The organism is Actinomadura darangshiensis (assembly GCF_004349235.1).
Lineage (GTDB): Bacteria > Actinomycetota > Actinomycetes > Streptosporangiales > Streptosporangiaceae > Spirillospora > Spirillospora darangshiensis.
The window spans coordinates 1-45,522 of sequence record NZ_SMKY01000040.1 but is presented as its reverse complement, the minus strand read 5'-3'; the positions used below and the strand labels follow the sequence as shown (position 1 = coordinate 45,522).

The following is a 45,522-nucleotide window of genomic DNA, read 5'->3' as shown; positions in this document are numbered from 1 at the left end:
GGTTCAGGCGACGTGATTGTGGTGATCAACCCGTCTACCAGGGGTCTCTCTACGTCAGGCCACCAACCGACGCATTGCGATCATGCTGTGACCAGCGGACTGCCGCCACAGGGATGAAATGGGTTCACTGAAAGCCAGACCCAACGTCACCGGCAAAACCCCCGGCTGGAAGGCAGCGCTGAACGCACTGTCCCTGCACTACGGTGACCGCATCACCCTGAACTGAAAGCTGATCACCACCTCACCCACAGACTTTCAGACACTCCCGAATCACCGGCCGCGACCTCCCCGAATACGGTCACTGGACGGGCGGTGTCGGCTTCGGTGTCGGCTTCGGTGTCGGCTTCGGTGTCGGCTTCGGTGTCGGCTTCGGGGTCGGTTTGGCCCAGGGGGTTTTTCCTGCTGGTTTGAAGATGGAGAGGATTACCGCCGTCCACAGCAGGGTCGCGTAGAGGAGCATGCAGAGGACGAGGGTCAGGCCCGTGCCGCCTGGGTCGGCGGTGGGGTCGGTGGTACGGGTTTGGAGTTCCTCGATCCAGGTGCTCTGAATTGTGGCTATCACCGGGATGAGCAGGGCGATCACGAGTTTGAGCAGCACCCACCAGTGTTTGATCAGGCCCCATGGGGTGCCCAGGGAGACGACCAGGCCGGTGATGATCGCCAGGGCCATGCTCGGGATCACGATGGTCAGGTCGAAGATGTGCATCAGCTCGTAGGCGCCGTGGCGGACGGCGTGGTCTGACGCGGTGGCGCCTGCGATCGCGAGGGTCGTCATCGCTAGGGAGAGGCCCAGCCAGCCGACGCTGATGCCCACGTGGAGGGTCAGCCAGACGCGACGTGCGCGGCGGCCCAAACGCGGGAAGCGGGGGCGCATTCGTACGGCGATCACCGTGGAGAAGAGCATCCCCAGCAGTTGTTCAGGGCCGCCGCCGAAGCAGAAGACGAACTGGGCCGGGACGAAGAGGACATGAAAGATGATCAGCGTGCGGCGAACCTCCACTTTCGCGGCGGCCAGCGTGAATGCCGCGGCCAGGACGTAGCCATACGCGGCTGATGTCTTGATAAGCGGGTAGGACGTCTCACTGCGCATCCACAGCAGTGCGGCCGCCACGAGGGAGAAGACGGCGAAGGCGAGTTGCAGGCCTTTGGTCGTTCTGGGCATGTGGTTCAGCGTTGTCGCCGGCGCGTGTCCGGCACATCGGCCGATCTTCGTTTTCCAAAGACGGCGGACGAGGGATGCGGCCTACAACTTTCTATGGATGACCACTGGTCGTGGCGCGGTTAGCGTGGACGTTCATGAGACCCGCGACGATCCTGGACGCGGTCCTGGCACTCTCCGTCGCCGCGAGCGCGGCGTCCGGTGACCTTGGCGCGGGCCGGTCGATCGGCGACCAGGACATCGCCTTGCTCGGGTGGGATCCGCCGTTGTGGTTCTCCGTGCCGCTCGGCCTTCTTGTGGGGGCGGCCGTTTGGCACCGGCGGCGGCGGCCAGTGGTGCTGCTCGTGCTCGCGCTCGTCGCGTGGGTGACGGTGGACGCGTTCGTCGCCGTCGTCCTCGCGCAGTACACGTTCGCGGAGCGGAGCCGGTCGCGGCAGGCGGCGGCGGTCGCGACGATGGTCGCCGGTGTGGTGGTCGGCTTTCCGATATGGCGGCTCGGTGGGGCGGACGCCGCCGTGCCGCTGACGGCGGCGATCTGTCTGGCGCCGGCGCTGCTCGGTCTTTATGTCGGCGCGCATCGGGAGCTGATCGCGGGCATGCGGGAGCGGGCTGAGCGCGCCGAGCGGGAGCAGCGGGAACGGGTGCTGCGGGCTCGTAGCGACGAGCGCGCGCAGATTGCGCAGGACATGCACGACGTCGTCACGCACCGGGTCTCACTGATGGTGCTTCACGCCACGGCACTCGAAGCGTCCGAGGGACGGGACGCGACCGCGATCGGGAAGCGGATCGGGACGATCGGGCGCGAGGCGCTGAGCGAGTTGCGTTCGCTGGTGGATGTGCTGCGGACGGACGACGCGCCGCTCAAACCGCAGCCCGGTCTCGCCGATCTGGCCGACCTCGTAGAGGAGTCACGGCGAACCGGGATGGACGTCACGCTGCGGGTGGACGAGTCCGAAGCGCCCGCACCGGCACTGGTCGGGCATGCCGTTTACCGGGTCGTCCAGGAGGCGCTGACGAACGTCCACAAGCATGCCGGGGACGCCGAGTGCGCCGTCATCGTCCAGCGAACGGCGAAGGTCCTGCGGCTTTCGGTGACGAACGGGCGGGCCCGCGAGCCCGCGGCCGGTCTGCCGAGTGGAGGGCACGGGCTCCTCGGCATCGCCGAGAGGGTCAGGCTGCTGGGCGGGGAGCTGACCGCGGGGGCGACCCCCGAAGGCGGGTACTCCGTGATCGCCGAGGTGCCGCTGTGATCCGCGTCCTGATCGTGGACGACGAGTGGATGGTGCGCGCGATGCTCCGCACCATCATGGAGACGGCGCCCGACATCACGGTCGTCGGCGAGGCGGCCGACGGGAACGAGGCCGTCCGGGAGGCCGCGGCGCATCGTCCGGACGTCGTCCTCATGGACATCCGCATGCCCCGTGCCGACGGCCTGACCGCGACGGAGCGGCTGGCGGGAGCACACCGCGTCGTGGTCCTCACCACCTTCGACCTGGACGAATATGTCCGGACGGCGCTCCGCCACGGCGCGGTCGGGTTCCTGTTGAAGGACGCGGACGCGCAGGAGATGCTGGCCGCCGTCCGCAGCGCGGCCCGCGGGGACGCGATGCTGTCGCCCAAGGTGACCCGCCGCCTGCTCAGGGACTTCGCGGACGACGGACGTTCCGGCGCCGAGGCGAAGCTGGAAGTACTGACCGCCAAGGAGCGCGACGTTCTCGTGGCGGTCGGCAGCGGTATGTCCAACGCCGACATCGCCGCCGCACTGCACATGAGTGAGGCGACCGCGAAGACGCACGTCAGCCGCATTCTGACGAAGCTGTCGCTCACCAACCGCGTGCAGGCCGCCATTCTCGCCCATCGAGCCGGCCTTCTCGACATCAACCATGAATCCGTGTGAAACGGACTGTTGAGGGATCGTTGCAAGGCGTGGGTAGGGACAGTTGTGACAAACTGTGCCGCGAGTGAGCGAGGAGACACCACAGGACAGGAAAGCGATCGCTATGGCGGACAACACGGCCGGTTCGTCCAGGGCCCTCCCGGATCTCACGATGATCAGAGAATGCCGGGTCGCCAGATTCCTCGGCTGCTTCCTCGCGGCGCTGGCCGGTGCGGCGGCGGTCGCGGTGTTCGCCTCGTTCTTCCCCCGCGGCCACCGCGGGCGGCGCCGGCTCCGCCGCCGGCGCCCCTGGGAGCGCCAGCGCATCGGTACCGTGCCGCCCGAGTGGCAGGAAGACCAGGTCCGCTTCTAGCCCCCGCTCAGGGTTTGCGGACGAGCAGGTTCCCGGCCGGGAACCGTTCGATCTCGGTCGGACGGCGCAGGAAGCGGGCGACTTCGGTGAGGCCCGCCCGGCGGGTCAGGTCGGCGAGGGCGTCGATCGGCCAGCGGTAGGCGAGGGCGACCTTGTGGTCGAACGCCTCCGTCTCGGTTCCGTCGGTCGACTGGAACGCCAGCAGCAGGTGGCCGCCGGGCGCCAGGACGCGGTGGAACTCGGCGAGGACGGCCGGGAGGTCCGCCGGCTCCATGTGGATGAACGAGTACCAGGCGAGGATGCCGGCCAGGCCGCCGTCCGGGACGTCGAGGGCGGTCATGGTGCCCTCGTCGAAGCGGAGGTGCGGGTGGTCCGCGCGGGCCCGGGCGATCATCGCGGGCGACAGGTCGAGGCCGGACGCGTCCAGGCCGAGGGAGTGCAGCACCGCCGTCAGGTGCCCGGGGCCGCAGCCGAGGTCGGCGACCGGTCCGGGCGGGACCAGTTCCGCGAAGCCGGTGATCATGCCGCGGTCGAGGGGGAGGCCGTCGAGCACGTCGCGGAACATGTCGGCGTAGAGGGTGGCGACGGCGTCGTAGGCCGTCCGGGTGGCGGTGTCGGTCATGGGGTCCGACGGTAGCGGGCCTGGCGGGCGGCCGGGCCGGTGGGCCGCAGGCCGGAAAGCCCCATCTCGACGGCGGCGGTGGCGCGGCGGCAGAACGCCTCGGGCTCGTCCGCCGCGTCCGGGAACTCGTCGACGAGCACGTCCGCGAGGCCGTCGCGCAGCAGGTCGGCCGACCGGACGCCCTGCGCCTCCGCCATCTCGCCGGCCCGGTCGGGCGTCCGGTGGACGATCAGCGAGGCGCCCTCGGGCGGCAGCGGAGACAGCCAGGCGTGCCGGGCGACCAGGACGCGGTCGGCGGGCAGCAACGCCAGGGCGGCGCCGCCCGTCCCCTCGCCGAGCAGCAGGCAGAGCGTCGGCGCCGGCAGCGTGATCAGGTCGGCCAGGCAGCGGGCGATCTCACCGGCGAGCCCGCCCTCCTCCGCCTCCGCCGACAGGACGGCGCCGGGCGTGTCGACCACGGTCACCAGCGGCAGGCCCAGGCCGGCGGCCAGCCGCATCCCGCGCCGCGCGACGCGCAGCCCGGCCGGGCCGAGCGGGTGGCCGGTGCGCTGGCTGCGCCGGTCCTGGCCGACCACGACGCACGGGGCCGAGCCGAACCGGGCCAGGGCGAGCAGCAGGCCCGGGTCGGCCTCGCCCTCGCCGGTCCCGGACAGGGGCGTCACGTCCGCGGCGCCGTGGCGGAGCAGGTCGCGGACGCCCGGACGGCCGGGGCGGCGCGACCGGGTGATCGAGTCCCACGCCGTCCCGTCCGGCTGAACGCTCTCCGGCAGCGCCATGGGGGCCGCCGGCGGCCTGCCGCAGAGGACGCGCAGCACGCGGGACGCCACCTCGGCGAGGTCGTCGATGCCCACCACGGCGTCCAGCAGGCCCTTGGCCGCGAGGTTCTCGGCGACCTGCACACCCGGCGGGAACGGCTCCCCGTGCAGGCCCTCGTACACGCGCGGGCCGAGGAACCCGATCAGCGCGCCCGGCTCGGCGGCCGTCACGTGGCCGAGCGACCCCCACGACGCGAAGACCCCGCCCGTCGTGGGATGCCGCAGGTAGACGAGGTAGGGCAGCCCGGCGGCGCGGTGCGCCACGACGGCGGCGGTGATCCGGGCCATCTGGACGAACGCGGCCGTGCCCTCCTGCATCCGGGTGCCGCCCGAGCAGGGCGCGGCGAGCAGCGGCAGGCCCTCGGCGGTGGCGCGCTCGACGGACGCGACGATCCGGTCGGCGGTGGCGAGGCCGATCGAGCCGGCGAGGAAGCGGAACTCCGACACGACGAACGCGACCCGGCGGCCCCGCAGCAGCCCCTCCCCCGTCAGGACGGCCTCGTCGCAGCCGCTGCGCTCGCGGGCGGCGGCGAGGACCTTCCCGTACGGGGACGCCTCTTCGGCGGGCGGGGTGTCCCAGGACGTCCAGGCGCCCTCGTCCAGCACGCGGCGCAGCAGCTCGCGCGCCCCGGCACGTTCTGCCACGGGCCCCCTTCCGACGGTCTCCCTTGCATCATGACCTCACGGCGGGCCGATCCGGCATCCGGGGTGGACACTGGGAGGACCCGGCAGAAGGAGAGGCCACGTGTCCGAGGAGATCTGCTTCGCGTCCGCCCGCGAGCTGGCGCGCCGCGTCCGCGCCCGCGAACTGTCGGCGCGCGAGGTCGTGCAAGCCCATCTCGACCAGATCGAACGGACGAACCCGCAGGTCAACGCCATCGTGACGCTGGTCGCCGAACGGGCCATGGAGCAGGCGCGCGACGCCGACGAGCGGCTCGCGGCCGGGGCGGTCCCAGGTCCGCTGCACGGGCTGCCGGTCGCGCACAAGGACACGCACGCCACGGCCGGCATCCGCACCACGTCCGGCTCGCCGATCTTCGCCGACCACGTCCCGGACACCGACGAGCTGGTCGTCGAGCGCATGCGCGGCGCCGGGGCCGTGTCGCTCGGCAAGACGAACACGCCGGAGTTCGCCGCCGGGTCGCACACGTTCAACCCGCTCTTCGGCGTCACCCGCAACCCCTACGACCCGTCGCGGTCGGCGGGCGGCAGCAGCGGCGGCGCGGCCGCCGCGCTGGCCTGCGGCATGCATCCCCTCGCCGACGGCAGCGACATGGGCGGCTCGCTGCGCAACCCCGCGTCGTTCTGCAACGTCGCCGGGTTCCGCCCGTCGCCGGGGCGGGTGCCGTCCTGGCCGGTGCTCGCGGGCTGGTCGACGATGGGCGTGCAGGGCCCGATGGCCCGCGAGGTCGCGGACGTCGCGCTGCTCCTGTCGGTGCTCGCCGGGCCCGACCCGCGCAGCCCGATCGCGCTGGACACGCCCGGCTCGGCGTTCGCGGCGCCGCTCGACCGGGACCTCGCCGGGCTCCGCGTCGCCTGGTCCCCCGACCTCGGCGGGACGATCCCCGTCGACCCGGCCGTCACCGGCGTCCTCGAACCCGCCGCCAAGGCGTTCGAGGAGCTGGGCTGCACGGTCGAGGAGGCCGCCCCCGACCTGACCGGCGCGGACGAGGTGTTCCGCACCCTGCGGGCCTGGCACTGGGACATCACCCTGCGCCCCCTGCTGGACGAGCGCCGCGCCGACTTCAAGCCGTCCCTCGCCGAGAACATCGACGCGGGCCGCCACCTCACCGGCGCCGACCTCGGACGCGCCGAGACGCTGCACACGGCGCTGTTCCACCGGGTTCGCGAGTTCTTCGGACGCTACGACGCGCTCCTCCTGCCGGTCAGCCAGGTGCCGCCGTTCGACGCCGGGATCGAGTACCCGGACGAGGTCGCCGGGCAGCCGATGCGCGACTACCTGGAATGGATGCGGTCCTGCTTCCTCATCTCGGCGACCGGGTGCCCCGCGCTGTCGGTACCCGCGGGCTTCACCTCGGACGGGCTGCCGGTCGGGCTGCAGATCGTCGGCCCGCACCACGCCGACCTCGCCGTCCTGCAGCTCGGGCACGCGTTCGAGCAGGCGACCCGGCACGCGGCGCGCCGCCCGCCGCTCGCCGCGGGTTAGAGCCCGTCGCGGGGGATGCGCAGGACGAACCGGGCGCCCTGGTCGCTGTCGGCGGCGACGAGCGTGCCGCCGTGCGCGCGGGCGATGTCGCGGGAGATCGTCAGCCCGAGGCCGGTGCCGCTGTGGTCGCGGTCGCGGCCCTCGGCGAGGCGCTGGAACCGCCAGAAGATCCGCTCGCGGTCCTCGGGCGCGATGCCGGCGCCGTCGTCGCGGACCTCCAGCACGGCGTCCGGTCCGGCCGCGGCCACCCGCACCCAGACCCGCGACTTCGCGTGCCGCTCGGCGTTGTCGAGCAGGTTCGTCAGCAGCCTGACCAGGTGGTGCGGGGTGACATGGGCGATGACGCCCGCGTCCGCCGCGATCTCCATCGGGATCCGGCGCGGCCGCCGGCCGGCCTCCGTCCGCACCAGCTCGCCGAGGTCGACCCGCTCCCGCGGGACGTGCACGCCCGCGCCCAGCTTCGCCAGGATCAGCAGGTCCCCGACGATGCCCTGCAGCCGGTCGGCGTCCGCGAGGGCCGCCCGCGCGACCGCCGGCCAGTCCTCGTCCTCCGGGTGCTCCAGCGCCACCTCCAGCTGGGCCCGCAGCCCGGTCAGCGGGCTCCGCAGCTCGTGCGAGACGTCCGCGACGAACGCGCGCTGCCGCCGGAGCACGTCCTCCAGCCGGTTCAGCGTCACGTTCACCGACTCGGCCAGCTCCGACACCTCGTCGACCGGGTCGGGGACGGTCACCAGCCGGTCGGTGCCGCCGCCGGTGATGTCCGCCAGCTCGGCGCTCATCACCCGCACCGGCCGCAGCGCCCGCCGCACCGACAGCGACACGATCCAGGCGACCGCGGACGCGGCGATGAGGACCGATCCCACGAGCAGGCCGATGAACAGCCCCCGGTAGCGGGTGAACGTCGTGATCGGCGCACCCACGCAGACCTTCCGGACCCCCTGCGGTGTCTGCACCCGCTTGGTGACGAAGTAGACCTTGCCGAACCCCCGCATCGATTCGGTGTGGTAGCCGGTCGGGCCGGGCCGCCCCGGAGCCGGCACCCGCAGCGGGCCGCGGCCGTGCAGCGACTCGCTCGCCGCGAGCACGTCGCCGTCGGCGTCCAGCACCTGGAGCAGGGTGAAGTCGGGATCCTGGACGTGCAGCGTGCCGCGCGGGTCGGTCTCCCGGACGAGCGTGGCCAGATCCGCGGCGACGAAACCGCCGCGGTCGTGCAGCCCCTGGTAGACGGTCCTGCTGACGACCTGGTAGAAGATCACGACGCCTGCGACGAGCATCAGGGCGACGATCAGGGTCGCGGCGGCGGTCACGCGGGTCCGTACCGACCAGCACGACGGCGACAGCAGGTCCCCGAGTCTGCGCACCCGGCGCCCCTCCCCCTTCCGGCTCGCACGCGGCGGCCGGAGCCGCGCCGCGTCCCAGCGCCGGGGGGTGAGCGCAGAACTGGTTGTTACCTCCGCATTGCCCTGCGAAACATCACCGCATACGGGTCGATGACCGCGCGAGCGGCACCTCCCACCCCTGGGGAGCCGCCCGCACGGACACCGCACCGTCCACTGTGCACGGCCCCGATGCACGCGGCGCTACATCGGCGTGACGATCACGTTTCCGCACTTCCTCGGCGAACCCGCCATAATCTTCCATTGAACGGGGATGGACGGACTGGAGAGAGAGCTGGGAGACCTGGAACGACGCATGGACGCAGACATCCGGCCGCTGGAACCCGCCGACCCGCGCGAGGTCGCCGGGCACACGCTCCTCGGCAGGCTCGGATCCGGCGGCATGGGGACGGTCTACCTCGGCGCCGACCCGGTGTCCGGGGGGCGCGTCGCGGTGAAGACCATCCATCCGCACCTCGCCGGCGACCCCTCCTACCGGCGGCGCTTCCAGGACGAGGCGTACCTCGCCAGCCGGGTCGCGTCGTTCTGCACGGCGCGGGTCCTCGCGCACGGCGAGGAGGACGGCCGCCCCTACCTCGTCACCGACTACGTCGGCGGCATCTCGCTGCACGACCGGCTCGCCGACGACGGTCCGCTGCCGCCCGCCGACCTGCACGGCGTCGCCGTCGGCGTCGCGTCCGCGCTCGCCGCGATCCACGCGGCCGGGCTCGTGCACCGCGACCTGAAGCCCGCCAACGTGATGCTCACGCTGTCCGGCTGCCGCGTCATCGACTTCGGCATCGCGCGCAGCCAGGACTCGCAGGGCGTGACCGCCGCGACCGGGCAGGTCCTCGGCACGCCCGGCTGGATGGCGCCCGAGGTGCTCGTGGGCGGCCCCGCGACCCCGGCCGCCGACGTCTTCGCGTGGGGCTGCCTCATCGCCCACGCCGGGACGGGACGGATGCCGATCGGCGGCGACCCGGCGACGCTCCGCACCGGGGACCCCGACCTGTCCGGGCTGCCGGAACCGCTCGTCCAGGCCGTACGGTGGGCGCTGGCGAAGAACCCGGCGGAGCGTCCGACGGCGTCCGACCTGCTACTGGCCCTCGTCGAGCAGCCCCAGCCGGACGGCGGCGGATGGGCGTCGGCGCACCCCGTACCGGCCGCCGCGGCGTCCCCGCACGAACCGCCCACCCCCTCGACACCGCCGCCCTCGGCGCCGTACCGGCGGGAGCTCGCCGACCGCGAGGGGACCGACACCAAGGCGTTCACGCCCCTCGGCATGGCCCGCAGCAGGTCGTCCACGCGCACCCGGCTGCTCGCGGGCGCCGGCGCCGCCGCGGGGACCATCCTGATCGGCGCGATCATCGCCGGGCTCGCGCACGGCAAGAGCGACCATCCGTCCACGCCCGGCGGGACCGCCCCGCCGGCGACGCCGACCGCGTCCGCCACCCCGACGAAGAAGGCGGGCGCCATCACCCCGGGGTCGGTGAAGCGGCCGCCGCCGAAGACGCACAAACCGAAGCACCACAAGACCAAGCACGGCAAGCAGAAGGGCAAGCACAAGCGGAACTGAGCAGGTCGCCCAGGAGCGGGTCGTTCAGGTGCGGGTCGTTCAGGTGCGGGTCGTTCAGGTGCGGGTCGCTCAGGTGCGCCAGATGAGGACGAGGGCGCAGTCGTCGTCGCGGGTCGCGGCCATCGTCTCCACCAGTTCGCGGGCGCCGGTGCCGAAGCCCTGCGGGACGAGCCGCTCCGCCTCGCCGAGCAGCCGGTCGATGCCCGCGTCGAGGTCGCTGCCCGGCTGCTCCACCAGCCCGTCGGTGTAGAGGAGCAGCGCGTCGCCGGGGCGCAGCTTCCCCCGCTCGGGGACGCAGTTCAGGTCGGGCACCACCCCGAGGACCACGCCCTTGGCGGAGCCGACCTGCCAGGCGCCGCGGCCCGCGTCGAACTGGACGGCCGGCGGATGCCCCGCCGACTCGACCGTGTACTCGCCCGTCTCCAGGTCGACCGTGACGTGCACCGCAGTGACGAACCCCTCGTCCCACCGCTGGCGCTGCAGGTAGACGTTGCACGCGGGCAGGAAGTGGTCGGGCTGGACCGATCCAAGAAGCCCGCCGAACGCGCCGGACAGCATCAGCGCCCGTGTCCCGGCGTCGGTGCCCTTCCCGGAGACGTCGACCAGCGCGACCTCCAGGTTCTCGCCGTCGGACGCCGACACCACGAAGTCGCCGCCGAACGACGACCCGCCGGCCTGGAGCATGACGACCTGCGTGCCCCAGCCGTCCGGCAGCTCGGGCATCTCGCCGTGCCGCCGCAGCCGGTCGCGCAGCTCCAGCAGCATCGAGTCGCCCCGCAGCCCCTGCACGCCGAGCTGCTGGCGCGTGCGGGCGAGGGTGAGCGCGAGCACCGCGGTGATCGTCAGCGTGGCGATCATGCCGGGACCGATCGCGGCGACGTCCTTCCACGCGTTGTAGGCCGCGATCGCGACCACGACGCCGAGCAGCGCGAGCAGGCTCCGCACCTTCAGCAGCAGCCCGCCGCCCACCACGATCAGCACCAGCGCGCCGGACGGCGCCAGCCCGCGCGACTCGCTGGTGGTGGCGAGCCCGATCACGATCGCCACGACCGCCAGCGCGGCGAAGACGTAGCGCTCCCTGGTCAGCTTGCCGCGCCGGAGCCAGCGGTAGAGCACCACGAGGATCGGGATCCTGCGCAGCACGGCGCGCACCCGCGGTGGAAGAAGCTGCACCAGTCGTTGAAGCATGACTCGGGCACTGTATCGAGCAATGCCCCCGGCCGGTCAGTATCTGCGGGCACCGGTGACGGTCCGCGACGGTCCTGTCACGTGATATCCGGGTAAGGGTGGCTTTGGCGACAGGTGCGGAGAGGAGCGGTCCATGGTTCAGCCGGGCATGCGGATCACGGTGAACGCGGCGATGCGGGCCAGGGACATCTCGCGTCCGCGGCCCGGCGGCGAGGAGCCTCCCGCCGCCGCCCCGGCAGCGGGCCAGGCGCCCGGCCAGGGGGCCGGCAAACCCGGCGAGCCCGCCAAGCGGACCAGGGCCGCCAAGAACGAACGGCGCCGCCTCGGCAAGCGCGGCGGCGCCCGCAAACCCCCGGAGAACGGCCTCTAGGCCGGGCCGGGCTCAGCCCTCGCCCGGCAGCGGGGGCAGCTCTCCGGTGCTCTCGTAGTCGCTGAGCATCTGGATCCGGCGGGTGTGGCGCGGCTCCTTGGAGTAGGACGTCTGGACGAACAGCTCCACGAACCGGGTCGCGGTTCCGAGGTCGTGCTGGCGCGCCCCGATCGCGATGACGTTCGCGTCGTTGTGCTCGCGGGCGAGCGTGGCGGTGTCCTCGTTCCAGACCAGGGCGGCCCGCACGCCCCGGACCTTGTTCGCCGCGATCGCCTCGCCGTTGCCGGAGCCGCCGATCACGATGCCGAGGGTGCCCGGCTCCGCCGCCGTGCGCCGCGCCGCACGCAGGACGAACGGCGGGTAGTCGTCGACGGCGTCGTACTCGAACGCGCCGCAGTCGACGGCCTCATGCCCGTTCTCCTTCAGCCAGGAGACCAGGTGCTCCTTCAGCTCGAAGCCGGCATGGTCGGATCCAAGAAACACGCGCATGCGCCCGATTCTCGCAGGCCCCGGGAGCGTGCGCGCGCGTGGGTCAGGTGTCGTCGCCGTCCCGCTTGCGGTCGATGATCGTCCGGTCGGCGAGATCGAGGTCGTCGTCCTCGGGGGTGTCCTGCGGCTCGTCCTCGGGGGCGTCCTCGGCGTCGTCGGCGTCGTCCTCGGTGGCCTCGTCCTTCGGAGGCTCGTCCTGCTCCCAGGGCGGGGCGGTGGCGGGCTGCTCCTGCGGCGGCGCGGACGGCTGCTGCGGGACGGGCGGCGCCCCGAACTGCGCCGGCTGTCCCGGCTGCTGCGGTTGCCCCGGCTGCTGCGGCTGTCCCGGCTGCTGCGGGACGGGTGCGGCGCCCCACCCGGGCTGCTGCGGCTGCCCCTGCGGCGGCACGTAAGGGACGGCCGACGGGTGCTGCTGCATGGGCTGCTGCTGGTAGGGCTGCTGCATCTGCTGTTGCTGGGGCATCTGCTGCGGGTAGGGCTGCTGCTGCATCGGCATGCCCCGCTGCTGCGCCGCGTACGGCTGCGGCTGCCCGAAGGGCTGGGACTGCGGGCCGCCCTCGCGAGGACGGGTGACCATGAGGCCGCCCAGTGCGCCCAGCCCCGCGATCCAGCCGAACGCCAGGCCGAAGGACGCCCCCTGGGCGATCGTGGAGAAGGTGGTCCGGCTCAGCCCGCCGGGCAGGTCGAGCGCCCAGTACGTCAGGGGGCCGGCCACCAGCCCGGACACGCCGCCCGCGACGACCGTGGCCCACCAGCCCGTGATGACCGCGCCGAACGGGGAGCGGCTCGGGTCCGCCAGCCGGGCGCCGGCCACGACGAGCAGGATCAGGACCACGAAGAACACCAGCAGGCTCAAGTCGTCCGACAGGACGAACTTCCATTCCATTCCGCCACGCGGCGTGAACCGCCAGGCGAGCAGGAACAGCCACGACACCAGCGGGCCGATGCCGTCGCTGAGCGAGAACCCGCTCTTCTGGATCGCGTCGATGACCCATTGGTTGCCGAAGAGCACGGCGAGGACCGCCAGGGGAACCACCGCGCCGCCCGTCATCGCGAGCATCCGCCGCATCGTCATGGCGGGCAGAGTAGTGCCGATTCGTCTCCGCCGGTAGGTCCTGCGCTACCCGGAGTAGGCGGCGTCCGCCGCGCCGGGGAAGTGGAAGTCAAGGTCGACCTGCGCTTCGAGGTCCTCCCCCGCCGCCCGGCTGGCCCAGGCGCGCGCGTTCTTGACGTGGAACTCGACGGCCTGCCGCTGGAACCGGTCCCAGTCCTTGACGCGCCCGTCCACCTCGGCGCGCATGCGGTCGAGGGCGGCGGCGTTGCCGTCCTCCAGCACGGCGCCGTGCCGGCCCTGCTCCAGCGCCCGGACGGCGGCGGACTGGCCGAGCCAGGTCAGCAGGTCGTCGCCGACGTGCTCGCGCAGGTAGGCGACGTCCTCCTCGGACTGCACCTTGTTGCCGACGACGCGGATGGCGACGTCGTAGTCGCGGGCGTACTCGGTGTACTGCCGGTAGACGCCGACGCCCTTGCGGGTGGGCTCGGCGACCAGGAACATCAGGTCGAACCGCGTGAAGAGCCCGGACGCGAACGTGTCGGCGCCGGCGGTCATGTCGACGACGACGTACTCGCCGGGGCCGTCCACGAGGTGGTTGAGGTACAGCTCGACCGCGCCGGTCTTGGAGTGGTAGCAGGCCACGCCCAGGTCGTCGTCGTTGAACGGGCCGGTGGCGAGCAGCGTGACGCCGTCGACCTCCTGGCCCGCCTCGTGGAAGGGGTCGTCGCCGCGGAAGCGCAGCAGCCGCGAGCCGGCGCCCGGCGGGGTGGTCTTGGCCATCGCGGACGCCGAGGAGATCCGGGGGTTGGCGCCGCGCAGGTGCTCCTTGAGCTCGGTGAGCCGGTCGCCGAGCGCGGGGATCTTGGCGGCGCGGGCGTCGTCGAGGCCGAGCGCGACGCCGAGGTGCTGGTTGATGTCGGCGTCGATGGCCACCACCGGCAGCCCGCGCCCGGCCAGGTGCCGGACGAACAGCGACGACAGGGTGGTCTTGCCGCTGCCGCCCTTGCCGACGAACGCAACCTTCACGAAAGCCCTCATTTCGGATATGAAAACCGTTACCAGTGTCAGGGCATCGAGTCTTGCGGAGCGGGCCGGGCGAGGCAAGCGGAACGGCCGAACAGGCCGCGAATCAGGAAACGGCGGCGGCCGGGTCGAAGCCGAAGGGGAGCTCCAGCCGGTGCGCGGCGAGCAGGTCCGCGTCCATGAGGAGGTCGCGGGTGGGACGGTCGGCCGTGATGACGCCGCCCGACAGGATGACCGACCGCGGGCACAGCTCGGCCGCGTACGGGAGGTCGTGCGTGACCATCAGGACCGTCACGTCCAGGCTCAGCAGGATCTCGGCCAGCTCGCGGCGGCTGGCCGGGTCCAGGTTGGAGGACGGCTCGTCCAGCACGAGGATCTCCGGCTCCATCGCCAGCACGGTGGCGACGGCGACGCGGCGGCGCTGCCCGAAGCTGAGGTGCTGCGGCGGGCGGTCGGCGACGTCCAGCATGCCGACGCGGGCGAGCGCGTCGCGCACCCGGCGGTCCAGCTCGGCCCCGCGCAGGCCGAGGTTGGCGGGACCGAACGCGACGTCCTCGCGGACGGTCGGCATGAACAGCTGGTCGTCGGGATCCTGGAACACGATGCCGACGCGGCGGCGGATCTCCCGCAGCGCCTTCTTGTCCTTCGGGTCGACCGCGAGGCCGCCGACCCTGACCTCGCCCAGCCCGCCGTGCAGGATGCCGTTCAGGTGCAGGACGAGCGTGGTCTTCCCGGCGCCGTTCGGCCCGAGCAGGGCGACGCGCTCCCCGCGCCCGATCGTCAGGTCGACGCCGTAGAGCGCCTGCGTGCCGTCGGGATAGGCGTAGGCCAAGCCCTGCACTTCGAGAGACGGCACTTTTGGGGACGGGGTCATGGCGCCATCCAAGCAGCCAGCACGACGAGCGCGGCGGCCGCGGGCAGCGCGGCGGCCACCGCCCACTGGACGCCGGTCGCGCCCACGTCGTGCATGACGGGCATGCGCCCGTCGTAGCCGCGGCTCAGCATGGCCAGGTGGACCCGCTCGCCCCGCTCGTACGACCGCAGGAACAGCGCCCCGACCGACTTGGCGAGCACGCCAGTCGCGCGGATGTCGCGCGCCTCGAACCCGCGGGACGCCCGCGCCACCCTCATCCGTCCCAGCTCGGCCGTGACGACGTCGCCGTACCGCAGCATGAACGTGGCGATCTGCGTGATGAGCTGCGGCATCTTCAGCCGCTCGATGCCGAGCAGCAGCAGCCGCGGCTCGGTGGTCGCGGCCAGCAGGATCGACGCGACGACGCCGAGGGTGCCCTTGGCGAGGATGTTCCAGGCGCCCCACAGCCCGCTCTCGCTCAGCCGCAGCCCCAGCACGGTGATCTTCTCGCCGTTCGCGACGAACGGCATCAGGAACGCGAACGCGACGAACGGCACCTCGATGACGATCCGCCGGGCGACCGTCCCGAACGGGACGCGGGCCGCCGCGGTGACGGCCGCGAGCAGCAGCGCGTACACGCCGAACGCCCAGATCCGCTCGCGCGGCGTGGCGACGACCAGGAGCACGAACGCAAGGACCGCGACGAGCTTGCACTGCGGCGGCAGCCGGTGCACCGGAGAGGCGCCCGGCAGGTAGAGCCGGTGCGCGTGGCCCGCGCCCATCAGGCCTTCCGGGACGTCTCGGACGGCACCTTCTCGTCCTGCTCCGCAGCCGGGTCCGCGCCGGCGGAGCCGCGCCGCCGGACGCCCCAGAACAGTCCCCCGCCGACGAGCAGGACGACGCCGACGCCGATCAGCCCGGACAGCCCGCCGGACAGCCGCGCGTTGTCGATCCCCTTGACGCCGTAGTCGCCGAACGGCGAGTCCTTGAGCGAGTGGTTTTTCTCCTTGGCGCTGATGCCCTTGTCGGACGCGACCTTCTCCAGGCCGTCCGGGTTGGAGCTGGCGTAGTAGCTGACGACCCCGGCCAGGATGAGCGACACGAGCAGGAACCCGGCGAAGAAGCGCTTGCTGGTCATCGTGTCTCCTCTCAGGCCCGCGACGGCCGCGGTTCGGCGGTGTTCTGCTCGGCCTTGCGCAGTTCCAGTGGCTTCAGCAGCCCGCGCGCCCCGTACACGAGGTCCGGCCGGACGGCGAGCACGCTCGACACGGTCACGGCGGTGATGAGGGCCTCGCCGATCCCGATGAGCACGTGCACGCCGATCATGGCGGCGGCGACCTTGCCGATCGAGACGTCCGCCGTCCCGCCGAGCGCGTAGATCAGCGTGAACACGACGGCCGCGGCCGGGACCGAGACGACGGCCGCCACGAACGACGCCCCCGACACCGACGCCCGGGTCTTGGGCAGCACCCGCAGCAGCAACCGGAACAACCCGTACCCGACCACGACGGTGGTGAGCGCCATCGTTGTGACGTTGACACCCAGCGCGGTCAGGCCACCGTCAGCGAACAGAAGGGCCTGCATCAGGAGGACGACAGAGACGCACAAGATGCCGGTATATGGCCCGACGAGAATCGCGGCGAGCGTCCCGCCGAGCAGGTGCCCGCTCGTCCCGGACGCGACCGGGAAGTTGAGCATCTGCGCGGCGAACACGAACGCGGCGGTCAGCCCGGCCAGCGGCGCGGTGCGGTCGTCCAGCTCCCGCCGGGCGCCGCGCAGCGCGATCCCGACCCCGGCCACCGCGACCGCGCCCGCCGCGATCGACACCGGCGCATCGATGAATCCGTCCGGTACGTGCACGTCCCTCACCGTCCTACCCGTTCCAAGCGATAGGGCCAGTTTGACGGCGCAAGGCAAGTAGTTGCAACTATGTCGCAACTACCTACCCGGTGCGATACCTCTTCCTGCCCCGGTCAGTCGAAGATCGGGTCGCGGGTCCTCGTGCGCTTGAGCTCGAAGAATCCGTCGGTGGAGGCCACCGCGAGGACGCCGTCCCAGAGTTTGGCGGCGGCTTCGCCGCGCGGGATCGGGGTGACGACCGGGCCGAAGAAGGCGTGCCCCTCGACCTCGATCACCGGGGTGCCGACCTCCTGGCCGACGCGGTCGATGCCGTCCTTGTGGGAGGCCCGCAGGGCGGTGTCGTAGTCGGTGGAGCCGGCGGCGTCGGCGAGGGCCGGGTCGAGGCCCGCGGCGGTCAGCGCCTCCTCGAAGAACTCCCGGTCGAACTTGCGGCGGTCGTGGTGGCGGCGGGTGCCGAGCTCGGTGTAGAGGCGTGCGAGCACCTCGGAGCCGTACTTCTGCTCGGCGGCGATGCACACGCGGACCGGGCCCCAGGCTTCGGCGAGCCCCTTGCGGTACTCCTCGGGGACGTCCTTGTCCTCGTTGAGGACGGAGAGGCTCATCACGTGCCAGCGCACCTCGATCGGGCGCAGCTTCTCGACCTCGAGGATCCAGCGGGAGGTGATCCACGCCCAGGGGCACAGCGGGTCGAACCAGAAGTCCACCGGGGTCGGGGCGTCCTTGGACATGTCGTCTCCTAGCGCATGGAACACGGGTTACTGAATCGACAACCGGGGCGTGCCCGTCCCGATTCCCGGCGGCGCGAGGCGACCGAAGGCCGTGCCGGGGCGGACCGCGGCGGCGTCCGGTTGGTAGACATGGGGGCACCAAGCGATTAAGCCGACCAAGGAGTTCATGTGGCAGGCAACCTCACGCGCGACGAGGCGCGGGAACGGGCCAGGCTGCTCACCGTCGAGTCGTACACGGTCGACCTCGATCTCACGACCGGTGAGGAGCGGTTCGGTTCCACCACCGTTGTCAGGTTCGCGAGCGCCGAGGCCGGTGCGGACACCTTCATCGACCTGCACGGCGCGGTCGTCCGGGAGGTGACGCTGAACGGGAAGGCCCTGGACGCGGCGTCCTACGACGCGGAGAAGGGCCGGGTCCCGCTGCCGGGCGTGGCCGCGGAGAACGAACTCCGTGTCGTGGCCGACTGCGAGTACTCGCGGTCGGGTGAGGGCCTGCACCGGTTCGTGGACCCGGTCGACGGCGGCGTGTACCTGTACTCGCAGTTCGAGACGGCCGACGCGCACCGCATGTACACCTGCTTCGACCAGCCCGACCTGAAGGCGGCCTTCGAGCTGACGGTGAAGGCGCCGGAGGACTGGGAGGTCGTCACCAACGAGGCGGCCGAGTCCGCCAAGGGCGGCACCTGGCACTTCCCGCCGACGCCGCAGATCTCCACCTACATCACCGCGCTCATCGCCGGGCCGTACCACGTGGTCCGGGACGAGTACCGCCGCGAGGACGGCACCGTCATCCCGCTCGGCGTGTACTGCCGGGCGTCCCTCGCCGAGCACCTCGACGCCCCCGCCATCGTGGACGTGACGCGGCAGGGGTTCGGCTACTTCGAGAAGGTCTTCGGCCGCCCGTACCCGTTCTCCAAGTACGACCAGCTGTTCGTCCCCGAGTTCAACGCGGGCGCGATGGAGAACGCGGGCGCGGTGACGTTCCTGGAGGACTACGTCTTCCGGTCGCGGGTCACGGACGCGTCCTACGAGCGGCGCGCCGAGACGATCCTGCACGAGATGGCGCACATGTGGTTCGGCGACCTCGTCACCATGCGCTGGTGGGACGACCTGTGGCTGAACGAGTCGTTCGCCACGTACATGAGCGTCCTGTGCCAGGAGCAGGCCACCAAGTGGAAGGGCTCGTGGACGACGTTCGCGAACCTGGAGAAGGCGTGGGCGTACCGGCAGGACCAGCTCCCGTCGACGCACCCGATCTCCGCCGACATCCCCGACATCCGCGCGGTGGAGGTGAACTTCGACGGGATCACCTACGCGAAGGGCGCGTCCGTCCTGAAGCAGCTCGTGGCCTATGTCGGCCTCGACAACTTCCTTGAGGGCGTGCGGGCCTACTTCGACCAGCACGCGTGGGGAAACACCGTCCTCACGGACCTGCTGGGCGCGCTGGAGGAGCGGTCCGGCCGCGACCTGGCGTCGTGGTCGAAGGAGTGGCTGGAGACCGCCGGCGTCAACACGATGCGCCCGGAGTACGAGGTGGACGGCAACGGCGACTTCACGTCGTTCGCGGTCCGGCAGGAGGCCAAGGCCGACTACCCGACGCTGCGTTCGCACCGTCTCGCGATCGGGCTGTACGACCGGACGGGGGACGGGCTCGTCCGGCGTGAGCGGGTCGAGCTGGACGTGGTCGGCGCCCGCACCGAGGTTCCGCAGCTCGTCGGCAAGAAGCGGCCCGACCTCGTGCTGGTCAACGACGACGACCTCACCTACGCCAAGGTCCGGCTCGACGAGCACTCGCTGACGACGCTGATCGAGCACATCGGCGAGGTCAAGGACAGCCTGCCGCGCGCCCTGTGCTGGTCGGCGGCGTGGGACATGACGCGGGACGCCGAGATGGCGACCCGCGACTACGTCCGGCTCGTCGCGAAGGGCATCCGCGGCGTCACCGACATCTCGGTCACGCAGACGCTGCTGCGGCAGGCGCGCACCGCCGTCCAGCAGTACGCGGACCCGGCCTGGCGCAAGGAGGGCCTGGCCCTGCTTGCGGACACCCTCGCGGAACTGGCCCGCGAGGCCGAGCCCGGCTCGGACCTCCAGCTGGCCTACACGCAGGCGTTCACCGCGTCCGCCGTCAGCGACGAGCACCTGGCGTTCGTGCAGGGCCTCCTGGACGGCTCGCAGGTCCTCGACGGCCTCACGGTCGACACCGACCTGCGCTGGTCGCTGCTGCGCCGCCTCGTCGTCACCGGCAAGGCGGCCGAGGCCGAGATCGACGCCGAGCACGAGCGGGACAGGACGGCCGCCGGCGAGCGGCACGCCGCCGCCTGCAAGGCCGCGGTCCCGTCGGCCGGCGCGAAGGCGAGCGCGTGGGAGCGGGTCGTCGCCGGCGATCTCCCCAACGCGGTCTACCGGGCGACGCTGGGCGGCTTCGTCGACCCCGACCGCCCCGACCTGCTCCTGCCCTACGTCGACCGGTACTTCGCCGAGATCGGACGCGTATGGAAGGAGTGGACCAGCGACATGTCCCAGACGTTCGCCGAGGTCGCCTACCCCTTCCTGGTGATCGAGCAGTCCACGATCGACCGCACCGAGGCGTACATCGCCGACGAGAAGCCGCCCGCGGCGCTCACCCGGCTGCTGTCGGAGGGACGCGACGGCGTCGCGCGGGCCCTGCGCGCCCGCGCGAAGGACGCCACGGCGTCCTGACCCTGTCCTGACACTGTCCACAGGCCCCGTGACCGTGCGATCGTTGCATGGTCACGGGGAGGGGACGGCGTGGAGACGGCTCGGGACGTTCTGACGGCACTGGCGCGGCGGTACGCGTTCGGTGACCTGGAGGCGCTGATCACGCAGGGCACCCTGGCCGCGGACGGCCGGGCCACCGCGGTCGCCGCGCTGTGCGCGTTCGGGCAGCGCGTCCTCGACCTCGACGCCGAGGACTTCGGCATGCCCGAGGACGTCGGGGAGGTCCCGCCGGACCTGCTGGACCGGGCGCGGGCCAGCCGCATGCCGCAGGCGCCCCGGGAACGTCCCCGCGGGGCGCTCGCCAGCCTGCGGCCCGCCTACTCCCTCCTGCTGGAGGTCATCGCGATCCGCTGGCACCGGCGGGACATGGCCGCGCTCGTCGCCGCCGTCCACATCGCCAGCGAGTACCTGCCGATGCTCGCGTGGGAGCCCGTCCTCGGGCACCCGGGCGACCCGGCGCTGATCGCGGCGGCGGTGGGCGGCGAGGGCAGCCGCTTCGGCGTCCCCGTCGAGCCCGGTACGGCCCGCATGTGCGACCACACCCGCCCGGAGCGGTCCGCCTGCGAGCGGACCCTGCGGGTCGCCAAGGAGCCGGCGCCCGGCTGGCGCGCCTACCTCGACCGGCAGCACAGCCAGGTCGCGTCCGCCCTCGGCGACTGCGCCGCCCGCTGCCGCACCCCCTGCACGGTCGTGACCCGCCTGGACGGCCTCGTCCGCGCCGATCTCCGCGACCGCTGCAGGCTCGCCGCCGACTTCAGTGACAGCGCCCTGGTGAAGCTGCGGCACGCTGCGCCGGTCGGGCACGGCTTCGGGGTGCCGTCCCCGGAGGAGGTCCAGACGGCCTGGACGCGGGCCCGCAAGTCCCTCGCCCACCATCCGCTGGGCAAGTCGGCCCTGGCGGACGCCGACGGCTCCTACCCGCTGCCGGGCCTGCCCGCGCTGTTCTCGGTGATCGCCGCGACCGACCTGCGCCCCGACACGCTGCTCCACGACGTGACGAAGCGGATCACATCGACGCTCGCCTGAACAGGTTGAGCGCGTTCTGGGCCTTCAGGTCGTCCAGGAGGACGGGACGGCCCTCGGCGTCGGCCAGGGGGACGCGCCAGTTGGGGTATTCGTCGGTCGTGCCGGGCTGGTTCTGGGTCCGGCGTTCGCCGACGGCGTCGGCCAGGGAGATGCCGATGAGGCGGGCCGGGGTGCGGGTCAGGAAGTCGTGCAGTGCGGTCACGATCTGCTCGTCGTAGTCGGTGGAGCCGTCCGCCAGCGCCTGCATGACCTGGCCGGGCGGGACGGGGAGCAGGTCCTCCTCGTGGAGGACGGCCAGCCAGCCGGTCAGCTGGCGGCGGTGGTCGTCCTCCTCGTCGGCGCGCGGCCGGGTGAGGAGGTCGAGGCGGTCGCGGAGGTCGATGTGGTCGCCGTGGACGAACCCGGTGATCGGCGGCATGTCGTGGGTGCCGACGGTGGCGAGGGAGAGCTCGCGCCACTGCGCCGGGGGTTTGGGGCGTCCCGCACCGTCGCGTTCGAACCAGAGGAGGGACGTGCCGAGGACGCCGTGGTCGGCCAGCGCCTCGCGGACGTCGGGCTCGACGGTGCCGAGGTCCTCGCCGACGACCACGGCGCCGAACCGCTCGGCCTCCCAGGCCAGGCAGCCGAGCAGGGCGTCCCGGTCATAGCGGACGTAGGTGCCGTCGGCCGGGGACGCGCCCTCCGGCACCCACCAGAGGCGCGAGACCTGCATGGCGTGGTCCAGGCGGATGCCGCCGGCGTGCCGGAGCGCGGCGGCCGCCATCTCGCGGAACGGCCGGTAGCCGTCCAGGGCGAGCGCGCCGGGCCGCCAGGGCTGCTGGCCCCAGTCCTGGCCGCGCTGGTTGAACTCGTCCGGGGGCGCGCCGACGCTCATCCCGGGCGCGTAGGCGGAGCCGTACATCCAGGTGTCGGCGCTGCCGTGCGGGACCCCGACCGCCAGGTCGTGGACGATCCCGACCGGCATCCCGGCGTCCCGCGCCGCCCGCTGCGCGGCCGACAACTGCCCGTCCAGCCGCCACTGGAGCCATTCGTGGAAGTCCGCCCGGCGGTAGTACCCGGCGGCGTCCACCACGCCGTGGTCGTGCGCGTTCCGCAGGTGGGACGGCCAGCGCCGCCAGTCCGTGGTGCCCTGCTCCTCGCTGATCGCACACCACAGGGAGAAGCTCCCGAGCGCCCGCCGCTGGCGCCCGCGGAACTCCTCGAAATCCGGGTCGCGCTCGCGCCGGTGGCGGTACATCACCTCGAAGGCCTCCAGCTTGGCCGCCCACACGGCGTCCCTGTCCAGGAGTCCTTCCTGCGCGCGGAGCTTGGCCGCGAGCGACGCGAGCCGCTCCCGGTCGTCGGCGGGCAGCTCCGCGTACTCCGGCATGTCCTCGATCCGCAGGTAGAGCGGCGAGGGGAAGCGGCGGCTCATCGGCGAGTACGGGGACGGCCCGACCGGCGGGACGGGCTCGGTCGCGTGCAGCGGGTTGACCAGGACGAAGCCCGCGCCCGCCGCCGTGCCGCCCCATGCCGCGAGATCCGCCAGGTCGCGCAGGTCGCCGAGCCCCCAGGACGCGCTCGACCGCACCGAGTACAGCTGCGCCGTCAGCCCCCACAGCCTGGGCGGGGGACGCAGCGCGGCCGGGGCCACGAGCAGCTCCGCGTACTCCGTCCGGGGCCCGCGATGCACGCGCAGGCGGTGCCAGCCGGACGGGACGTCCGCGCGGCCGGCCAGCGGTTCGAAGCCGGGCTCGGGGCGATGGTCGTGCGATGCCAGGACCTCGCCCGCGCCGACCTCGATGTCCGCCTCGGCGTCCCCGCCCAAGTGCTGCCGGAGCGCCGCGAAGACGCGGCCGGTCGTCTCGCCTGCCGCCTGGCGGACAACAACAACCGGTGGCAGCCCCTGGGCGCGTTCCTCGTGACGGTCGAGTTGCGCCTGGACGGTGCCCGGGGTGGAGGCGTCCACTCCGAGCGCCGCCAGGACGGCGACGAGCGTGTCCGGTGAGACGGCCGTCTCCCGCCCGCGCCAGTCCTGGTACCGCGTCGCGACGCCGTGGCGGCCCGCCAGCCTGGTCAGTTCGTCGTCACCCACGCCTGCACCATGCCCGGTGCGGGCGGCGTCACGCCGTCCAGGTCACGCCGTCCAGATCGCGGGCTTGCGGCCGATCCAGGGCCGGGCCTCCTCCAGCTGGGCGGACAGCGAGATGAGCGTGCCCTCCCCGCCGAGACGTCCCGCGAGCATGACGCCGATGGGCAGGCCATCCTCGTTCCAGTGCAGAGGAACGTTCACTGCCGGCTGCCCAGTGATGTTGTACATCGCGCAGAACGGGGTGAAGTGCGTCTGGGCCCGGAAGTTGTCCGCGGGCTCCCGGTCGTGGAAGTACCCGACCGGGACGGGCGGCATCGCCAGCGTCGGGCTCAGGATCGCGTCGAACTCGTCCATCACCGGGAACGCCGCACGCAACGCCCCCTGGAGGGCGGCGTGCGCCTGGAACAGCTGCGGCGCCGACGTCCTGTTGCCGTACTCGCGCAGATGGCGGGTCAGCGGCTGGAGGAGGTGCTCGCTCTCCTCCGGCACCGGCGTCATCGTCGCCATCACGCCCCACAGCGTCGCGAAGTGCGGGACGAGGTCGGGCCCGAGCACCTGCGGCAGCTCCACGATCTCGTGACCCAGCTCCTCCAGGAGCGCCGTCGCGTCCTCGTAGGCGGCGACGCAGTCGGGGTGGACCTCGACGTCCGGGACGGGCGGCTGGAGGCTCCGCGCGATCCGCAGCCGACCCGGTGGCCGATCGACGAAGCCGAGGAACGGCCCTTCGGCGCGCGGCGCCCGGTAGAGGTCGCCGGGCATGTGGCCGGACATGACGTCCAGCATGAGGGCGGCGTCGCGGACGGTCCGGGCGATCGGCCCGTTCGTGGACAGCCCGAAAAGGTCCGGGACGACCGGGCCCTGCGAGATCCGGCCGCGGGTCGGCTTGATCCCGAACAGCCCGCACACGCTGCTCGGGATCCGGATCGAGCCGCCGCCGTCGCTGCCCTGCGCGACCGGCGCCAGCCCGGACGCGACCGCCGCCGCGGCGCCGCCGCTGGAACCGCCCGCCGACCTGGCGGGGTCCCACGGCGTCCGGGCGGGGGGCGACACGGCGCCCTCGGTGTAGCAGGGCAGCCCGAACTCCGGCGTCGACGTCTTGCCGAGCAGCACCGAGCCCGCCCGCGCCAGCTTCGCCACCACGTTGTCGTCGGCGAACCCGGTCAGCTCGGCGAAGGCGGCCGACCCGAAGGTCATCCGGACGCCGTCCACCATGTTCAGGTCCTTGATCGGGACCGGGACGCCGTGCAGCGGCGGCAGCTCCGCCGGGTCCGCCGCGTCCAGCACCGCCTTCTCGGCGCGCCGCGCCTCCTCGCGGGCGCGCTCGGCGGTGACCGTCACATAGGCGCCGACCTGCCCGTCGAGCCGTTCGATACGGGCCAGGTAATGGTCGGCGAGCTCGACCGGCGATACTTCCCTGGTGCGGACGGCCGCCGCCATCCGGGTGGCGCTGAGGTCATGGGTTTGTGTCACGAACCGGAACGGTAGACGCCGTGTGCGCGGGCATCAAAGAGGGCAGAAGGAACAGAGCGGTGGAAGGAGATGAGTACCGGCCTACCCGTCCGTGCCGTAAGTGAGTCACTGTCCCAGGGGCGACAAAAGTATTAACCCGGCATGACTAGTCGCCGACCGGTCCGATGATTACTCTGCGCACGGAGGATCATGCTCCCGACAGATAAGGAATACGGAGCGTCACTCATGGCGATCATGGAGCGGGGCAACACGCAAGGAGCCAGGGCACGGCCCCGGGCCGAATCGGAGGAGACGCGGTCGGAGGAGACCATTGAGCACCAGCACCAGCCTCCGGTGAAGGAGCGCCCCGAGGAGAGCCGCCCCGAGGAGAGCACCGCCGCGGCGCTGCTCGACGACCCCCGCAACCGCCGCTGGATGTGGCGGATCGGCGTGGCCGTCGTCGCCGGCGCCGCCTTCGCGCTCGCGGCGGGCTGGCGGATCGGCCTCGCCGCCGCGATCCTCGTGGTCGTCGGCGACGTCGTCCGGAGCAACCGCAGGAGCTCCACCGTCACCGCCTGGCAGAAGTCGTCGGCGGCCGAACGGCGCACCGAGAAGCAGCTGAAGTCCCTCCAGCGCAACGGCTACCTCGTGCTGCACGCGCGGGCGGTCCCCCGCGACGACGAGGGCGTCAGCGACGGGCGGATCGACCACCTGGTGATCGGGCCGAGCGGCGTGTACGCCATCGACTCCGAGAAGTGGGACAAGCGCCTCCCCGTGCGCACCATGTCCCACCTCAAGCTCTTCCACGGCCCCTTCAACAAGAAGGACCGGCTGGACGAGGCGCGCTGGGAGGCCCAGATGGCGAGCAGCATCATCGGCGAGCGCGTCGGCTTCGACGTGCCGGTGCAGCCGTCCGTGGCGATCTACGGCCCGTCCATCCCGTGGAAGGTCATGCGGGTCAGGGAGGTGGACGTCTACGCGGGCAACCGGGCGCGCTCGTACTTCCGCCGCCGCCCGAAGATCCTCACCGACGGCGACGTCCAGCGCATCTTCCAGGCGGCCGAGAAGGCCCTGCCGCCGAAGTACCCCGAGTAGGACGACCGGGAAGGCGGCCCTCTTTCGCGGGCCGCCGCCCGCAGCGAAGCCGGGACGACGGCGTCCCGGCTTTTTTCATGCCCGCCGCAGGTTGGTAGCATCGGGGGTCACGGACCGGCCCGCGCGCGACCTTCGCTGAGCCGGCGGCAGCGCCGCGACCCGCCGCTGCACACACAGCTTCCAGCGCGACCCGCCCACGCCAGACCCCTGCGCGGCCCGTCGTCCCGGTACGTCACAAGGTTGGAGAACCACCATGCCACCGCTCAGGTCACGCACCGTCACCCACGGCCGGAACATGGCGGGCGCCCGCGCCCTCATGCGCGCCAGCGGCGTCGAACGCGAGGACTTCGGCAAGCCGATCGTCGCGGTGGCCAACAGCTTCACCCAGTTCGTGCCCGGCCACGTCCACCTCGACGAGGTCGGCAAGGTCGTCGCCGGCGCCGTCCGGGAGGCCGGCGGCGTGCCCCGCGAGTTCAACACGATCGCCGTGGACGACGGCATCGCGATGGGCCACGGCGGCATGCTGTACTCGCTGCCGTCCCGCGAGCTGATCGCCGACGCCGTCGAGTACATGGTCAACGCGCACTGCGCCGACGCCCTCGTCTGCGTCTCCAACTGCGACAAGATCACCCCGGGGATGCTGCTGGCCGCGATGCGGCTCAACATCCCGACGGTGTTCGTCTCCGGCGGCCCGATGGAGGCCGGCAAGCCCGTCGAGGGCGTCATGGACGGCAACAAGCTCGACCTGATCGACCCGATGATCGCCTCCGCGGACGAGTCCGTCGCCGACGCCAAGCTCGCCGAGATGGAGGAGAGCGCCTGCCCGACCTGCGGGTCCTGCTCCGGCATGTTCACCGCCAACTCGATGAACTGCCTCACCGAGGCGATCGGGCTGGCGCTGCCCGGCAACGGCACCGTCCTCGCCACCCACACCGCCCGCCGCGACCTCTACGAGAACGCCGGGCGCACCGTCGTCGAGATCGCCAAGCGCTACTACGACGGCGACGACGAGTCGGTCCTGCCGCTGAACATCGCGACGTGGGACGCGTTCGAGAACGCGATGGTGCTCGACGTCGCCATGGGCGGCTCCACCAACACGATCCTGCACCTGCTCGCCGCCGCCACCGAGGCCGGCGTCGAATTCGGCCTCGACGACATCGACGCCGTCTCCCGCCGCGTCCCCTGCATCTGCAAGCTGGCCCCCACGCTGGCCACCTACCACGTCGAGGACTGCCACCGCGCCGGCGGCATCCCCGCCCTGCTCGGCGAGCTGCACCGCGCCGGGCTGCTGAACTCGGACGCGCACTCGATCCACAGCTCGTCCATCGCCGACCTGGTCGCGAAGTGGGACGTCCGGTCCCCCGACGTCCTGCCCGCGGCCGTCGAAATGTTCCACGCGGCGCCCGGCGGTGCCCGCAGCACGTCCGCGTTCAGCCAGAGCAACCGCTGGAAGGACCTCGACCTCGACCGCGCCGGGGGCTGCATCCGCGACGCCGAGCACGCCTACACCACCGACGGCGGACTCGCCGTCCTGCGCGGCAACATCGCCCCCGATGGCGCGATCGTCAAGACCGCGGGCGTCGAGGAGGAGCTCTGGACGTTCAGCGGCCCCGCCGTCGTGTTCGAAAGCCAGGACCAGGCGGCCGAGGGCATCCTCGGCGGCAAGGTCAAGGAGGGCGACGTCGTCGTCATCCGCTACGAGGGCCCGAAGGGCGGCCCCGGCATGCAGGAGATGCTGTACCCGACGAGCTTCCTCAAGGGCCGCGGGCTCGGCAAGGCGTGCGCGCTGATCACCGACGGCCGGTTCTCCGGCGGGACGTCCGGGCTGTCCATCGGGCACGCCTCCCCCGAGGCGGCGGGCGGCGGCATCATCGCCCTCGTCGAGGACGGCGACCGCGTCGTGATCGACATCCCGAACCGGGTGCTGGAGCTGGACGTCCCGGCCGACGAGCTGGAGATCCGCCGGGAGAAGCTGCTCGCCGACCTCGGCGGCTACCGGCCCCGCGACCGGCAGCGCCCGGTGAGCGCCGCCCTGCGCGCCTACGCGGCGATGGCGACGTCCGCGTCCACGGGCGCCGCCCGGGACGTCTCGCAGCTCGACGGCTGAGCATTACCCGGCGGGTAATCGCCGCCGTTCCCCATCGCGGGCAGAGTGGTGGGTGTCGGGCGAACAGCCCGGCCCCGTCACCAAAGGAGCTCCTGATGACCGCCTACGCCCTCGCCCACATGTTCCCTCAGTCGCCGCTGCACGAGGACGTCTTCGTCTACATCGAGCGCATCCAGGACACCATGGACCCGTTCGGCGGCCGGTTCCTCGTCCACAACACGCCCGCCGAGGTGCTCGAGGGCCCGCTGGACGGCGGCTACGTCCTGCTCCAGTTCCCCGACATCGACAAGGCCCGCGCCTGGTACGCGTCCGACGCCTACCAGGCGATCATGCGCATGCGCAGCGACCACATCCCGGGCACGCTGGTGCTGCTCCAGGGCGTCCCGGAGAACTACGACCCCGCGACCACGGCCAAGGCCATGCGCGCCGCCCACCAGGGGCAGGGCTAGGAGCAGCAGCCCCCGCCGCCGCAGCAGCCCCCGCCCGCGCTCGGTGGGGGCTGGGGCGCGCCGCCCCGGGAGGTGCCGGTGACGGCGACCGTGGACAGCAGCTTGACGGTGTCGTCGTGGCCGTCCGGGCAGGTCGCCGGGTCGGAAGCGTTGATCATCGGGCGGGAGACCTCGAAGGTCGACCCGCACGCGCGGCAGCGGTAGTCATAGCGAGGCACCACCCCAGGATACGGTCACGCGGCCGGTTCCGACACGTAGGCGGCCCACTGGGGGTCGCCGTCGTGGACGAGGCCGATGAGCCGCCAGTGCGCGCCGCGGGGGACGGCGGGCGTGATGCCGAGCGTCCAGCCGAGTTCGGACAGCAGCCGGTCGGCCTTGCTGTGGTTGCAGGTCATGCAGGACGCGACGCAGTTCTCCCAGACGTGCTTGCCGCCGCGGCTGCGCGGATGGACGTGGTCGATCGTCTCGGCGCGGCGGCCGCAGTAGACGCAGCGGAAGTTGTCGCGGCGCATCAGGGCGGCGCGGGTCAGGGGGACGCGGGTGCGAAACGGGATGCGCACGTAGCGGCGCAGCCGGATGACGGACGGCACCTCGATCGTCATCGTGGCGGAGTGGAGCAGGGCGCCCGAGGTGTCATGGTGGACGATCTCCGCCTTCTCGCGAAGCACGAGGCAGACCGCCCGCCGGAGCGGGAGCGTGGTGAGTGGTTCGTACGTCGCGTTGAGGAGGAGGACCTGTCGCATCAGACGCCCTCCGCCGGGCTCCGCTGTCCGTTCGCCTCGGTGGGCGCGGCTGGGCGCGCCTCCCACCGAGGCCCGATTATCGTCTCCGGTACCTGCGCACTCGCCATGAGGACCTCCCCAGGGGCGAACCGACGACATCAGTGTGGCGTCTGAGGGAGTCCGTCCGCTACCCCAATAATCCCCCGCCGGGCGCCCGCTCGAACGCGAATCGCCGTGGGACCACCTGCGACGGGCAGTACAGAACGGCCAATACAGTGCATCCATGACGCCGTATCCGCCCGCGCAGCGCCAGGACATCGTCGAGGACATCCACGGTCACCGGGTCGCGGACCCGTACCGCTGGCTGGAGGACGCCGCCACGCCCGAGACCGGAGAGTGGCTCGCCGCGCAGGACCGGCTGTTCCACGAGGCCGTGGACGCGCTGCCGGGCCGGGACGGCCTGCGCACCCGCCTCGGGGAGCTGCTCGGCGCCGGCAGCGTCGGATCCCCGGTGTGGCGGGGCGAGCGGCGGTTCTTCACGCGCCGCGCCGCCGACCAGGAGCACCCGGTCCTCTACACCGTCGACCCGGACGGCTCCGAGCGCGTCCTGGTCGACCCGATGGCCCTCGACCCGGGCGGGACGACGACGCTGGACGGCTGGCAGCCCGACAAGGAGGGCCGCCTCCTGGCGTACAAGGTGTCGACCGGCGGGGACGAGGAGTCGCTGCTGCACGTCCTGGACATCGCGACGGGCGAGCGGGTGGAGGGCCCGATCGACCGGGCCCGGTACTCGGCGGTGGCGTGGCTGCCGGGCGGCGAGGCGTACTTCTACGCGCGCCGGCTGCCCGCCCGGGACGTCCCGGCGGGCGAGGAGCAGTACCACCGGCGCGTCTACCTGCACCGGGTCGGTACCGAGCCCGACACCCACGACATGCTGATCTTCGGCGGCGGGCTGGACAAGACCAACTACTACGGCGTCGGGGTCAGTCGCGACGGGCGCTGGCTCACGGTCTCGGCGTCGCAGGGCACGGCTCCGCGCAACGACCTGTGGATCGCCGACCTCGCGGCCTCCTCGCCCGAGGCGCCCGAGCTGCGGCCGGTGCAGGAGGGCGTCGACGCCGACACCGGCATCCACGTCGGGCGGGACGGCCGCGCCTACATCTTCACCGACCGCGGCGCGCCCCGCTCGCGGCTGTGCGTCGCCGACCCGTCCGACCTGGCCTACGAGTCGTGGCGCGACCTCGTCCCGCAGGACCCCGAGGCCGTCCTGACCGACTTCGCGGTCCTCGACGACCTCGATCGCCCGATCCTGCTCGCGGGCTGGACGCGCCACGCGATCAGCGAGATCACCGTCCACGACCTGGTGAGCGGGGAGCGGATCGGGACCGTCCCGACGCCCGGGCTGGGCTCGATCGGCGGGATCATCGAGCGGCCCGAGGGCGGGCACGAGGCGTGGTTCGGCTACACCGACAACGTCACCCCGTCGGCGGTCATGCGCTACGACGCGCGCACCGGGGAGACGACGCTGTGGGCGTCCGCGCCGGGCACGGTCGAGGTCCCGGAGATCGAGACGCGCCAGGTCGCCTACACCTCGCGGGACGGGACGCAGGTGCGGATGCTGGTCGCGTCCCGCCCCGGCCTGTCCGGGCCGCGCCCGGCGATCCTCTACGGGTACGGCGGGTTCAACATCTCGCTCACGCCGTCCTACTCGGCGAGCATCCTCGCCTGGGTGGAGGCGGGCGGCGTCTACGCCGTCGCGAACCTGCGCGGCGGGGCCGAGGAGGGCGAGGAGTGGCACCGCGCCGGCATGCGGGAACGCAAGCAGAACGTGTTCGACGACTTCCACGCCGCCGCCGAGAAGCTGATCGCGGACGGCCTGACGACACCCGGCCGGCTCGCGATCTCCGGCGGCTCCAACGGCGGCCTGCTCGTCGGCGCCGCCCTCACCCAGCGTCCCGACCTGTACCGGGCGGTGGTCTGCTCGGCGCCCCTCCTGGACATGGCCCGCTACGAGCGGTTCGGCTTGGGCGAGACGTGGAACGACGAGTACGGGACGGCCGACGACCCCGAGGAGTTCGGCTGGCTCATCGGCTACTCGCCGTACCACCACGTCCACCCCGGGACCGCGTACCCGGCCGTCCTGTTCACCACGTTCGGCAGCGACACCCGCGTGGACCCGCTGCACGCCCGCAAGCTCTGCGCGGCACTCCAGCACGCGACCGCCTCCGACGCCCCGGTCCTCCTGCGCAACGAGGCGGAGGTGGGCCACGCCGCCCGCTCGGTGAGCCGCTCCGTCGACCTGATGGCCGACACCCTCACCTTCATGGCCGCCCGGACGGGCCTCGTCCTGCCCGACCCGAGCGACCAGGACGAATTGACCAGTGGTCTAATAGCAGGATGAGCGAGCCGACGGTGCGGACGACCACCACGGACCGGGTCCTGGACCTGCTACGCGAGCCGCCCGGGGCCCCGGACACCTCGGCCGGCTACCTCGACCTGCTCGAACCGCCCGCGCGGCGGTCGCCGTCCCTCGCCCAGTCGGTGATGGAGTCGACGTTCCTGCCGCGGATCTACGAGAAGGTCTGGCGTCCCGTCGGGTTCAACCTCGCGAAGGGCTGGCCCCTCGGCCCCGACACCGCTGAGGAGCACGCGACGGCCCGCGACTGGCTCGGCCTCGCGCACCCCGGCTACGCGGCCCGGCCGCCCGCGACCGTCCTGGACGTCGCCTGCGGCCCCGGCAACGTCACCCGCGCCCTCGCCGGCGGCACCGGCCCGGACGGCCTCGTCATCGGCCTCGACGCGTCCGAGACCATGCTGGCCCGCGCCGTCGCCGACACCGCCCCCGGCGTCGCCGCCTACGTCCGCGGTGACGCCGTCGACCTGCCGTTCCGCGACGGCGTGTTCGACGCCGTCTGCTGCTTCGGCGCCCTCTACCTCTTCGACGACCCCTGGACGGCCGTCGACGGCATGACCCGCGTCCTCAAACCCGGCGGCAGCCTCGTCATCCTCACCTCACGCCGCCCGCTGCCGTCCACCGGCCTGGCCGGCGCCCTCCTGCGCCGCACCACCGGCTTCACCGCCTTCGGCGACCGCGAGGTCACCCAAGCCCTCACCGCCCGCGGCTTCACCGCGATCCGCCAGCACCGCTACCCCCTCATGCAACTCGTCGGAGGCCGGTGTACCTAGCGGAGGGGTTTTTCCAGGTAGATGTTCACGATGCCGCCGATGGTCTCGCGGCGGGTCTCCGTCCAGCCGAACCTGCGGTAGAGGGACAGGGCGGGGGCCTGGAGTTCGGTCGTGTCGGCGCGGAGGATCCGGTAGCCGTGCTCGGCGGCGCGTTCCTCCAGGGCTTGGACGACCGCGGCGCCGTAGCCGCGGCGCTGGACGGACGGCAGGACGCGCAGGCGCACCATCTCAACGGCGTCCAGCGCCGGGGTGCCCTGGACGTAGCCGCCGTAGGCGCGGGCGTGGCCGCCTGGGATGAGGTCGGCGCGGCGCAGGCCGCCCATGGCGACGATCCGGCCGTTCAGTTCGCCGACCAGGAACTCGCCGTCGTTGCGGAGATAGATGTCCTCCATGCGGAAGAAGTCGTGGTCGTAGTAGACGCCGTCGCCCGGGCGCAGGCCCACCTGCGCCAGGCCCTCGCGGTGCAGGGCCAGGACGGTGCCGTGGTCGGTGGCCCGGTAGCGGCGCAAGTGGAGGTCTCCGAACCGCCATTCGGGGGGCTCACCGTGAAGCCGGACCAGGTGGCCCTGCCAGGAGGCGCTGTCAGGTGTGCCCACCGTCAGACCTGCTCGCCCGGTCGGACGGCCGGCCGCTCTTGGGTCGGGCTCTGCACCCAGGGGCCGGCGAGCGCCTCGTAGAAGTCCTTCAGCTCCGGGATCTCACCGCACTTGGCGTTGACCGCGGCGCCGATCTGGCGGGCGCGGTGCACCAGGATGTCGGAACGGTGGTCGGGCGGGAGGTCGAGGATGGCCTCCTGGCCGGCCGAGAGGGCGGCGTTGGGCTCGCCCGCGTGAAGGCTGCACATCGCGCGGTCGAGGCGCACCAAGGTCAGGTCGACGCGGTCGGTGGGCGAGTACAGGGTGAGGGCGTGGCTGAGCACCTCGTCGCCGTGCTTGTGGTCGCCGAGGTTGGTGAACGTGTCGCCCTCGTAGAAGGCCATCTGCCGGTCGGTGAAGCCGAAGACCAGGTCGGAGGTGTCGGTCTTGGACAACTGGTCGAACACCGAGCGGCCGCGCACGAGGGCGCGGCGTGCGCTCGGGGCCGCGTCGCCGCGGCCGCGCAGGGCGAGCATGCCGAGGGCGCGGGCCTCCACGGCGGGCGCCATGGCGGCGGCGACGCCGGGCGTCCGGCCGGCGAGGTCCTGGGCCTTGCGGGCCAGGTGCAGCGCCTCGCGGGGGTCGCCGTAGTACATCGGCACGAGGGACTCGCGGACGGTCACCCAGGCGCGCAGCTGCCGGTCTCCGGTCTCGTCGGCGGCGGTGCGCGCCGTCCGGAAGAACGAGCGGGCCAGCCGGTGGTCGCCCAGGTTGATCATGATCAGCCCGGACAGCCCGGACAGCTGCGCCGCGATCCGGCACAGTCGTTCCTGCAGCTCGACGGGCTGGCGCTTGTCGCACATGCGGCGCACCTCGCTGAAGTCGAGCAGCACGTCGCAGAGCATCCGGAGGGACGGGGTCGCCTGGTACTGCCGGCCGTAGCCGTAGGTCGTCTCCTCCCACTGGTCGAGCATGGTCGGCGAGACGGTCGCGCCGACGAGGGTGTCGTCCATCTTGCGGCGCAGGTTGTCGACGGCCCCAAGGAACTGACCGTCGAGCGCCACGCCCGCTCCGGCCAGCAACTGCAGAAGGGTCCTACGAAGCACGATGTCCTCCTCTCCCACATCAATGGTCAGGGGGCCGTCGGCGCGGTCGGGGCCCCGTAGATCGGTGACGGTTACCCAGGGGCGCTCTTCGCTCCTGGGGACGATCGCCCCGACGAGCGCGTCGGGGGCAGGTGCCGGACGCCGGTCGGGCGTGCGCGGCTGGGGGACGCTCGCGGCGCCCGTGCGTGCCGCGTGGCCGCGGCCGCAGATGCAGGGACTCTGGTAGTCGAGCGCGTCGGGTTCGACCCGGTAGACGGCGCAGAGGTAGTGCAGGTACTCGGGACCGGGTCTCTTGTACCCGCTCTCGTAAGCGGACAGCAGCGTCTCCCCCAGTCGGGGGGCCGGCTTGCCGTCGACCTCGTAGAGGGCCTTGACCTGCGCCACGATGTCGGACAGCGCCACGCCGTGGGCCAGGCGGTGCGCCTTGACCCGGCTGGTGCCGAACAGCGGCCCGCACTGCTCGTGGATCTCCTGCGCGATCTCGACCGGGGAGCGGCCTCGGGCTAAAGCGTGCGCGCGGATCCGGCGAGCCACCTCCGTCTCTTTCCGGGGGGGATCCGACATCCTCCGGCCTCCTCACCGTCGGGCCGGGGCGCCGTCCCCTCGGGGGGTGGACGATCGTCCCCTGCCACGGCGACCGGTCGTATCGATGGCCACAACAGATAATCTCTTGCGCACGCAGCGTAACCCTCGTCACACCCTCGGCCAAGCGATTCCACGGAAGAGGGACCGGCCGGAGGAGGACCCGTCCCCCGTGGGTAGAGATTTTTCCTCCGCAGGGAGGAAGACTTCCTCTGAGGTGGGGTAATCCGGTTCTTCGCCGGACGGGCGCCCCCTTGACCCACCACCGTGAGAGTTGCAATTCTCGCGGCGTGTGACCGAGCGAATCCAGAGTGTCGATCACCAAGGTCGGCCGTGCGCGGTTCCCGCGGGCGGTGTGCTCGCCTGATGGAGGGGGTGCGAAGGTGGTCAGCGACAGACGCGTCGGCTACCTCGAAGAGCTGGAGCACGAGCTGGACACGCGGGGGCTCGTCGCCCGCGTCGTCAGGACCCGCTCGGGGCCGGCGTTCCTGCGGGTCGTCAACCCGGAGGCCGCGAGCCTCGCGGAGGACGTCACCTGCGCGCCGGCTCCCGAGACCCGGGACCACTACTTCTGGTGGTCGTGGGGAGAGCGCATGCACCGCGTCGACGACGTGGGCGGCGCCGCCCTGAAGCTCGCGCACGTGCTCCAGCCGCTCTGCCACGGGGTGAGCGGACGCACCTAGCTCCCCCGGCGGGACCGAGCTCCCCGACCGGCCCGAGCTCCCAGCAGACCCGGGCCCTCAGCAGACCCGAGCTCCCAGCAGACTCGGGCGCCCGCGACAGCGGGCGCCCGGCAAGACCGGGCGTGTCCCGCGGGGCCGCGGCAGGAACGGCGCGGCAGCCGCGGACCTCGCGGGACACGTCCGCCCGGCCGGGCCCTCCCCGGCCAGACCCGGCATTTCGCCCTGCGTTTCGTACGAACCGATCGGTACCGTCCCTTACGATCGGGCTCGTACCCGCCGCAGGTCCACGGCGAGGTGTCACCGGCCGGGGAGGGTCCGCACACCATGTCGTCCGCCGCGTCTCTGAGCGCGCTGCTCGCCGCCGCACGGGTCGCCGAGCCGTTGCTGCCCTGGGCCGACAAGGCCGGGACTCCCGAGGCGGCCTGCAAGAGCCAGGACCCCAGCATCGCGTGCCGGCTCGTCTGGAACGTCTCGGAGAACACCGGCTTCACCCAGTTCTACGCCACCTGGCTCGACAAGCCGCTCATCACCCTGCTCTGGATCATCGTCACCTTCGTGGTCGCGCTGATCGTGAAGAACGTCGCGCACCGCATGATCACCAAGGTGACGCTGCGGATGGCCGAGGGCACGATGTCGGACCGGGTCAAGGAGCGGTCCCGGACGGTCTTCGAGGGCAGTCCCGCCCTGCTCAACAAGCGGCGGGCGCAGCGCGCCCAGACGCTCGGCTCGGTGCTGCGCTCCATCGCGTCCATCCTCATCATGGGGACGGCCGCGTTCAGCATCCTCGGCTCGCTCGGCCTCAACCTCGCCCCCATCCTGGCCAGCGCCAGCGTCATCGGCGTCGCGGTCGGCTTCGGCGCGCAGAACATCGTCAAGGACTTCCTCGCCGGGCTGTTCATGCTGCTGGAGGACCAGTACGGCGTCGGCGACTTCATCGACGTGGGCACCGCGAAGGGCACGGTCGAGGCCGTCACGCTGCGGGTCACCCGGATGCGCGATATGGACGGCATCGTCTGGTACGTCCCGAACGGCGAGATCAAGAAGGTCGGGAACGAGTCGCAGAACTGGGGCCGCGCCGTCCTGGACATCCCGGTCGACATCCAGGAGGACACCGAGAAGGTCAAGGAGCTCCTCCAGCGCACCGCCGACGAGATGGCCGCGGACGCGCCGTGGAGCGACATCGTCCTGGAGGAGCCGTCGGTGTGGGGCGTGCAGGCGCTCGCCGGCGACGCGATCGTGATCCGCGTCGTGCTGAAGACGGCACCGGGCAAGCAGGGCGACGTGGCCCGTGAGCTGCGCGAACGCGTCAAACGGGCGTTCGACGAGGCGGGCGTCACGGTGGCGACCGTCGCGCCCTGATGGATCAAGGTGAGGAACGGGACGCGCCTCACATAGGGTGGGGGCGCTATGGCTGAACAGGTGACCTTCTATGAAGCGGTCGGCGGCGAGGAGACCTTCCACCGGCTGGTGCACCGCTTCTACCAGGGTGTCGCAGGCGACCCCGACCTCCGCGCCCTCTACCCCGAGGAAGACCTCGGGCCCGCCGAGGAGAGGCTGCGCCTCTTCCTGATCCAGTACTGGGGCGGCCCGAGCACCTACAGTCAGCGGCGCGGCCATCCGCGGCTGCGGATGCGGCACGTGCCGTTCGTCATCGGCGCGGCCGAGCGGGACGCCTGGCTGCGCCACATGCGGGACGCCGTCGACGAGCTGGAGCTGCCCGAGCCGCTGGAGAAGCAGCTCTGGGGCTACTTCACGATGGCGGCGCAGAGCATGGTGAACGCCCCGACATAAGCGGGTAGATCGCCGGGTATGACGCGAATCCCGTGGTGGCGCGACGCCGTCGTGTACGAGGTCTACGTCCGCAGCTTCGCCGACTCCGACGGGAACGGCGAGGGCGACCTCCAGGGGATCCGGTCCCGGCTCCCGCATCTGCGCGACCTCGGCGTCGACGCCCTGTGGCTCACGCCGTTCTACACGTCCCCGCTGGCCGACGGCGGCTACGACGTCGCCGACTACCGCGACGTCGACCCCAGGTTCGGGACGCTGGACGACTTCGACGCCCTCGTGGCGGACGTCCACCGCCACGGGCTGCGGCTGATCGTCGACATCGTCCCGAACCACTCGTCCGACCGGCACCGCTGGTTCCGGGAGGCGCTGGCCGCGCCGCCCGGGTCGCCCGCACGCTCCCGCTACATCTTCCGTTCCGGGAGGCCGGGGGAGCGTCCCGGCGAGGAGGACCCGCCGACCGACTGGCCGTCGGCGTTCGGCGGCCCGGCCTGGACGCGCCTCGACGACGGCGAGTGGTACCTGCACCTGTACGCGCGCGAGCAGCCCGACTTCAACTGGCGCAATTCCGAGGTGCGCCACGAGTTCGAGGACATCCTGCGGTTCTGGCTCGACCGCGGTGTCGACGGCTTCCGCATCGACGTCGCCGCCGGCCTGTTCAAGGACGAGTCGTTCCGCGACCTCGGCGGCCGGGACCGCCGCATACTGAACGGGCCCATCTACGGCCGTCCGGAAGTGCACGACGTGTACCGCAGATGGCGGCAGATCCTCGACGAGTACGACGGCGACCGCATGGCCATAGGCGAGGTGTGGGCGGACGGGCCCGAAGACCTCGCGCTCTACCTGCGTCCAGACGAACTGCACCAGGTCTTCCAGTTCGACCTGCAACTGGCTCCATGGTCGGCCACGGCCTTCCGTGACGTGATCGTCGCCGCGTTAAAGGCCGTGGCGCCTACCGGGGCCGCGCCGACGTGGGTGCTGTCCAGCCATGACTCGGTCCGCCACATCACCCGGTACGAGCAGCCTGGGAACGTCTCGGGCGTCGGGCATGCCCGGGCCAAGGCGGCGCTGCTGCTGCTTCTGGCGCTTCCAGGCTCGGCCTACCTGTACCAGGGCGAGGAGCTGGGCCTGCCGCAGGTGACCGACCTGCCCGACGACGCCCGCCAGGACCCCATCTGGTTCCGCACGAACGGTCAACTCGTGGGACGCGACGGCTGCCGCGTGCCTCTCCCCTGGTCGGGCCGGGCCGAGCCCTTCGGCTTCTCCCCCGACGGCACCCGCCCGTGGCTGCCGATGCCGGAACGGTGGGCATCGCTGACCGCCGAGGCGCAGGCGTCCGACCCGTCCTCCATGCTGACGTGGTACCGCGAAGCGCTCGCCCTGCGCCGCCGGCTCCTGGACGACCTGCCGGACGACCTGGAGTGGATCGACTCCCCCGACACGGCACTGTTCTTCCGCCGCGGCCCGCTCACGTGCGCCCTCAACTGCGGAGACAACCCGGTACGCCTCCCGTCTGGCACCCCGCTACTGACCAGCACCCCCCTCTACGGCGACCTGCTCCCCGGCAACACCGTCACCTGGCTGACCACTCCCTGAGACAGCGGCGCGGTGCGCCGGCCGTGCAAGGGGTCAATGCACGGGCCGGCACACCGCGGGCCTTCGCTGGAGGTCGGCTACAGCGGCGGGCGCTGGAGCTGGAGCGGGTCGTCTGCGGCAGGGGCGGACTTCAGCGTCGGCGCGTCGGAGTCGACGCCCGCCCAGCGCTTGAGGTCCGCGGTCGCCTTGGACTGCTCGTCGGCGGGCAGCTTGGCGATGAGGCGGGCGCTGTGGTTCATGCCGGGGGCGACGTAGACGGCCGAGTCGCGGCTGCCGTGGCCGAGGCGGAACGGCTCGGAGCCCCACGGGTCGTTCGCGCCGTACAGGAACAGCATGTGGTTCGCGCTGTGGCGCACCCAGCCGTCGATGTCGCGCATGGCGCGGCCGTGGTCGAACCGCATCGCGATGTCACGCGGGACGTAGGTGCGCGGCTGGTAGCTGTCCTCGTACCGCAGCAGCGGGCGCAGGTTCTTGAACTTCGGCGTGGGCCAGCCGAGCTGCGTGCCCGCCTGGTAGTAGTACGGGATGTACGGGGCGAGGCCCTGGTCGCTGTAGAACGACAGCCCGGAGACGGTGTCGAGCGCCTTGTAGATGTCGTCGTCAGAGGCGTCCACCGCGGGCAGGGTCGCGCAGTCCGACTGCAGGCTGTACTGCCAGAACCCCCACTCGAAGTCCATCACCGAGTTCTCGAACGCGCGGTCCTGCGTGCGCAGGATGTCGAACGTCCAGCCGTTCTCGTCGGCGGCGGCCTTGAAGCGCTTGAGCATCGCGGGGCGGCGCTTGAGGAACTCGCGCGCGAGCGCCTTGACGTGGGCGCGGCACTCGGGGTCGGTGCCGACCGTCTGGAAGAACTTGTCGTAGGCGCGGTCGTCGTTGTTGTTGACGTCGTTCGGCGCCACGTAGACGACGCTGCCGTCGACATCGCGGGGGTAGAAGCGCTTGTGGTAGACGGCCGTCATGCCGCCCTTGCTGGCGCCCGTCGAGATCCACTTGTCCTTGTAGATGCTCTTGAGGGCGCCGATCAGGCGGTGCTCGTCGGTGGCGGCCTGCCAGATGGTGTCCTTGCGCCAGTCCGTGGGCTCGGGACGGGACGGGGTGAAGTACCGGTACTCGACCGAGATCTGGTTGCCGTCGACCAGCGCCGTCGGCTCGGCCGTGAACATCGTCTCCGGCGTGTCGTAGCCGCTGGTGTAGAGCACCATGGGCTTGTCGGCCGCCTTGTGCTGCAGCATGATGCGCTGCTCGAACCATTGCCCGTGCGGATTGCGGTGATCGACCGGCTGCCGGTACTCCAGCCAGAACCAGCGGTAACCGGGAATCGTCGAGGTCTTCTCCGTGACCTGCATTCCGGGGATGGCCTTGAGCTGGGCGAGAATGTCGCCCGCCTGGGCGGTGCCGGCCTTCTCGGTGCCGGCCTTCGCGGTGCCCGCCTGCGTCGTGACCGCCGCCTGCGCCGCGCTGGCGCCCGCCCCGGTCATGCCCGCGGCGAGCAGCAGTGCCATCGCTCCTCGTGAGACGCGCCGCATTGTGCCCCTTTCACGTGGGTTCTCCACATTCGCGTCGCGACACTAGAGGGAGAAGTGGGCCGAAAACGGATCGCTGTTGTGCTTGTTACCTATCCGTGACGGCCCGGTTGTCACGCCTCGGGCGGCACGTAGCGGCCGATGAACTCCCGCTCAGCCGGCGTGAACCGCCGCAACCGGTTCGCCTCCACGTCGAACGCGACGAGCGTCGAGGTCGCCTCGGCGTACACGTGCTCGTCGTCGCGCACCTCGTAGGCCAGCTTGAACGACGCCGCGCGGGCCTCGGTCACCCACGTCTCCACCCGGATCGGGTAGACGGTCGGCAGCAGCGGCAGCCGGTAGTCGATCTCGTGCCGCGAGATCACCATGCCGCGGACCGGCTGCTCACCCTTGCGCACCGGGTCGCCGTGGAACATCTCCAGCCGCGCGTCCTCCAGGTAGCCGAGGAACTTGACGTTGTTCACATGGCCCTGGGAGTCGATGTCGCCGAACCGGACGCTGAACTCGTAGACGTGCCGGTACTCGGCCTCGGGCATCTGCTGCATGTCCTCGCCTGGGGGTACGGGGGAACCGCGATCGGCCCGATGCTACCGGCGCGGGTTCAGTCCCTCACCAGGCAGGGGCGCTTCCGGTCGAACCTCCAGCCCGGGACCAGGTACTCCATCGCGGCGGCGTCGTCCCGGTCGCCCAAGCCGTGCCGGACGTAGAGGCGGTGCGCCTCCTCGATCCGCTCCTCGTCGATGTCGACGCCGAGGCCGGGCCGGTCGGGCAGCTCGATCTCGCCGCCCGCGATCCGCAGCGGATCCCTGGTCAAGCGCTGGCCGTCCTGCCAGATCCAGTGCGTGTCGATCGCGGTGATCTCGCCGGGCGCCGCGGCGGCCACCTGGGTGAACATCGCGAGCGACACGTCGAAGTGGTTGTTGGAGTGCGAACCCCAGGTCAGCCCCCACGCCTCGCACAGCTGCGCCACCCGGACCGAGCCGCGCATCGTCCAGAAGTGCGGGTCGGCGAGCGGGATGTCCACGGCGTCGAGCCGGATCGCGTGGCCGAGCTGCCGCCAGTCGATCGCGATCATGTTGGTGGCGGTGCGCAGGCCGGTGGCGCGGCGGAACTCCGCCATCGTCTCCCGGCCCGAAAAGCCCAGCTCGGCGCCGCACGGGTCCTCCGCGTAGGCGAGGACGTCCTTGAGCGAGCCGCCGATCCGGATCGCCTCGTCCAGCGACCAGGCGCCGTTCGGGTCCAGGTTGATCCGGGCGTCGGGGAAGCGCTCCGCGAGCGCCCGCACCGCCACGGCCTCCTCCTCGCCCCTCAGCACGCCGCCCTTGAGCTTGAAGTCGGCGAACCCGTAGCGCTCCTGGGCGGCCTCCGCCTGCCGGACGATCGCATCCGGGGTCAGGGCCTCCTCGCGCCGCAGCCGTTCCCAGTCGTCCCCGTCCTCCGGCGGCTCCGCGTAGGGCAGGTCCGTCTTGTTCCGGTCGCCGATGTAGAAGAGGTAGCCGAGTATCGGGACCGTCCGGCGCTGGACGCCGTCGCCGAGCAGCGCCGCCACCGGCACGTCGAGGAACCGCCCCATCAGGTCGAGCAGCGCCGACTCGATCGCGGTCAGCGCGTGGACGGTGATCCGGGTGTCGTGCGTGAGGGGGCCGCGACCGCCCGCGTCCAGATGGCCGAACGTGGCTCTGACCGTGTTGAGGATCTCGTCGCTGCGGCCGATCGGGCGGCCGATGATCAGCTCGCGGGCGTCCTCCAGCGTCCGGCGGATGCCCTCCCCGCCCGGCACCTCACCGACCCCCGTACTGCCGGACGAGTCGGTGAGCAGCAGAAGGTTCCGGGTGAAGAACGGGCCGTGCGCGCCGCCCAGGTTGAGCAGCATGCTGTCGCGGCCGGCGACGGGCACCACCCGCATCCCGGTGACGACCGGCGTGCTCATCGCGGCACCCCCTGGTAGGCGATCGGCCGCTGGAACCGCTCGATGGCGAGGCTCCCGACCGACGTCGTCCGGGCGTCGGACGTCGCCGGGTACGGGCCGCCGTGCACCATCGCGTGCCCGACCCGCACCCCGGTGGGCCACCCGCCCCACAGGATCCGCCCGGCCAGCCGTTCGAGGACGGGCAGCAGCCGCGCCGCCGGCTCGCCCCCGCCGTGGATCGTCGCGGTCAGCTGCCCCTCCAGCCCGCGGGCCAGGGCGATCATCTGGTCGAGGCCGTCGCATCGGACGACCAGGGAGCAGGCACCGAAGATCTCCGTTTCCAGCTCGGGGCCGAAGTCGCCGGCGTCCACGGCCGCGAGGGCCGCCCGGCAGCCCGCCACCGCGTCGGGTTCCCGGCCGCGGGCGAGGATCTCCACACCCGGATGCCGTTCGAGGCGTTCTACGCCTTCGGCGTAGGCGCGGGCGATGCCCGGCGTGAGCATCGGCGCCCCCGGGTCGGCCTCGACCGCCTTCGCCGCCGTGCCGAGGAAGGCGTCGAGGTCGGTGCCCTTGACCGCGAAGACCAGGCCCGGGTTGGTGCAGAACTGCCCGGCGCCGAGCGTCAGCGAGCCGGCGTACTCCCCCGCCAGTTCCGCGCCGCGCTCCGCCAGGGCGTCTTCGAGGAGGAAGACCGGGTTGACGCTGCTCATCTCGGCATAGACCGGAATCGGGCGGGGACGTCCCGCCGCCGCCTTCGCGATCGCGAGGCCCGCCGTCCGCGACCCGGTGAAGCCGACCGCCTGCACGCGCGGGTCGGTGACGAGCGCGATGCCGAGCGTGGGGCCGTCCCCGTACAGCATGGAGAACACCCCCTCCGGCAGCCCCGCCTCCCGGACGGCCTCCGAGACGGCACGTCCGACCAGCTCGCACGTCCCCGGGTGGGCGTCGTGCGCCTTCACGATCACCGGGCAGCCCGCCGCGAGCGCCGCGGCGGTGTCGCCGCCGGCCACCGAGAACGCCAGCGGGAAGTTGCTGGCGCCGAACACCACGACCGGCCCGAGCGGCACCCGCCCCTGCCGGATCTCAGGCCCGCCATCACCCGCCGGATCCACGCTCAGCACCGCTCCCCCGGCACCCGCCTGGGCGGAGCGGAGGTCGCCGGCGAAGAGGCGGAGCTGGCCGGTGGTGCGGGCGACCTCGCCGGTCAGCCTGGCCTCGGGAAGCCCGCTCTCGGACGTCGCGCGCCGGACGAGCACGTCGGCGAGACCGTCGAGCTTGCCGGCGATCGCGTCGAGGAAGGCGGCGCGCTCCTGCGGACTCGTCGCCCGGTAGGCGTCGAACGCCTCCTCCGCGAGCGCACAGGCCCGGCCGACCTCGGCGTCGCCGCCGTAGCGGTACTCGGGGCCGAGGCGCTCACCCGTACGGGGATCGATCGCGGTGATCGCGTGCCCCGTCCCGGAGACGCGCTCGAAACCGATCACCATCTGCCCGGTGAGCTGCGTCAATGTCCCGTCCTCCTCGATCCGGCAGAGTGCCTGAACCGGACGATAGGAGACGCGAACGATACCTGTCCAACACGAAAAACGCATCGTTCGATGCCCGCGTTGTATCGCCGCAGCCGCGGGCAGAGCGGAACGGCCGCGCGGTGACCGCGCGGCCCCTCCGGTACGCCCGATCAGTCGCGCTTGAGCTTGCGGTGCGTCACCCGGTGCGGGCGGGCGGCGTCGGCGCCCAGCCGCTCGATCTTGTTCTTCTCGTAGTCGGCGAAGTTGCCCTCGAACCAGAACCAGTTCGAGCCCTCTTCCCACGCGAGGATGTGCGTGGCGATGCGGTCCAGGAACCACCGGTCGTGCGAGGTGATCACGGCGCAGCCGGGGAACTCCAGCAGGGCGTTCTCCAGGCTGGACAGGGTCTCGGTGTCCAGGTCGTTGGTCGGCTCGTCCAGCAGCAGGACGTTCCCGCCCAGCTTGAGGGTCAGCGCCAGGTTGAGGCGGTTGCGCTCACCGCCCGACAGCACGCCGGACGGCTTCTGCTGGTCGGGGCCCTTGAACCCGAACGCCGCCACGTAGGCGCGGGACGGCATCTCGACCTGGCCGACGTTGATGTGGTCCAGGCCGTCCGAGACGACCTGCCACACCGTCTTCTTCGGGTCGATGCCGCCGCGGCCCTGGTCGACGTAGGACACCTTGACGGTCTCACCGAGCCGCAGGTCGCCGGCGTCCGGCTGCTCCTCCCCCACGATCATGCGGAAGAGGGTGGTCTTGCCGACGCCGTTCGGGCCGATGACGCCGACGATGCCGTTCGGGGGCAGGTTGAACGACAGGTCGTCCATCAGGACCCGGTCCTCGAAGCCCTTGGTCAGCTTGTCGGCGACGATCACCGTGTTGCCGAGGCGCGGGCCCGGCGGGATCTGGATCTCCTCGAAGTCCAGCTTGCGGTACTTCGAGGCCTCGGCGGCCATCTCCTCGTACCGCTCCAGCCGCGCCTTGCTCTTGGTCTGCCGCGCCTTCGGGTTGGACCGGACCCACTCCAGCTCGTCCTCCAGGCGCTTCTTGCGCTTGGCGTCCTTGTTGCCCTCGACCTTGAGCCGGTCGGCCTTCTTCTCCAGGTAGACGGAGTAGTTGCCCTCGTAGGGGTAGCAGCGCCCCCGGTCCAGCTCCAGGATCCAGGTGGCGACGTTGTCGAGGAAGTACCGGTCGTGGGTGACGGCCAAGACGGTGCCCTCGTACTTGGCGAGGAACTGCTCCAGCCACTGGACGCTCTCCGCGTCCAGGTGGTTGGTGGGCTCGTCCAGCAGCAGCAGGTCGGGCGCTTCGAGCAGGAGCTTGCACAGCGCGACGCGCCGGCGCTCACCACCCGACAGCTTCGAGACCTCGGCGTCCGGCGGCGGGCAGCGCAGCGCGTCCATCGCCTGTTCGAGCTGGCTGTCGAGGTCCCACGCGTTGCGGTGGTCGAGCTGCTCCTGGAGCTTGCCCATCTCCTCCATCAGCGCGTCGGAGTAGTCGGTCGCCATCTTCTCGGCGATCTCGTTGAAGCGGTCGACCATGGCCTTGGTCTCGGCGACGCCCTCCTGGACGTTCCCGAGGACGTCCTTCTCCTCGTTCAGCGGCGGCTCCTGCTGCAGCATGCCGACGGTGAACCCCGGCATGAGGCGGGCGTCGCCGTTGGAGGGGTGCTCCAGACCGGCCATCATGCGCAGCAGCGTCGACTTACCGGTGCCGTTCGGCCCGAGGACGCCGATCTTCGCGCCCGGCAGGAAGGACAGGGTGACGTCGTCCAGGACGACCTTGTCGCCATGTGCCTTGCGCACACGCTGCATCGTGTAGATGTACTCGGCCATTCCTCAAGCCTAGAGGCTCCCACGAGTCGATTGCCCGCCCCCAACCC

Annotated in this window: 40 protein-coding genes and 1 pseudogene; 17 read left to right on the top strand and 24 right to left on the bottom strand. The window is 72.0% G+C overall.

The window, feature by feature from the left end:
• Positions 1–298: 298 nt before the first annotated feature.
• Positions 299–1,162: a hypothetical protein gene (locus E1293_RS12085; RefSeq protein ID WP_132197015.1), complete on the bottom strand. Its 864-nt coding sequence runs from the start codon at positions 1,160–1,162 to the stop codon at positions 299–301.
• Positions 1,163–1,296: 134 nt separating this feature from the next.
• On the opposite strand from E1293_RS12085, the gene E1293_RS12080 reads away from it, so the two are divergent.
• The 3 genes from E1293_RS12080 (at position 1,297) to E1293_RS12070 (ending at position 3,408) form a co-directional block, all read left to right on the top strand.
• On the top strand, positions 1,297–2,409 hold the full coding sequence (locus E1293_RS12080) for a sensor histidine kinase (RefSeq protein ID WP_132197013.1): 1,113 nt from the start codon (positions 1,297–1,299) through the stop codon (positions 2,407–2,409).
• Positions 2,406–3,056 (top strand): response regulator, encoded by a 651-nt coding sequence (locus tag E1293_RS12075; RefSeq protein ID WP_132197011.1) that lies wholly within the window; start codon positions 2,406–2,408, stop codon positions 3,054–3,056. The genes E1293_RS12080 and E1293_RS12075 overlap by 4 nt, the downstream gene beginning before the upstream one ends.
• A gap of 151 nt (positions 3,057–3,207) precedes the next feature.
• Complete coding sequence (locus E1293_RS12070; RefSeq protein WP_132197009.1) at positions 3,208–3,408, top strand: hypothetical protein; 201 nt, start codon at positions 3,208–3,210, stop codon at positions 3,406–3,408.
• Positions 3,409–3,415: 7 nt separating this feature from the next.
• Here the strand turns inward: E1293_RS12070 and E1293_RS12065 are convergent, their stop codons facing one another.
• Together E1293_RS12065 and E1293_RS12060 are read right to left on the bottom strand one after the other, a co-directional pair.
• The gene (locus tag E1293_RS12065; protein ID WP_132197007.1) at positions 3,416–4,030 is read right to left on the bottom strand and encodes a class I SAM-dependent methyltransferase; all 615 of its coding nucleotides are present in this window, start codon (positions 4,028–4,030) and stop codon (positions 3,416–3,418) included.
• On the bottom strand, positions 4,027–5,490 hold the full coding sequence (locus E1293_RS12060) for a carboxyl transferase domain-containing protein (protein WP_132197005.1): 1,464 nt from the start codon (positions 5,488–5,490) through the stop codon (positions 4,027–4,029). Before E1293_RS12060 ends, E1293_RS12065 begins: the two co-directional genes overlap by 4 nt.
• 100 nt (positions 5,491–5,590) lie before the next feature.
• On the opposite strand from E1293_RS12060, the gene E1293_RS12055 reads away from it, so the two are divergent.
• Entirely contained in the window at positions 5,591–7,012 is a 1,422-nt protein-coding gene (locus E1293_RS12055) for an amidase (RefSeq protein ID WP_132197003.1), read from the top strand.
• Here E1293_RS12055 and E1293_RS12050 read toward each other — a convergent pair.
• Entirely contained in the window at positions 7,009–8,373 is a 1,365-nt protein-coding gene (locus E1293_RS12050) for a sensor histidine kinase (protein WP_132197001.1), read from the bottom strand. The two genes, E1293_RS12055 and E1293_RS12050, sit on opposite strands and share 4 nt — an antisense overlap.
• Before the next feature lie 331 nt (positions 8,374–8,704).
• Here E1293_RS12050 and E1293_RS12045 point away from each other — a divergent pair, with 331 nt between their 5' ends.
• Entirely contained in the window at positions 8,705–9,964 is a 1,260-nt protein-coding gene (locus E1293_RS12045; protein WP_165978175.1) for a serine/threonine-protein kinase, read from the top strand.
• A gap of 69 nt (positions 9,965–10,033) precedes the next feature.
• Here the strand turns inward: E1293_RS12045 and E1293_RS12035 are convergent, their stop codons facing one another.
• Positions 10,034–11,152 (bottom strand): PP2C family protein-serine/threonine phosphatase, encoded by a 1,119-nt coding sequence (locus tag E1293_RS12035; protein ID WP_132196997.1) that lies wholly within the window; start codon positions 11,150–11,152, stop codon positions 10,034–10,036.
• A 133-nt stretch (positions 11,153–11,285) separates the two neighbouring features.
• Between E1293_RS12035 and E1293_RS12030 the strand changes: the two genes are divergently transcribed.
• Positions 11,286–11,522 (top strand): hypothetical protein, encoded by a 237-nt coding sequence (locus tag E1293_RS12030; RefSeq protein ID WP_132196995.1) that lies wholly within the window; start codon positions 11,286–11,288, stop codon positions 11,520–11,522.
• Positions 11,523–11,534: 12 nt separating this feature from the next.
• Here the strand turns inward: E1293_RS12030 and E1293_RS12025 are convergent, their stop codons facing one another.
• The 8 genes from E1293_RS12025 to E1293_RS11995 form a co-directional block, all read right to left on the bottom strand.
• A complete protein-coding gene (locus E1293_RS12025) occupies positions 11,535–12,011 on the bottom strand; it encodes a ribose-5-phosphate isomerase (RefSeq protein ID WP_132196993.1) in 477 nt (158 codons plus the stop codon).
• Positions 12,012–12,054: 43 nt separating this feature from the next.
• The gene (locus E1293_RS12020; protein WP_132196991.1) at positions 12,055–13,086 is read right to left on the bottom strand and encodes a hypothetical protein; all 1,032 of its coding nucleotides are present in this window, start codon (positions 13,084–13,086) and stop codon (positions 12,055–12,057) included.
• Between the two features lie 45 nt (positions 13,087–13,131).
• Entirely contained in the window at positions 13,132–14,091 is a 960-nt protein-coding gene (locus tag E1293_RS12015; RefSeq protein ID WP_207938802.1) for an ATP-binding protein, read from the bottom strand.
• Between the two features lie 103 nt (positions 14,092–14,194).
• Positions 14,195–14,962 carry an energy-coupling factor ABC transporter ATP-binding protein gene (locus tag E1293_RS12010; protein ID WP_132196987.1) on the bottom strand — a complete coding sequence of 256 codons (768 nt, stop codon included), beginning with the start codon at positions 14,960–14,962 and terminating at the stop codon, positions 14,195–14,197.
• Positions 14,959–15,723 carry a cobalt ECF transporter T component CbiQ gene (cbiQ, locus tag E1293_RS12005; RefSeq protein ID WP_132196985.1) on the bottom strand — a complete coding sequence of 255 codons (765 nt, stop codon included), beginning with the start codon at positions 15,721–15,723 and terminating at the stop codon, positions 14,959–14,961. Before cbiQ ends, E1293_RS12010 begins: the two co-directional genes overlap by 4 nt.
• Entirely contained in the window at positions 15,723–16,079 is a 357-nt protein-coding gene (locus E1293_RS48560; RefSeq protein WP_207938801.1) for a PDGLE domain-containing protein, read from the bottom strand. The genes cbiQ and E1293_RS48560 overlap by 1 nt, the downstream gene beginning before the upstream one ends.
• An 11-nt stretch (positions 16,080–16,090) precedes the next feature.
• Positions 16,091–16,801 carry an energy-coupling factor ABC transporter permease gene (locus E1293_RS12000; RefSeq protein ID WP_207938800.1) on the bottom strand — a complete coding sequence of 237 codons (711 nt, stop codon included), beginning with the start codon at positions 16,799–16,801 and terminating at the stop codon, positions 16,091–16,093.
• A gap of 113 nt (positions 16,802–16,914) precedes the next feature.
• On the bottom strand, positions 16,915–17,529 hold the full coding sequence (locus E1293_RS11995) for a mycothiol-dependent nitroreductase Rv2466c family protein (RefSeq protein ID WP_132196983.1): 615 nt from the start codon (positions 17,527–17,529) through the stop codon (positions 16,915–16,917).
• Between the two features lie 168 nt (positions 17,530–17,697).
• Here E1293_RS11995 and pepN point away from each other — a divergent pair, with 168 nt between their 5' ends.
• Positions 17,698–20,232, top strand: coding sequence for an aminopeptidase N (pepN, locus tag E1293_RS11990; protein WP_132196981.1), 2,535 nt, complete (start codon positions 17,698–17,700; stop codon positions 20,230–20,232).
• A gap of 69 nt (positions 20,233–20,301) precedes the next feature.
• The gene (locus E1293_RS11985) at positions 20,302–21,297 is read left to right on the top strand and encodes a hypothetical protein (RefSeq protein WP_132196979.1); all 996 of its coding nucleotides are present in this window, start codon (positions 20,302–20,304) and stop codon (positions 21,295–21,297) included.
• Here E1293_RS11985 and malQ read toward each other — a convergent pair.
• Both malQ and E1293_RS11975 read right to left on the bottom strand, forming a co-directional pair.
• Entirely contained in the window at positions 21,278–23,371 is a 2,094-nt protein-coding gene (gene malQ, locus E1293_RS11980; RefSeq protein WP_132196977.1) for a 4-alpha-glucanotransferase, read from the bottom strand. The genes E1293_RS11985 and malQ overlap by 20 nt on opposite strands.
• A gap of 42 nt (positions 23,372–23,413) precedes the next feature.
• Positions 23,414–24,838 (bottom strand): amidase, encoded by a 1,425-nt coding sequence (locus tag E1293_RS11975; protein ID WP_132196975.1) that lies wholly within the window; start codon positions 24,836–24,838, stop codon positions 23,414–23,416.
• A gap of 225 nt (positions 24,839–25,063) precedes the next feature.
• Here E1293_RS11975 and E1293_RS11970 point away from each other — a divergent pair, with 225 nt between their 5' ends.
• The 3 genes from E1293_RS11970 (at position 25,064) to E1293_RS11960 (ending at position 28,468) form a co-directional block, all read left to right on the top strand.
• The gene (locus E1293_RS11970) at positions 25,064–25,912 is read left to right on the top strand and encodes a nuclease-related domain-containing protein (protein ID WP_132196973.1); all 849 of its coding nucleotides are present in this window, start codon (positions 25,064–25,066) and stop codon (positions 25,910–25,912) included.
• 253 nt (positions 25,913–26,165) lie between these two features.
• Positions 26,166–28,019 (top strand): dihydroxy-acid dehydratase, encoded by a 1,854-nt coding sequence (gene ilvD, locus E1293_RS11965; protein ID WP_132196971.1) that lies wholly within the window; start codon positions 26,166–26,168, stop codon positions 28,017–28,019.
• A gap of 95 nt (positions 28,020–28,114) precedes the next feature.
• The gene (locus tag E1293_RS11960; RefSeq protein ID WP_132196969.1) at positions 28,115–28,468 is read left to right on the top strand and encodes a DUF1330 domain-containing protein; all 354 of its coding nucleotides are present in this window, start codon (positions 28,115–28,117) and stop codon (positions 28,466–28,468) included.
• Here the strand turns inward: E1293_RS11960 and E1293_RS11955 are convergent.
• Positions 28,465–28,686, bottom strand: coding sequence for an FmdB family zinc ribbon protein (locus tag E1293_RS11955; RefSeq protein WP_132196967.1), 222 nt, complete (start codon positions 28,684–28,686; stop codon positions 28,465–28,467). The two genes, E1293_RS11960 and E1293_RS11955, sit on opposite strands and share 4 nt — an antisense overlap.
• Before the next feature lie 15 nt (positions 28,687–28,701).
• Positions 28,702–29,211, bottom strand: a complete 510-nt coding sequence (locus E1293_RS11950; RefSeq protein ID WP_132196965.1) for an HNH endonuclease — start codon at positions 29,209–29,211, stop codon at positions 28,702–28,704.
• A 262-nt stretch (positions 29,212–29,473) separates the two neighbouring features.
• Between E1293_RS11950 and E1293_RS11945 the strand changes: the two genes are divergently transcribed.
• Both E1293_RS11945 and E1293_RS11940 read left to right on the top strand, forming a co-directional pair.
• The gene (locus E1293_RS11945; protein ID WP_132196963.1) at positions 29,474–31,591 is read left to right on the top strand and encodes a prolyl oligopeptidase family serine peptidase; all 2,118 of its coding nucleotides are present in this window, start codon (positions 29,474–29,476) and stop codon (positions 31,589–31,591) included.
• Positions 31,588–32,376: a class I SAM-dependent methyltransferase gene (locus tag E1293_RS11940; protein WP_132196961.1), complete on the top strand. Its 789-nt coding sequence runs from the start codon at positions 31,588–31,590 to the stop codon at positions 32,374–32,376. The genes E1293_RS11945 and E1293_RS11940 overlap by 4 nt, the downstream gene beginning before the upstream one ends.
• Here the strand turns inward: E1293_RS11940 and E1293_RS11935 are convergent.
• Both E1293_RS11935 and E1293_RS11930 read right to left on the bottom strand, forming a co-directional pair.
• Positions 32,373–32,972, bottom strand: a complete 600-nt coding sequence (locus E1293_RS11935; RefSeq protein WP_243716180.1) for a GNAT family N-acetyltransferase — start codon at positions 32,970–32,972, stop codon at positions 32,373–32,375. The two genes, E1293_RS11940 and E1293_RS11935, sit on opposite strands and share 4 nt — an antisense overlap.
• A 2-nt stretch (positions 32,973–32,974) precedes the next feature.
• The gene (locus tag E1293_RS11930) at positions 32,975–34,591 is read right to left on the bottom strand and encodes an NsdA family TPR-like regulatory protein (protein WP_243716179.1); all 1,617 of its coding nucleotides are present in this window, start codon (positions 34,589–34,591) and stop codon (positions 32,975–32,977) included.
• A gap of 431 nt (positions 34,592–35,022) precedes the next feature.
• Between E1293_RS11930 and E1293_RS11925 the strand changes: the two genes are divergently transcribed.
• From E1293_RS11925 to E1293_RS11910, 4 genes and pseudogenes are all read left to right on the top strand, one after another.
• Positions 35,023–35,322 carry a hypothetical protein gene (locus E1293_RS11925; RefSeq protein WP_132196957.1) on the top strand — a complete coding sequence of 100 codons (300 nt, stop codon included), beginning with the start codon at positions 35,023–35,025 and terminating at the stop codon, positions 35,320–35,322.
• 324 nt (positions 35,323–35,646) lie between these two features.
• Positions 35,647–36,681: a mechanosensitive ion channel family protein gene (locus tag E1293_RS11920; RefSeq protein WP_132196955.1), complete on the top strand. Its 1,035-nt coding sequence runs from the start codon at positions 35,647–35,649 to the stop codon at positions 36,679–36,681.
• A 60-nt stretch (positions 36,682–36,741) separates the two neighbouring features.
• Positions 36,742–37,107 (top strand): annotated as a pseudogene (locus E1293_RS11915) (globin); the annotation flags it as partial.
• A 24-nt stretch (positions 37,108–37,131) separates the two neighbouring features.
• Positions 37,132–38,703, top strand: a complete 1,572-nt coding sequence (locus E1293_RS11910; RefSeq protein ID WP_132196951.1) for a glycoside hydrolase family 13 protein — start codon at positions 37,132–37,134, stop codon at positions 38,701–38,703.
• Positions 38,704–38,780: 77 nt separating this feature from the next.
• Here the strand turns inward: E1293_RS11910 and E1293_RS11905 are convergent, their stop codons facing one another.
• From E1293_RS11905 to ettA, 5 genes are all read right to left on the bottom strand, one after another.
• The gene (locus tag E1293_RS11905) at positions 38,781–40,205 is read right to left on the bottom strand and encodes a S28 family serine protease (protein ID WP_243716178.1); all 1,425 of its coding nucleotides are present in this window, start codon (positions 40,203–40,205) and stop codon (positions 38,781–38,783) included.
• A gap of 134 nt (positions 40,206–40,339) precedes the next feature.
• The gene (locus E1293_RS11900) at positions 40,340–40,771 is read right to left on the bottom strand and encodes an acyl-CoA thioesterase (RefSeq protein ID WP_132196947.1); all 432 of its coding nucleotides are present in this window, start codon (positions 40,769–40,771) and stop codon (positions 40,340–40,342) included.
• Between the two features lie 56 nt (positions 40,772–40,827).
• Complete coding sequence (locus E1293_RS11895; protein WP_132196945.1) at positions 40,828–42,156, bottom strand: enolase C-terminal domain-like protein; 1,329 nt, start codon at positions 42,154–42,156, stop codon at positions 40,828–40,830.
• Positions 42,153–43,640 (bottom strand): aldehyde dehydrogenase (NADP(+)), encoded by a 1,488-nt coding sequence (locus E1293_RS11890; protein ID WP_243716177.1) that lies wholly within the window; start codon positions 43,638–43,640, stop codon positions 42,153–42,155. Before E1293_RS11890 ends, E1293_RS11895 begins: the two co-directional genes overlap by 4 nt.
• A 170-nt stretch (positions 43,641–43,810) precedes the next feature.
• Positions 43,811–45,475 (bottom strand): energy-dependent translational throttle protein EttA, encoded by a 1,665-nt coding sequence (ettA, locus tag E1293_RS11885; protein WP_132196943.1) that lies wholly within the window; start codon positions 45,473–45,475, stop codon positions 43,811–43,813.
• Between the last annotated feature and the right edge of the window lie 47 nt (positions 45,476–45,522).

What these genes read in the sequence shown, in the direction of transcription:
- E1293_RS12080 (WP_132197013.1), top strand. Translation starts at nt 1,297, where the DNA reads ATGAGACCCGCGACGATCCTGGACGCGGTCCTGGCACTCTCCGTCGCC.
- E1293_RS11905 (WP_243716178.1), bottom strand. Translation starts at nt 40,205, where the DNA reads ATGGCACTGCTGCTCGCCGCGGGCATGACCGGGGCGGGCGCCAGCGCG.
- E1293_RS11920 (WP_132196955.1), top strand. Translation starts at nt 35,647, where the DNA reads ATGTCGTCCGCCGCGTCTCTGAGCGCGCTGCTCGCCGCCGCACGGGTC.
- E1293_RS12010 (WP_132196987.1), bottom strand. Translation starts at nt 14,962, where the DNA reads ATGACCCCGTCCCCAAAAGTGCCGTCTCTCGAAGTGCAGGGCTTGGCC.
- E1293_RS11960 (WP_132196969.1), top strand. Translation starts at nt 28,115, where the DNA reads ATGACCGCCTACGCCCTCGCCCACATGTTCCCTCAGTCGCCGCTGCAC.
- E1293_RS11910 (WP_132196951.1), top strand. Translation starts at nt 37,132, where the DNA reads ATGACGCGAATCCCGTGGTGGCGCGACGCCGTCGTGTACGAGGTCTAC.
- E1293_RS12065 (WP_132197007.1), bottom strand. Translation starts at nt 4,030, where the DNA reads ATGACCGACACCGCCACCCGGACGGCCTACGACGCCGTCGCCACCCTC.
- E1293_RS12045 (WP_165978175.1), top strand. Translation starts at nt 8,705, where the DNA reads ATGGACGCAGACATCCGGCCGCTGGAACCCGCCGACCCGCGCGAGGTC.
- E1293_RS12025 (WP_132196993.1), bottom strand. Translation starts at nt 12,011, where the DNA reads ATGCGCGTGTTTCTTGGATCCGACCATGCCGGCTTCGAGCTGAAGGAG.
- E1293_RS11945 (WP_132196963.1), top strand. Translation starts at nt 29,474, where the DNA reads ATGACGCCGTATCCGCCCGCGCAGCGCCAGGACATCGTCGAGGACATC.
- ilvD (WP_132196971.1), top strand. Translation starts at nt 26,166, where the DNA reads ATGCCACCGCTCAGGTCACGCACCGTCACCCACGGCCGGAACATGGCG.
- E1293_RS12030 (WP_132196995.1), top strand. Translation starts at nt 11,286, where the DNA reads ATGGTTCAGCCGGGCATGCGGATCACGGTGAACGCGGCGATGCGGGCC.
- E1293_RS11970 (WP_132196973.1), top strand. Translation starts at nt 25,064, where the DNA reads ATGGCGATCATGGAGCGGGGCAACACGCAAGGAGCCAGGGCACGGCCC.
- E1293_RS12085 (WP_132197015.1), bottom strand. Translation starts at nt 1,162, where the DNA reads ATGCCCAGAACGACCAAAGGCCTGCAACTCGCCTTCGCCGTCTTCTCC.
- E1293_RS12070 (WP_132197009.1), top strand. Translation starts at nt 3,208, where the DNA reads ATGATCAGAGAATGCCGGGTCGCCAGATTCCTCGGCTGCTTCCTCGCG.
- E1293_RS11900 (WP_132196947.1), bottom strand. Translation starts at nt 40,771, where the DNA reads ATGCAGCAGATGCCCGAGGCCGAGTACCGGCACGTCTACGAGTTCAGC.
- cbiQ (WP_132196985.1), bottom strand. Translation starts at nt 15,723, where the DNA reads ATGGGCGCGGGCCACGCGCACCGGCTCTACCTGCCGGGCGCCTCTCCG.
- E1293_RS11950 (WP_132196965.1), bottom strand. Translation starts at nt 29,211, where the DNA reads ATGCGACAGGTCCTCCTCCTCAACGCGACGTACGAACCACTCACCACG.
- E1293_RS11940 (WP_132196961.1), top strand. Translation starts at nt 31,588, where the DNA reads ATGAGCGAGCCGACGGTGCGGACGACCACCACGGACCGGGTCCTGGAC.
- E1293_RS11995 (WP_132196983.1), bottom strand. Translation starts at nt 17,529, where the DNA reads ATGTCCAAGGACGCCCCGACCCCGGTGGACTTCTGGTTCGACCCGCTG.
- E1293_RS48560 (WP_207938801.1), bottom strand. Translation starts at nt 16,079, where the DNA reads ATGACCAGCAAGCGCTTCTTCGCCGGGTTCCTGCTCGTGTCGCTCATC.
- E1293_RS12020 (WP_132196991.1), bottom strand. Translation starts at nt 13,086, where the DNA reads ATGACGATGCGGCGGATGCTCGCGATGACGGGCGGCGCGGTGGTTCCC.
- E1293_RS11895 (WP_132196945.1), bottom strand. Translation starts at nt 42,156, where the DNA reads ATGAGCACGCCGGTCGTCACCGGGATGCGGGTGGTGCCCGTCGCCGGC.
- E1293_RS12035 (WP_132196997.1), bottom strand. Translation starts at nt 11,152, where the DNA reads ATGCTTCAACGACTGGTGCAGCTTCTTCCACCGCGGGTGCGCGCCGTG.
- ettA (WP_132196943.1), bottom strand. Translation starts at nt 45,475, where the DNA reads ATGGCCGAGTACATCTACACGATGCAGCGTGTGCGCAAGGCACATGGC.